We start from the raw sequence: 56,829 nt of genomic DNA on the forward strand, positions 1-56,829 counted from the left end.
CGTGACCGATGGTGCCGACGTTGACGTGCGGCTTGGTGCGCTCGAACTTACCCTTGGCCATGGCTGCTTATCTCGAATTCGTCTGAGAGGTGATGCTTAAGATGGTGCTCACGAAAGGAATCGAACCTTCGACCTCTTCCTTACCAAGGAAGTGCTCTACCGACTGAGCTACGTGAGCCGAGTTTTGCATTATGACATGAACTCGATAATATTCAAAGTTCATTCAATGGAGCGGGAGACGGGAATCGAACCCGCACCATCAGCTTGGAAGGCTGAGGTTCTACCATTGAACTACTCCCGCGCCGGGAATGTCACAACGTGAAACTGGTGGAGGGAGGTGGATTCGAACCACCGAAGGCGTAAGCCAGCAGATTTACAGTCTGCCCCCGTTGGCCGCTTGGGTATCCCTCCTTACCACCCCATTCCGTGCCGCCGAAGCGTTGCGGTGTGTGGTGGTGAGCCCGCAATTCTGGAGATGAGACGGGGGTCTGTCAACGCTTTTTTTCACTTTTTTTCACATGCGTCGCAAACCCATTGATACGCAAGGCTATTGACCGGGCGACGGCAGCGCCTCGCTGGCGAAAATCGCGACATGGGGGACACCGTCGGCGCCGATCCAGCCCCGATACATGCCCTGGGTATTGAACGGAGTGGCCATTTTTCCGTCTGCGGCGAGCACGATCGCCCCGCCATCGCCCCCCATCTGCGGGATGGTCTCGTTGATCACGCCCTTGCCGGCCTGTTCCGGACTCTGACCCTGGTAGCGCATGCGTGCGCAGATCTCGTGCGCGGCCGCGGTGCGGATGTAGTACTCGCCCCAGCCGGTGCCCGACACCGCACAGCGCGCATCGGCCCAGGTGCCCGCGCCGATGATCGGCGAGTCACCCACGCGCCCATAGCGCTTGTTGGTCATGCCGCCGGTGGACGTGCCTGCGGCCAGATGCCCCTGCGCGTCCAGCGCGACCGCACCGACCGTGCCGAAGTGGCGGGCGGTCTCCAGGTCGGCATGGGCCTGGCCACTGGCCTCTTCCTTCAGCGCGCGCTGCAGCTGCTGCCAGCGCTTGTCGGTGCGGAAGTACGACGGATCAACCAGCGGCATGCCCTGCTCCACCGCGAAGGCCTCGGCGCCCTGCCCGACCATCATCACGTGCCTGGACTTCTGCATCACCGTCTGCGCCAGCAGGATCGGGTTGCGCACCCGCTGCACGCCGGCCACCGCACCCGCGGCCTGGGTCGCGCCATCCATCACCGCCGCATCGAGCTCGTTGTGGCCGTCGTGGGTGAATACCGCCCCCTTGCCGGCGTTGAAGGTCGGATCATCCTCCAGCACGGTGATCGCCGCGGTGACCGCCGCCAGCGCCGGCCGCCCCGCGGCCAGTTCCGCATGTCCCTTCAGCAGCGCCGCGCGCAGCGCATCGCGTGCAGCCTTCTCTTCGGCCGGCGACAGGTCCTTGCGCTCGACGCCGGCACCACCGTGGATGACCAGCAACGGCGAGGTGGCGGGTGCCGCCTGGGCCAGCAGCGGCAGGGACAACAGCGCGGACAGCGCCAGGCGCAGTTTCATCGGTTACGTCTCCAGCAGAACGAGGGCGGATTGCACGGGTGGTGCCGGCCGCTGGCCGGCAAAAGAGCATTGCAAGGGTAGTGCCCGCCGCTGGCCGGCAAATCTGGCATCACCGCCGGCACGACCCGGAAGGTGGATCATTGGCGGACGACTTCGATCTCGCCATCGCTGATGTCGGCCACGGCCTGGTAGTCGGCATCGGCCTGGAAGTCGTCCAGCCGCATGCGGCTGCCACTGGCGACCACCGTGACCGGCACCGCGTGGAAGCGCAGGGGCTCGCCCTCGACCAGGCGGTCGGCATCGCGGCCGGGGCTGACCACCCAGACCTTGCCCTCGCCATCGGCGCTGTAGACCTGGGCCTGGCCATCGGGTTCCACGCACAAGGCGGTGTCCTCGTCGACACCGATGCCGACGATGTCGGGATCGCCACTGTCCTGCGCGGCGCGCGCTACGAAGACGATCAGGCGACCGAGCCGGTCGCGCTTGTCGAAATGGGTATCGGTGACCACCCGCTGCAGGTAGGGCATCTGCAGGAAGCCACTGTCCATGGTCACTGCGCTGCCCATCGGGTCGGCCAGTGCACCGGCGGAGGTGATGCTGCCGCCATCCATCGCGCCATAGGCATAGCCGCCGAGGATGGCCAGTCCGGCGCTGGTACCGGCAATCGGCTTGCCGGCACGCACATGCGCGTTGAGTGCCCGGTTGAGCGCGGTGCCCTTCCAGAAGCGGATGTAGCGCGACTGGTCGCCGCCCGCGATGAAGATCGCATCGGCCGCGGCCACCACCCGCAGCACGGCCGGGTCGTCGGCGCCGCGACGGCTGTCGAAGACCAGGGTCTGCACCGCAGTGGTGCCGCCGATGTCGCGATAGAGCCGGTCCTGCAGCTCATCGCTGCCAGAGGCGCGCAGGATCAGCACGCGTCCATTGCCGGCCTGCCGCAGCCACCACTGGAAGGCCTCGGGCACCCATTCGCCGCCGCCCATCAGCATCATCGCCGGCGCGCGCGGCCCCGGCCTGGGCGCTTCCAGGTCGCCGACTTCGTAATAGGCGAAACCAGGGCCCTGCTGGTCCTGGGCAGGTGCTGCGAGTGGCCAGGCCAGGGCCAGCAGGGCCAGCCGGAGGAAGGGTCCGCGCAAAGGGCTGAGGAGGCGCCGCATCTTGATCTCCCTGAACAAAATCGACTTGCAAGCGTTTTCACTCTTTGCCAGATAGACACCCAGTAGTCAAGGACATAAAAAAGGCGTTAAATGCGCGCGCCCATTCCAGAAATCTGAATGGGGGACAGGGCCCCTCCTCTGTGGGCCGGCTTCATTTCCGAGAATTCCTCATGCGTAGAAAGGCGATGGCGTGGTCGATCCAGCTGGCGTTGATGGGCGTGGCTGCTTCCGCGGCGGCCCAGGCACCGGCTTCCTCTTCGGTTCAACAACTGGATGCGGTGCAGGTCACCGGTTCGCGCATTCCGCGCGCCCAGGTGGAAGGTCCCGCCCCGATCACGGTGATCAGCGCCGAGCAGATCCGCTCCAGCGGCTTCACCACCGTGCCCGACGTGCTGCGGTCGATGACCCAGAACGGCGGTGAGACCCAGAGCCAGCAGTCGTCCAGCGGCGCCGACTTCTCGCCGGGCGCCCAGCAGGTGGACCTGCGCGGCCTCGGCCCGAACCACACGCTGGTGCTGGTCAACGGCCGCCGCATCGCCGACTTCCCGATGCCGTTCAAGGGCCGCAGCAACTTCACCGATGTCTCCAACATCCCGTTGGGCATGATCGACCGCATCGAAGTGCTGACCGGCAGCGCCTCGGCCATCTACGGCTCGGACGCGATCGCCGGCGTGGTCAACTTCATCCTGAAGAAGAAGGCCGATGGCACCACCATCGACATGCGCATGGGCACCACCAGCGAGGGCGGTGGCGAATCGTTCGACATGAGCATCGCCAGCGGCTTCAGCCGTGGCAACTTCAACGCCGTGTACAGCGTTGAACTGCAGTCGCAGACCCCGCTGTGGGCCTATGAGCGCGACATCCAGGATTCGACCCAGGACGGCCCGACCGAAGGCTCGCGCATCGCCCGCCGCGCCTACCTGCGTACCGACTACGACGACAACTACCTGGACCCGGGTGCCGCCACCTGCGACGCCCTGGCCGGGCAGAACCAGGGCAGCACCTACCGCGCCTACCGTCCGAAGTATGGCTACTACTGCGGCAGCGACAGCTCGATCGGCTACGGCACCATCCTCAGCAAGCGCCGCGGCGCCAACGGCTACGCGTCGCTGAGCTACGACTTCGACAACGGCCAGCAGTGGTTCGCCGACGTACAGCTGGGCTACCACACGATGTCGCTGATGCGCGACGTCACCAAGTGGGGCCGGATGGATGCCAACGGCGACGAGTCGGGCTACTTCAACAACCAGGCCACCGGCGAGATCGAGTTCTGGCAGCGCCAGTTCTCGCCCGAAGAAATGGGCGGCCTGAACAACGCGATGGTGCGCAGCACGCAGAAGACCTTCAGCGTGACCACCGGCTTCAAGGGCAAGCTGGCCGGCAACTGGGACTACGAAGCGGCACTGAGCCACTCGCAGTACCAGTCGCGGATCAGCTGGGCGCAGATCATCGCCTCCAAGGCCAATGACCTGTTCCTGGGCCCGCAGCTGGGCGTGGACGACGACGGCTTCCCGATCTACAACGCCGACCCGTCGCGCCTGTACCGGCCGCTGACCCGCGCCGAGTACGATTCGATCGCCGCCCGTACCACCTACACGCCGAAGTCGCGCACCGAGACGGCTGCGTTCACCGTGACCAACTCGGCCCTGTTCGGCCTGCCGGGCGGTGATGCCGGGTTCGCCGCGACCGTGGAAGTGGGCCAGCAGGCGTATGCGCTGAACCCCGATCCGCTGGCCACCCAGTACTACTACTACAGCTGGAAGGATTCGGACGGCCAGGGTTCGCGCAACCGCTGGGCCACCGCCGCCGAGCTGCGCATGCCGCTGCACGAGACGGTCAACCTGAGCGTGGCCGGCCGCTACGACCAGTACCGCTATTCCGGCCACACCATCGGCAAGGCGACCTGGAGTGGCGGCCTGGAATGGCGCCCGATCGACACCCTGCTGGTACGTGGCTCGTATGGCACCGCGTTCCGCGCACCGGACCTGCACTACGTGTTCGCCGGCCCGGGCAACGACGAGACCACCGCCGAAGACCTGTACAGCTGCCGTGCCGACGGTGCCAGCGACTGTTCCGACTACGAGCGCAACCTGATCCGCAGCCGCACCGGCAACCGCCAGCTCGACCCGGAAACCAGCACCTCGTGGAGTGCCGGCCTGGTCTGGTCGCCGGCGATCGGCCTGGACCTGTCGGTGGACTGGTTCGACATCGACATGCGCAAGCAGGTGCAGGACATGGACGTGCGCACGATCCTGGCCAACGAAGCGAACTGCCGCCTGGGCAGCGCCGACATCAGCTCGCCGACCTGCGTGGATGCGCTCGACCGCATCACCCGTACCAGCGACGGCCGCCTGTACGGCGTGCGCGTGGCACCGATCAACGTCGCCCGCGAGTCCACCTCCGGCATCGACGTCGGCCTGCGCTACCGCCTGCAGACCGGCATCGGCGACTTCATCCTCAACGGCACCCACACCTGGGTGAAGAAGCATGACTTCCAGCGCTACCCGGGTGATCCGACCCTGGACCAGTTCGCGGTCAACAGCGGCTTCGATATCCCGCGCACCAAGACCAGCCTGAGCGTGACCTGGGAGAAGGACGCATGGTCGGCCACGGTCTACGGATCGCGGCTGGGCAAGCTGCCGACCTCGGACAACTACGACCAGTCGTTCAAGTGGGACAGCGGCGACAGCCCGTACATCAAGGCGACCTACCGCTACAACGCGTCGCTGCAGTACCGCTTCGACGACCATTCGCGGCTGTCGCTGTCGGTGGTCAACGTGTTCAACAAGATGCCGCCGAAGGACGCCACGTACACCGCGTATCCGTACTACGACGTGTCCTGGTTCGACAGCGTTGGCCGCACGATCAACCTGCAGTACACCCACAAGTTCGGCGGCAGCGCGCTGTAACTGTAAGCCGTCACTGCCCGCTGCATGGCACAGGGAACCCCCGCTCCGGCGGGGGTTTTTTCTTGCCTTCCTGAACGGAAGGCACACATGGAGGTGTCCACAAGGCGGCACATGCGGCTTTTAGGAAACACCTGATTCCGCCGCTTCGGCAGCGCTCTCTAGCATCGGCCCATGTTGCGCATTCCCCGCCCCTCGCTGCCCCCTGCCGCGCCGCCCGCCACCTCCTCGGTGCTGCTGCGCTGCCTGACCGTGTGCGTGTTCATCTGCCTGGCAGCCGCCGCCGGCTTCTACCTGCTCAGCGCGTTCACCGAGGACATCTCGACGCACCGCCGCGAAATGAACGCGGCCGCCTACAAGGCGCAGATCTACTTCGACCAGCGCGAAGCCCTGCTCCGCTACCTGGGCGATTCGGTGGTGACAGGCGCGCCGGCGGCGCCTTCCGAGGGCGAAGGCATGCGCCAGGTTGCGCTGGATGGCCCGGGAGGCCAAGCCGGGCAGCACCTGCTGCTGTCGGCGCGCGCCGAGCACACCCTGCAGGCCCTGCAGACGCAGCTGTTGCTGATCGATGCCGAGGGTGCCCACTGGCTGGCCGGCGGCGGCGCCGAGGCCGACCTTGCCCGCCTGCCGTCACTGCGTGCCCTGCAGGCGCGAAGTGGCAGCCTCGACGGTGCCGACCCGGTGTACTGGATGCGACCCGGCGAGGCCGGCGTGGCACTCGCGCAGCCGGTACAGGCCGGCCCCCATCCGGCGCAGTGGCTGTTGCTGCTGCTCGATGCTGCTGCGGCGGCGAGCATGATCGATGGCCAGGGCATCGGCGGCTATGCGCTGCTCGATGCGGCAGGGCAACCCGCGTTGTCCAGCCAGGCGCCACGGCTGGACAGTGCCGGTTGGAAGACGCTGCGGCAACGCCAGGACGACAGCTTCGGCACGCTGTGGAGTGGCGGCCTGCCGCGTGGGGTGGCGCTGGTGAAAAGTGTCGGCAACGATGGCTGGCGGCTGGTCTACCACCTGCCGCCGCCGTTGCTGCTGGCCGACCTGGCGGCGCCGCTGCTGGTCTGCGCCCTGTTGCTGCTGCTGGCCGCCATCGCGCTGCGCCTGCTGCGCCACCGCGTCGACCGCCAGCTCATCCAGCCGGCGCTGCAGCAGCACCGGCGGTTGCTGGAGAACCTCGACTTCAGCTCAACCGTGATCGACATGGCACCGGTCGGGATCTGCGTCCTGCGCCGCGGCGACCGCCACCTGCTGCTCAGCAACCAGCTCCTGCGCGACTGGCTGGGCGAGGATGGCGAAGACAGCGACTGGCAGGCGCCCTGGCGCGGGCACGCCGGCGAGCGTGGCCGTGGCCTGGAGTTCACCACCCGCGACGGGCGGCAGCTGCAGGTGCTGCATGCCGCCTGCCGCTACCAGGGCGATGATGTGCTGCTGTGTGTCTTCCATGACATCTCGCGGCATCGCCAGGCACAGGCCGCACTGTCGTCGGCACGCCAGGCCGCCGATGCCGCCAACCAGGCCAAGAGCGCGTTCCTGGCCACCATGAGCCATGAAATCCGCACCCCGCTGTACGGCGTGCTGGGTACCCTCGAGCTGCTCGGCCACACCACGCTGGATGCGCGGCAGTCGCAGTACCTGCGCACCATCGAGAGTTCGTCGTCGGTGCTGTTGCAGCTGATCAGCGATGTCCTGGATGTCTCCAAGATCGAATCCGGCCAGCTCAGCCTGGAGCCCAGTTCGTTCTCGCCACGCGAACTGACCGAGAGCGTGCTGCGCAGCTTTGCTGCGGCGGCCACCTGCAAGGGCCTGCAGATCCTGGTGTGCACCGATCCACGCCTGCCGACGCGCGTCCTCGGCGACGCCGACCGCATCCGCCAGGTGCTGGGCAACCTGCTCAGCAACGCCATCAAGTTCACCGAGCATGGCCGCGTGGTGCTGCGCGTGCGCCAGGTACAGCGCGAAGGTGAATCGAGCGTACTGGCCTGGCAGGTGACCGACACCGGCGTGGGCATCGCTGCCGAGGAACAGGCACGCCTGTTCGAGCCGTTCCGCCAGGTCCGCGGCGCCGCCAGCGCGCAGGGCACCGGGCTCGGCCTGTCCATCAGCGACCGCCTGGTGCGCCTGATGAGCGGCGAACTGCAGGTGGTCAGCGAACCGGGACTGGGCAGCAGCTTCAGCGTGCGCCTGCCGCTGCCGGTGCTGGCCGCACCCGACGACGGCCCGGTGCTGCAGGCGGAGCCACAGATCCTGGTCCGCGGCCGTGACCGTGAGCTGGTGGACAGTGCGTGCGGCTGGTTGCAGCGCTGGGGGGCCAACGCGCAGCCGCTGCTGGGCGACCCGGCCCTGCTCGACCATGACGGCGCGATCCTGATGGATGGCGAAGCGTCCACGCCATTGGCGTGGACCGGCCCGCGGGTGGTGGCCTCGATCGACGGCGGTGAGCAGCCGACGCTGGCGGCCGATGGCAGCCTGCTGGTCACCCTGCATGGCATGACCGCGATCGGCAATGCCCTGGCCAGCCTGCAGCAGCAGCGCGCCCTGCTGCCGGAAACCCTCGGCGCCACCCCGCTGATGCCACTGGGCCTGCGCGTGCTGGCCGTCGAGGACAACCCGATCAACCGGGTGATCCTGGCCGAACAGCTGCGCACCCTGGGCTGCGCGGTGGAACTGGCCCAGGACGGCGCGGAAGCACTGCAGCTGTGCCGCGAACAGGTCTTCGACCTGGTGGTGACCGACATCAACATGCCGCGCATGGATGGCCATGCGCTGGCCCGGCAATTGCGCGAGGACGGCAACCCGTTGCCGGTGATCGGCGCCACCGCCAATGCCACCGCCGAGGAACGCGAACGCTGCCTGGCCAGTGGCATGCAGGGCTACCTGAGCAAGCCCATCGACATCGCGCGCCTGCGCAAGGCGATCACCGCCCTGCGCCAAGGACACTGCGCATGACCCAGCGCATCCTGATCCTGGAAGACCAGCCGTTCCAGCGTGGCTACCTGGCCAACCTGTTCGGCAGCCGCGACGGCGTGCAGGTCGACGCCTGCGAGGACGTGGACGCGGCGATCGCCCTGTGCGCCTGCCAGTCCTATGACCTGGTGGTAAGTGACCTGCTGATGCCGGGACAGGACGGCATCCAGTTCATCCAGGCACTGGCCGCGCAACCGCGTCCGCCGCGCCTTGCGGTGGCCAGCGCCGCCTCGCGGCGGATGATGACCTCGGCGCGCCTGATGGCCGAATCGCTGGGGCTGGATGTGATCGGCCTGCTGCCCAAGCCGGTGTCGGCGGCCGATGTCGAAGCCCTGTTTGAAGCGCTGGCAAAGGCACGTCCCTCCACGGACACCGCACCGGCCCACGCCCCGGCGCTGGCCGAGCCCGATGCGCGGCAGCTGCGGCAGGCGATGGCCGACGGCAGCCTCACGGCCTGGTTCCAGCCGAAGAAATCACTGCAGTCCGGACGGGTCGTGGCGGCTGAAGCACTGGTGCGCTGGCGCCATCCCCTGCTGGGAACGCTGGCGGCCGGCAGCTTCCTTCCCGCGATGTGCCGGCACGGGCTGGAAGGCGAGCTGCTGCGGATGATGCTCAAGGCCAGCATCGCGGCACAGGCGCGTTGGCGCACGCAGGGCTTCCGGGTACCGGTCTCGATCAATCTGCCGCCGCATCTGCTTGAGCAGTCCGACCTGCCCGACGAGCTGCTGGCCATGACCCTGGCCCTCGGCGGCAACCCCGGCGAACTTTGCTTTGAACTGATGGAGAACAGCACCACCCGCCATGTCAGCGATTTCTATGCGGGGGCCTGCCGCCTGCGCATGAAGGGCTTCGGGCTGGCCCAGGACGATTTCGGACAGGGCCTGAGTTCGGTCCACAACCTGGTCAACACGCCTTTCACCGAGGTCAAGATCGACCGTGCACTGGTCAGTGGCTGTGCCCGCGATCCCGCCCTGCACCTGACCCTGTCGACCATCATCGCCCTGGCCAACCAGCTGGGGCTGACCATCGTGGCCGAGGGCGTGGAAAGCGATGCCGACCTTGCAGCGCTGCGCCAGCTCGGCTGCAGCCAGGTGCAGGGCTTCTTGATCTCGCAGGCGTTGCCTTCGGACGAATTCACCCGCCTGCTGGACGGTGAAGCCCCCCGCCTTGACGAGGCCACTCCGGCGATCATGCGTTGAAGCCGGCTGCACGCCGGCTTCACGGATTCATCAAGCGGCATTGACGATCCTGTCTATGCAACGGCAGCCGGCCACCCCCGCGCTCCGCACGCCACCGCTGACCGCCCCTTGCTCCGAGACCTGCCATGCCGGCCGAGGCCGCTCCCGTTCGCCGACTCGCTCGCCGCTCCCTGCGTGTCCATGCCCTGCTGATCGGGGTGGTGGTACTGGCCACCCTGCAGGCTGGATTGCTGCTGTCCACCGGCACGCAGCTGCTGAACGAAGAACGCAGCAAGATCGAGTACCACTTCCGTCGCCTGGACGGCACCCTGCGCGAACAGGAACGGTTCCTGCGCCAGTGGCGGCTGCATGATGTCGGCACGCAGGGAGTGCCGATGCCGGATGCCAGCACGGAGCTGCAGCGCGGTCCGCTGTTCGCCAACTTCGCTCTGGTCGGCAGCGAAGAAGAACGCGTCGGTGCCCCCGCACCAACCGAACTGGGCGATCGCTTCCTGCGCTTCTACGGCACCTTCTGGTCGGCCTCGCACTACCCGCCACCGCACTGCCTGCTGGTCGATGGGCAGGGCACACGCGGGCTGCTGGCACCGGTCCAGATGTCCGGCGCGGAGGCCGGCCAGAACAGTCCGCACCATCTGCGCCCGGCGATCACCGCCATCCATCAGGCGATGAGCACCCAGCCCGCACTGCAGCGCGGCGGCATCGCCTGGGTTGCCGTGCCCTGGCGCGACGGCCAGACGCGCCTGCTGGCCATCGCCCATGCCCCGCAGGATGCACGGCTGTGGGGCGAGCGCCGCGAGGGCTCGCTGGCGGCGCTGGCCTGCCTGCTCGACCCGGCACGGGTGGATGACTACCGCCAGGTGCTGGGCGTGCCGGTGTTCCAGCAGTTGTCGCTGTTCGATGCCGCTGGCCGGCTCCTGCTCGGCGATGCCGCCGATGCCAGCGACGCCGCGACCTCCTGGCACGCGGGCATGGCGGGCCTGCAGTTCCGCATGCGCAGCGATCGAGGCTGGCTGGCGGTCTACCACGTCAGCTGGCAGCAGATCCTGCAGCACCCGCAGGGCCCGTTGCTGGGGGCAACGGCGCTGGCGTTGCTGCTGGCACTGGGCGGCACCCTGGTGCTGCGCGCGTATCGGCGCTCGGTCATCGAACCACTGCGCAGCAACCACGCACGCCTGCTGGAAAGCGAAGCCTTCAGCCGCACGGTGCTGGACAATGCACCGATCGGGCTGTGCCTGCTGCAACGCGCCGGTGGCGCGGTGCTGCTGGACAACGCCCTGGCGCGCAGCTGGCTGGGCGAAGACCATCACGGCGGCGGCTGGCACGGTCCATGGCGACGCAGCGTGCTGGCTGCCGCAGGCACCCCGTCCGGCGATGGCGTGGCCTACACCACCCCCGATGGCCGCCATCTGCTGGTGAAGGCGACCCCGGCGCGCTACCGTGGCGAGCCCGCGCTGCTGTGCCTGTTCATCGATCTCAGCAGCCAGCACGAAGCCGAGCAGGTGCTGCAACAGGCCCGGCGCGCCGCCGACCAGGCCAACCGGGCCAAGAGCCAGTTCCTGGCCACCATGAGCCACGAGATCCGCACGCCGCTGTACGGCGTCCTCGGCACGCTTGAGCTGCTGGGCCTGACGCCCCTGGATGCGCGCCAGCAGGACTATCTGTCCACGATCCAGCGCTCGTCCTCGACCTTGATGCAGTTGATCAGCGACATCCTCGACGTGAGCAAGGCCGAGGCCGGGCAACTGAGCCTGGAACCGAGCCCGTTCGATCCGGAACGATTGACCGAGGATGCACTGGACTCCTACGCCGCCGCAGCGGCCAACAAGGGACTGCAGTTCTATGCCTGCATCGACGCTGACGTGCCCACCTCGGTATGCGGTGATGCGGCGCGGATCCGCCAGATACTCAACAACCTGATCAGCAATGCGCTCAAGTTCACCGACGCCGGGCGCGTGGTCGTGCGCCTCTCGGTGCGCTGGCAGGAACAGCGCTGCTGGCTGCAATGGCAGGTGACCGACACCGGCATCGGTATCGCCAGCGAGCACCAGGCCCATCTGTTCGAACCGTTCTTCCAGGCCAACCCCGGCGCCGATGCGATGCGTGGAACCGGCCTCGGCCTGGCCATCTGCGCCCATCTCGCGGCGCTCATGGACGGCCAGCTGCGCGTGGTGAGCGAGAGCGGGCTGGGCAGCAGCTTCAGCGTCGAGCTGCCGCTGCCGCCGGCAGCGCCGGACCCGTTGCAGTCGCCCCCGCCGCGGCTGCCGCTGGACCTGCAGGTGCAGGTCCGCGGCAGCGTGCGCGAACTGGTGCAATCACTGTGCGAGCGCCTGCAGCAACGCGGGGCGGATGCCCGCGTCTGCCGTGCGGAAATGGCGGCGGGCATGCCTCCCACGGCGGTGCTGCTCGACCTGGTACTGGACGGCGCAGTACCCGCCTGGAGCGGCGGTGCACACGTCGTGGCCTGCCGCGAAGGTGGCGCCAGGGCGCAACGGGTCGGCGCCAGCTGGCAGGTGGGCCTGCATCGACTCGATGCCATCGTGGCGGCCCTGGCGACGGCCAGCGGCCAGCCGCTGGCATCCAGCGGCGAGGGTCGCCTGCCGGCGACACGCCGCTTCGGCCTGCAGGTGCTGGTGGCCGAAGACAACCCGATCAACCAGGCGATCCTGCGCGGCCAACTGGAGCAGCTGGGCTGCCGTGCCGTGGTCGCCAGCGATGGCAACGAAGCGCTGGGCTACTGGCAACAGGGGGTATTCGGCCTGGTGCTGACCGATCTGAACATGCCCGGGCTGGATGGCTACGGTCTGGCCCGCGCGCTGCGCGCGCGCGGCGCCGTGGTACCGATCCTTGGCGCCACGGCCAATGCCGATCCGGCCGAACGTCAGCGTTGCAGGGAGGCTGGAATGCAGGGCGTGCTGGTCAAGCCGATCACCCTCGAGGCGCTGCAGCGCCTGCTGGCCGGACTCAGCGGCGGCGACAGCGCCGAGCCGCTCCCGGTCGCTGAGCCTGCCGCCGCCGATGGCATCGGCGACGACCCTCCGCTGCAGGTATCGGCGAAGATGCAGACGCTGTTCGTACAGACCATGCAGGCCGACCTGGACAGCCTGCGCGAGGCCATCATCGCGGCCGACAGCGTTCGCGTGGCGCAGGTGCTGCACCGCATCCGCGGCGCGCTGGTCATCGTCGGCGCCCCTGCGCTGGTGGACAGTGGCCTGCTGATCGAACGGCACATCGCACGAGGCGATGCGCTGGCAGCATTGAGCGGCCCGTTGAGCGGTTTCCAGCGCCGGCTGCAGCGCTTGCTGGAACCGCTGGCCGGCCCCCCCTCCCCTTCCTCCCCTGATGGCTCTCCCCCACCATGACCACACGGATCCTCATCGCCGACGACCACCCGATCGTGCTGGCCGGCATCCGCGAAGTGCTGGCCGGCGAACTGGATCTGCAGGTCGTTGGCGAGGCGGCCGATCCGGCAACCCTGATCGAACTGATGGGCAGTACCCGGCCGCAGGCGGTGATCACCGACTACAGCATGCCCGGCGGTGACCGCTTCGGTGATGGCATCAAGCTGATCTCGTTCCTGCGCCGCAGTTTCCCGGACACCCGCCTGCTGGTGCTGACGATGATCTCCAACCCATCGCTGGTGGCCGCGATGTATGCCGCCGGTGCCGGCGGCGTGGTGCTCAAGAGCCACGGCCTGGGCAGCCTGGTGCAGGCCCTGCGCGTGGTCCTGGCCGACCGCGTCTATCGCCCACCTGGACTGCTGCCGGTGGCGGCCGCTGCAACCGGCGATGCCGATACCGTGCGTGCCCGGCTGTCGCCGCGCGAACTGGAGGTGATCCGCCTGTTCACCGGAGGCATGAGCGTGGGCGATATCGCCCGGCAGCTGCAGCGCAGCGCCAAGACCGTCAGCACGCAGAAGATCAGTGCCATGCGCAAGCTGGGGGTGGACAGCGACCAGGCCTTGATCGAGTACTGCCTGCAGGCCTCACTGTTCGCCTGAGCCCAAGCGTGGGCTGAACCTGGCGAGCCCCGGGCCCGGCCGGCGGGCGCTTTAGGAAACGCCTGATTCCATCGACCGCCGCCGCTTCCTAGGCTGGACCCATCCCGCCACGTGGCGCCTGCTGGCTGTTGCTGCGCTGTCATGGGGGACGGAAGCCGATGGCGCCTGCAGTCGCCATTGCAGATGGCTTCCGTAGCGAAGCGGCCCCGCCGCGCCAGTTCGCGCAGCCGCGCTGCGCCCTGCCACAGGAAGTCCTCCAGCATGAACGCCTCCCCCACACGGCCTCGCCGTGCGTCCGCGCGCGCGTGCGCCACGCGCGTGCCGCTCATTCCCGGCCTGCTCGCCAGTGCCCTGTGCGCCGCCCTGCCGGCACACGCCGCCGAACTGACCGGTCCGCTGCAGGTCAGCGGCGGCGACAGCCTGCAGCTTGGCGCAGATGATGTCCTCAGCCACAGCGCAAGCGGCTTTGCGCTGACGGTCAGCGGTGCGGGCAGCCATGCGCAGATCGCCGGCAGCCACATCAAGGTGACCGGCAATGGCAGCGCGGTATCCGCCACCCAGGGCGGCCAGGTGCAGCTGCAGGGCGCAACGCTTTCAATTGCGCCGGCAACCGGCGTCGGCTTCTATGCGCTGTATGCCAGCGGTGCCGGCAGCGTGATTGATGCGCACGACGTGGATATCGATGGGACGCATAACGGCAGCGGCTATGCCAGCGTGCAGGCCTACAACGGCGGCGTGCTCCGCTACCGGGGTGGGCGCATCACGGTGAGCGGCGGTGTTGGCACGCTGGCGGGGGCCTCCGGCAACGGCAGCGAAGTGCATCTGGACAACCTGCAGATGAGCGCCGGCAGCGGCGCGCGCCTGCGCGCCGAGAGTGCCGGCCTGCTGACGATCCGCAACAGCCGGATCACGCTGGCACCCGGCGGTGTACTGGCTGGCGTTGCGGTGGACGGCGCAGGCAGTCGTGCCGAGCTGTACGACACCCGCATCGACGGAGGCTGGTTCGATATCGGCGGCGGCGGCAGCGTGCTGCTGGAGAACGTGCAGGCCGACTCGGTGGGCGGTAGCCTGCGCCTGCTCGGCAGCAGCATCGCGCGCGTCCATTCCAGCGCCGTGATCAACGGCGGCCGTTTCGATACCGTCGGCGGCTATGGCGTGAACGTCAACAGCTGGGGCCAGCTGACAGCTGATGGCACCCATTTCACGGTCCGCGACGGCAACTCCGGGATCTGGTTGTCCGGAGCGGATTCACTGGCTGACCTGAGCAACACCGTGATCAGCACCTTCGGCGACACCGGATACGGCCACGGCGTGGACGTCTGGGGCGGCACCGCAACGATCACCGGTGGCAGCATCGATACGCATGGCGACGGTGTTTACGGCCTGCGCGCGTCCGGCAGCAGTCCGCCGACGCCCTACTCGCGGATCCGTGCCAGGAACGTGGATATCGCCACCTACGGCGCCGCGTCCGGCGGCGTGTTCCTGGGCGGCAGCACGGCGGACGTGCAGCTGGACGGCGGTTCGATCAGTACCCACGGGGCGTCCTCGTTCGGCATCGTGCAGATGAACACCGCCAGGCTCAGCGCCGACAACCTGCGCATCCATGCGCAGGGCGCGAACTCGGGCGCCTATCGTTCCTACGTCACCGTGTTCGGTCCGTACTGGGACCGCGTGGTGTTCAACAAAAGCCAGATCGAGACCAGCACGGGTGCCGCCTTCTGGCTGCAGGGCAGCAATCATGCGCTGAGCATCAACGGCAGCGACGTCATTGCCGGCAACGGCAGTGGCCGGCTGCTGCGGGTCAGCGACACGGTGTTCACCGACGGCAGCCGCGTGGCGACCAGCCGTATCGACTTCAGCGCCGATGCCAGCACACTGCGCGGCGACGTGGTGGTCGACAGCGCGACCGCTGACGTGCACATGGTCCTGCGCAACAACACGCGGTTCAGCGGTGCGCTACGTGATGAATCCGGTTTCCGGCTCGCACGGCTGGCACTGGATGGCAGCAGCCAATGGAACGTGCGCGCCAGTTCCAGCGTCGGCACGCTCGAGCATGCCGGCAGCATCGTCTTCGACGCCCCCGCATCGGGAGCATTCAAGACCATCACCGTCGACGGTGACTACGTCGGCCAGGGCGGCCACTGGGTGTTCAACCGCGCCCTGGGGGATGACGCCTCGCTGGGCGACCAGCTGGTGATCGGCGGCAACAGCAGCGGCACCGCCAGCGTGAGCGTGCGCAATGCCGGCGGTGCAGGCGCGCTGACCCGGGAAGGCATCCGCCTGATCAGCGTCGGCGGCCAGTCGGATGCGCAGTTCGGCCTGCAGGGGCGTGCGGTGGCCGGCGCCTACGACTACTTCCTGTTCAAGGGCGGCACCTCGACCCCGGATGATGGGCACTGGTACCTGCGCTCGGAGTACGTACCGCCGGTGGATCCGCCCGTGCCCCCGGTCGATCCGCCGGTCGATCCGCCGGCCCCCCCGATCGATCCGCCCGGCCCGCCGCAACCGCCGGTTGACCCACCGCTGCCGCCTGCGCCGCCGATCGATCCGCCGCGCCCGCAGGTGGAGCGCCCGGAGCCGGCCGCCTACCTGGCCAACCGCAGCGCCGCACTGGGCATGTTCCGGCACAGCCTGCACGACCGCGCCGGCGATCCGGCCACCGAGAACGGCAGCGATGCAGTGGCCTGGATGCATCTTCGCAGCGAGCAGCCCGGCGGCCACAACCGCAGCCGCCAGGTACGGGTGGAGGGTCATATCAACAGCCTGTTGATTGGCGCTGGACGTCGCTTCGATGTCGGTGGCAGCGGCGAACTGCAGGCCGGTGCAATGCTCGGCCATGGCCGCGCGCGCAACGACAGCCGCTCGCAGCTGACCGGCTACGCCGCGCGCGGCGTGATCACCGGCAGCAGCGTCGGCGCCTATGCCACCTGGTTGCAGGACGCACGCCTGGAGGGCGGTGCCTATCTGGATGGCTGGCTGCAGTACGGCCGCTTCCGCAACAGCGTGCAGGGCGATGGCCTGCACAAGGAGCGCTACGACGCCCGCAGCTGGAGCGCATCGGCCGAGGCCGGCTATGTACTGCCGCTGCAGCGCAACGCGCAGCGTGGCATCTACCTGGAACCACAGGTGCAGGTCGTGCACAGCCGCTACGACAGTGACCGCGTGGTCGAGGCCAACGGCACCCGGGTCGAGGACCGCGGTGGTGGCGAGACAAGCACCCGCCTCGGCCTGCGCCTGTACAGCAGGGCGCTGGGTGCGGCGCAGGGCCAGGTCCATCCGTATGTGGCGGTGAACTGGTGGTCCGGTGGCAATGGCGCAGGGCTGGCGATGGACGGCGAACGCCTGCAACGGCAGCTGCCGCGTGACGTCTACGAGGCCAAGGCCGGCGTGCAGCTGAACCTGTCCGGTGGTTGGCGGGGCTGGGGAGAAATCAGCCGGCAGCGTGGCGGCATGGGCTTCCGCAACGTCGGCGCGCAACTGGGTCTCTCCTACAACTGGTGATGCGGGAAGCGCCCGGCAAGGGATGGCCGGGCGCTTTTTTGCGCGTGCCACGCTGTAGAGCCGAGCCCATGCCCGGCTCTGCAGGGCGCTCAGAGGTTTTCCACACATCACGTGGAAAGCGATGGGAGTTTGCTGTGGACAAGCGCCTGCGAACCACGTGCCGCAGGCGTTTCCGCAGGTGGTGTTTTTTTGTCCAACCGTCATCTGACCCCGACGCCAACAGCCGAGCGTGGGCTCGGCTCTACAGGGCGGTCAGGGGTTTTCCACACATCACGTGGAAAGCGGTGGGAGTTTGCTGTGGACAAGCGCCTGCGAACCACGCCCCGCAGGCGTTTCCGCAGGTGGTGTTTTTTTGTCCAGCCGGTATCTCCTGCTGGGGTCAGATCCCTTTTGCCTGCAAAAGGGATCTGACCCCGACGCCAACAGCCGAGCGTGGGCTCGGCTCTACAAGGTAGTCAGGGGTTTTCCACACATGGCGTGGAAAGCGGTGGGAGTTTGCTGTGGACAAGCGCCTGCGAACCACGCCCCGCAGGCGTTTCCGCAGGTGGTGTTTTTTTGTCCAGCCGGTATCTCCTGCTGGGGTCAGATCCCTTTTGCCTGCAAAAGGGATCTGACCCCGACGCCAATAGCCGAGCGTGGGCTCGGCTCTACAGGGCGCTCAGAGGTTTTCCACACGTCACGTGGAAAGCGGTGGGAGTTTGCTGTGGACAAATGCCTGCGAACCACGTGCCGCAGGCGTTTCCGCAGGTGGTGTTTTTTTGTCCAGCCGGCCTCTCCTGCTGGGGTCAGATCCCTTTTGCCTGCAAAAGGGATCTGACCCCGACGGATCGCAACTCCGGAAACGCGAACGCCCCGCACAAGGCGGGGCGTCCGGCGCTGATCCGATGGCGCAGGATCAGACGTTGAAGCGGAAGTGCAGGATGTCGCCTTCCTGCACGCGGTACTCCTTGCCTTCCAGGCGCAGGCGACCGGCTTCCTTGGCGCCGGCTTCGCCCTTGTACTTGATGAAGTCGTCATACGCGATGGTTTCCGCGCGGATGAAGCCCTTCTCGAAGTCGGTGTGGATGACGGCGGCGGCCTGCGGCGCGGTGGCGCCCTTGCGCACGGTCCATGCACGGACTTCCTTCACGCCAGCGGTGAAGTAGGTCTGCAGGCCAAGCAGGCTGTAGGCCGCGTTGATCACGCGGTTCAGGCCCGGCTCGCTCAGGCCGAGGTCGGCCAGGAAGGTATCGCGGTCTTCGTCGTCGAGCTGGGACAGCTCTTCTTCGATCGCGGCCGACACCGGCACCACCTGCGCGCCTTCGGCGGCAGCATGCGCGCGTACGGCTTCCAGGTGCGGGTTGTTCTCGAAACCGTCCTCAAGCACGTTGGCGATGTACATCACCGGCTTCAGGGTCAGCAGGAACAGGTCACGCACCAGCGCCTTTTCTTCCTCGTCCAGGCCAACCGAACGGCCGGCCTTGCCGTCCGACAGCGCCGCCTGCAGCTTGGCCAGCACCGGCTTGCGCGCTGCCGCGTCCTTGTCGCCGCCCTTGGCGGCGCGCTCGGCGCGGTTCAACGCCTTCTCGACGCTGTCCAGGTCGGCCAGGGCCAGTTCGGTATCGATGGTTTCGATGTCCGAGATCGGGTCGACCTTGCCGGCCACGTGCACGATGTCGCCGTGCTCGAAGCAGCGCACCACGTGGGTGATCGCATCGACCTCGCGGATGTGGGCCAGGAACTTGTTGCCCAGGCCTTCACCGCTGGCAGCACCGGCCACCAGGCCGGCGATGTCGACGAACTCGACCGCGGTGGGGATGACCTTCTGCGGATTGATGATGGCCGCCAGCTCGTTCAGGCGCGGATCCGGCACCGGCACGATGCCGACGTTCGGTTCGATGGTGCAGAACGGGAAGTTCGCCGCGGCGATACCCGCCTTGGTCAGCGCGTTGAACAGGGTCGACTTGCCGACGTTGGGCAGGCCGACGATGCCGCATTTGATACCCATGGGTGACAGCTCTCTGGGGTGAAAGTGATTGGGAAAACAGCGACGTGGGCGCCGTTTTTCCAATCATTCTCCGTACCGACCCACGGTCGGTACCTACCGGACCTCTTGCGTACCGACCCACGGTCGGTACCTGCCGGGCCGATTATTTCGGGGTGTGCAGGCGCTTCATCGCTTCGCTGAAATCGCCCTGCACCGCCAGCGGCATCACGTCGATCGCATCGTCGATGGCACGCGCGATCAGCACGTCATCGTCCTTCGACGGGCGGCCCAGTACCCAGCCCACCACGCGGTCCTTGTGGCCGGGGTGGCCGATACCCACGCGCAGGCGATGGAACTTGCCGTGGCCGAGCAGGCGGATGGTGTCGCGCAGGCCGTTCTGGCCGCCATGGCCACCGTCGAACTTCAGCCGCGCCACGCCGGGCGCCAGGTCCAGTTCGTCGTGGGCCAGCAGGGTTTCTTCCGGCTCGATCTTCCAGAACCGCTGTGCGGCGGTGACCGACTTGCCGCTGAGATTCATGAAGGTGGCCGGCTTAAGCAGCCATACGGTCTGCCCGGCGATCTCGACCTTGGCGGTCTCACCGAACAGCTTGCTGTCCACGTTCCATCGCGCACCGGCTTTTTCAGCCAGGGCCTCAACGAAATGAAACCCGGCATTGTGCCGGGTCCGGGCGTGTTCCGATCCGGGGTTGCCCAGACCGACGATCAGTCGCAGTCCTGCCATGGTTCCTTCCAGCACGGCGCCTGCCCGAAGGCAGGCGCCGCTTGGTATTACTCGGCAGCCGCTTCTTCGTCGGCCGCGTCAGCCTTGCCGGCCTTGGCGGTGACGATGGCGTCGTCGTGGTCCTTGCCCAGCGCCAGCGCCGGGAGTTCCACGCCCTTCGGCAGCTTGATGTTGGACAGGTACACCACGTCACCGGCCTTCAGCTCGCCCAGGTCGACTTCGATCGACTCCGGCAGGTCCTTCGGCAGGCAGGTGATGGTCACTTCCTTCAGTTCGTGGGTGACCACGACGTCGGCAGCCTTGCCGGCCGGCGAGGTGTCTTCGTTGACGAAGTGCAGCGGGACCGAAGCGGTCAGGGCTTCGTTCTCGTTCACGCGCTGGAAGTCCAGGTGCATGATCAGCTGCTTGTACGGGTGGCGCTGCATGTCACGCAGCAGGACCTTCTGCACCTGGCCGTCCAGGTTCAGGTCCAGGATCGAGGCATAGAACCACTCGTTCTGCTGGGCCAGCCAGATTTCGTTGTGGTCCAGGCTGATGGCGACCGGCTCGGCGTTGCCGCCGTACACGATGGCCGGGATCACACCAGCGTGACGCAGGCGGCGGCTCGCACCCTTACGCTGCAGTTCACGCTTGGTGACCTTGATTTCATGGGTCTTCGACATTTTCGACTACTCAGGTTGTTGCCTCGCCTTGCGGCTTGGCGGTTGAAGATGCTTCCGCGACCAGAAGCACCCGGGGCATGTCCCCGCCGTTGCCGGCAGGGACGAAAAATCAGTCGACGTACAGCGAGCTGACCGACTCGCCGAAGGCGATGCGGCGCATCGTTTCAGCCAGCATCTCCGCCACGCTCAGCTGGCGGATCTTGCTGCACACCCGTGCTGCGTCCTTCAGCGGAATGGTGTCGGTCACCACCAGCTCGTCGAGCTGGGAATTGGTGATGTTGTCCACCGCCGGGCCCGACAGCACCGCGTGGGTGCAGTAGGCGGCGACCTTGAGCGCGCCGCGCGCCTTCAGGGCAGCGGCAGCGGCGCACAGGGTGCCAGCGGTATCGACGATGTCATCGACCATCACGCAGGTCTTGCCTTCGACGTCACCGATGATGTTCATCACGGTGGAGACGTTGGCGCGCGGGCGGCGCTTGTCGATGATCGCCAGATCGGCGTCGTCCAGGCGCTTGGCCACCGCACGGGCGCGGACCACGCCGCCCACGTCCGGCGAAACAACGATCAGGTTCTCGGTGCCGTAGGCGCGCCAGATGTCGGCCAGCAGCAGCGGAGAGGCGTACACGTTGTCGACCGGAATATCGAAGAAGCCCTGGATCTGGTCGGCGTGCAGGTCGACGGTCAGCACGCGATCAGCGCCAGCGGTGCTGAACATCTTGGCCGCCAGCTTGGCGGTGATCGGCACGCGCGAGGAGCGCATGCGGCGATCCTGCCGCGAGTAGCCGAAGTACGGCACCACGGCGGTCACGCTGGCCACCGATGCGCGCTTGAGCGCGTCGATCAGCACCAGCAGTTCCATCAGGTTTTCCGCGCTCGGCGCGCAGGTCGGCTGGATCACGAACACGTCCTGCTTGCGGACGTTCTCTTCGATTTCCACCTGCACTTCACCATCGGAGAAGTGCGAGACCAGCGCCTTGCCCGGGCGGACCCCCAGTTCCTTGCAGATGTTCTGCGCCAGACGTTTGTTGGCGTTGCCGGAAAAGACCAGCAGGTTCGGGGACTCTTGCATCATGATTGTCTCGGGCGGGGACGAGTGGCGGGGATCCGGAGTCGGCAAGGACCCCGATGGACCCTTGCTGCTGACAACACCGCGGTTGTTTCCACGTCCCGCGCGGGCGATGCGCTGGAAGGCGCGGACACAGCCGCTATTGGCAGGGGCGGTAGGATTCGAACCTACGAATGCCAGGATCAAAACCTGGTGCCTTGGGCCTCTTGGCGACGCCCCTGCATTGATAAATCAGTGTTGCTCGAGTGCATCCAGCAGTGGCGAACGCGCAACGCCCGCAGCCACCCTTGCCCGCAACTCCTTCGGCAATTCCGACCGTCCCTGCTCTGCGGCAGACTGCGATGCGAACTCGACGAAACAACCACTTCCCGAACCGGTCAGCCGCGCCGATCCTATGCCGCTCAACGCTGCAAGCGCTGCCTCGACGGCAGGCTCACGGCGGCGCAGCACCGGTTCGAACGCGTTCCCGACCAGGGTTCCGGAAGCGAAGTCCTCTATTTTCGCCACTGGGCTGTCGCGCGTCAAATCCGGGTCTGCGAACAGGGCCGGGGTGGGCACATGAACACCCGGCTCAACCACCACATACCAGGCCGGCGCCAGCTCGATCGGCTGCAGGCGTTCACCTACGCCTTCGGCCCAGGCGTTGCGGCCGCGCACGAACACCGGCACATCGGCGCCCAGCCGAAGGCCCAATGCGGCCAGCGCATCTTCGTCCAGGCCAACCCGCCAGAGCCGGTTCAGCACCACCAGCACGGTCGCCGCATCGGATGACCCTCCGCCGAAACCACCCCCTGCCGATACGTGCTTTTCAACGATGATGTCCGCACCTTGCGCGACATTTGCGACATCTTTCAGCAGAAGCGCGGCACGCACGGCCAGATCATCGGCCTCCGCCACTCCCGCCAGGCCCTCGCCCTGCCGGCGCACCTGGCCGTCTTCACGCAGGCGCAGGCCAATCCGGTCGCCCCAGTCCAGCAGGCGGAACACGGTCTGCAGGTCGTGGTAACCGTCGGCGCGGCGGCCAGTGATATGCAGGAACAGGTTCAGCTTGGCCGGGGCCGGCCACCAGGACCAGCCCGCGTCGTCACCCGCGGCACTCATGGCGAGCCCTGCCCCCACTGGTCCACCAGCAGGCGCACCTTGGCGTCGCCACTGCTGGCCTCGATCCGGCGCGGCAGCGCCGGGCGCCCGGCCTCGGCCGGGTACCAGTCCAGGTACTGCACCTGCCAGCCCATCTGCTGCATGCGCCGCGGACGACCCTCGCCATCGCGCTCGACCGTCTCCGGGCCGGCCGCGTCACCGGCGACCAGGCCACGGATCCAGTCCGGCAGCTGATTGACCGGAATGTCCCAGCCGGTCGCTTCCAGCAGCAGTTGCTGGGCGTCCTCGCCATCGCGCGGGCCGCCGGCCAGCCCCTCCAGGCGGCCCGCCTCGGAATGGGTATCGCCGGTCAGCTTCCAGCTCTGCCGGGTCACCGGCGCGCTCAGCTCGACCCCATAGCGCCGCCCCTCCTGCTTCCAGTCGATGCGGCCGCTGCCGCCATCCTTGCCCTTGCTGACCGCGACCCGGCCCTGGAAAGCCCAGTCCGGCTGGGCATGCAGCGCAGCCACGCGCGCGGCCTCGGCCTGCGCGGCCTCGGCCGATACCGTTTCGACCACGGCCGGCGCCGGCGTCTTCTGCGTGCCCACGCTGGTGCAGGCGGTGACCGCCAGGGTCGCGGCCGCCAACAGCAGCGGCCGGATCAGGGAAACACTCATGGATTGAATTTCTCGCGGGCGCGCAGCAGCGCGCGGTTTTCAGGATCGAGCTTGGCAGCCTCTTCGAAGAAGTGGCGGGCCTCGTCATGCTTGCCCAGCACCCACAGCACTTCGCCAACGTGGGACGCGATCTCCGGGTCCTTGGCCAGGGTCCAGGCGCGGCGCAGCTGCACCAGTGCCTCTTCCTTGCGCCCCAGGCGGTACAGCACCCAGCCATAGCTGTCGACGATGGCGGCATTGTCCGGCTCGGCCACGCGGGCACGATCGATCAGTTCCAGCGCCTCCTGCAGGCGCCCGGTACGGTCAGCCAGGGTATACCCCAGCGCGTTGAGCGCCGGCACGTTCTCCGGTTCGGTCACCAGGATCTTGCGCAGGTCGGCCTCGGCACGCGGGATGTCGTCGCGACGCTCCCAGGCAAGCGCACGGGCGTACAGCAGGCCGTTGTCATCCGGGTAGGCGGCCAGGCCGCGGGCCAGCGCATCCAGCTCACCGGCACTGTCATCGGCGCGCTGGCGCAGCTCGGCCTCCAGCAGGTAGGCGTCGCGGCGCACATCGTCGTCGACCACCGCATCGGACTGGATCGCATGTACTTCGTCCAGCGCCAGCGGCAGTCGCCCGGCCAGCGCCTGGGCATTGGCGGCACGCAGGCGCGCCTCGCTCAGCTCATCGCCGCCGGGCACGCTGTGGTACCACTGCACCGCCTCGGGGTAGCGTTTCAGGTACTCGGCGATCTTGCCCAGCAACAGGCGCTGCGCCGGATCCGGCTTGGCCGCCTGCCGCGACAGCTCGTTGTACAGGTTGGACAGCGCGGCCTTGTCGCCCTGCTTGGCCAGCAGCGAGGCCCGCATGCCCCAGGTCTGCACGTCCTGCGGGCCGAACGCCAGCACGCGCTCGGCCGCGGAGGGCTGGCCCAGGCTGTCATAGGCGATGGCCACCGCATTGCGCAGTTCCGGGTCCTGGCGGGTCTTCGGCTCGACGTCGTGCAGCAGCGACAGCGCCTTGTCGGTCTCGCCGGCCTGCTGCAGCTGGCTGGCACGCAGCAGCGCCACGCGCGGCTCCTCGGGGAAGCGCTTGACCACCTCATCGATCATGCGCCGGGCCAGCTCGGGCTTGTCCATGCGCAGCGCGAGGCGGCCGAACTCCTGCCAGGCTTCGATCTTCGGCGGAATGGCATTGGCCTCGACCAGCTCGCCCAGCACCTGCGCCGGCACCGCCGGATCGCGGCCACCACCGATCAACGCGGCCAGCGCGAACTTCCAGCCACGCTCGTCGGGATCGGCCAGCAGGGCCTGCAGTTCGGTACGGGCGGCCTTCACATCGCCCTGGCGCATGGCCAGCGCACCGGCGGCGCTGCGCATGGTCAGCGAGCGCGGCGCGCGCTGCTGCCACAGGGCCAGGCCCTTGGCCGCGCTGGCATCGTCGTTGGCGAGCATGGAAATGCGGGTCGCGCGCTCGGCCAGGCCAGCGTCTCCGTCGGTCTGCTGGGCCGCCTGCAGGTACCAGCGCGCGGCCTCGGCCAGCTTGCCCGCCTGCAGGGCGAACTCACCGGCCATCACCGGTTCCAGCGCCAGTTCCTCAGTGGCCGGGGCCCGCACGGGGGCCTTGGCCGGCACCGCCGCCAGGGCCTGGCCACAGGCCAGGGACAGCAGCAGAACACTGGGGATGCGAATCAATGCGGGCATCGTCGGCATCGGGGCCTTAAAATGTCGTCCAATGGCCAGCAGCTTATCGCAAGCAACTGAACAATGACCCTGTGGGTGCTCGGACTGAATCACCAGACCGCACCGGTGGAGCTGCGCGAACGCGCGGCCTTCGCCGGTGAGGCGTTGCCGCGCGCGCTCGGCTCGCTGCGCGATACCCCGCAGATCGCCGAAGCGGTGCTGCTGTCCACCTGCAACCGCACCGAGCTGTACGCCGTGGCCGACTCGGCGCAGGCGCTGGACCAGTGGCTGCATGCCCAGGCCGGCGACCTGCAGGGCTACCTGTACCAGCACGCCGATGCCGAGGCCGTGCGCCACCTGTTCCGGGTCGCCACCGGGCTGGACTCGATGGTGCTGGGCGAACCGCAGATCCTCGGCCAGGTGAAGGATGCGTGGTCGACCGCGCGTGACCATGGCCTGCTCGGCCAGCGCCTGGACCGGCTGTTCCAGCAGACCTTCTCGGTGGCCAAGCGTGCGCGCACCGATACCCAGGTCGGCGCCAACCCGGTGTCGGTGGCGTCAGCCGCGGTGCGCCTGGCGCAGAATGCGTTCGCGCGCCTGGACGACTCCACCGTGCTGCTGGTCGGCGCCGGCGAGACCATCGAGCTGGCCGCGCGGCACCTGAGTGAAGGCAAGGTGCGACGGCTGCTGATCGCCAACCGTACCCTCGCCCACGCCCAGGAGCTGGCCAGCCGCCACGGCGGCGTAGCGCTGCCGCTGACCGAACTGGACCGCCACCTGGCCGAGGCCGACGTGGTGTTCTCGGCCACCGCCGCGCGCGAACCGGTCATCCACCGCGAGATGGTGGCCAAGGCCCTGCGTGCACGCCGGCACAAGCCGATGCTGCTGTTCGACCTGGCCGTGCCGCGTGACATCGAAGCCGAGGTCGGCACGCTCAACGACGCCTTCCTGTACACCGTCGATGATCTCGAGCGTGCGGTGGAAGACAACCGCCGCGGCCGTCGCGAGGCCGCTGCCGAGGCCGAGGCGATCATCGACCTGCAGGTGTCGCGCTTCGTCGAGACCCAGCAGGCCAGCGCCCACCAGGCGCCGCTGCGGCAGCTGCGTGCGTTCGGCGAGGCCACCCGCACCGAACTGCTGGAACGCGCACGCCAGCAGCTGGCCAACGGCAAGCCGGCCGACGAAGTACTGGAACTGCTGGCCCACGGCCTGACCAACCGCCTGCTGCATCCGCCGACCGCTGCGCTGCGCGCCGCCGCGCTGAGCGGCGATGCCGACCTGACCCGCGCCGCCGAGCGCCTGTTCCCGGCCACGCCGGGCTACCGCCACCCACCCGTGAGACCCGATGACGCCGACCCTGCGCCGTAAGCTGGAAGCGCTGGCCGAGCGCCGCGAAGAACTGGAACGCCTGCTCGCCGAACCCGATGTGGTCGCCGACAACACCCGTTTCCGCGACCTTTCGCGCGAATTCGCCCAACTTGAACCGGTCGCCAACGCGCTGGCCGATGAAACCCGCGCCAAGGCCGACCTGGCCGCGGCCGAAGGCATGCGCGCCGATCCCGACCTGCGTGAACTGGCCGACGAGGAAATCGCCGCCGCGCAGGCGCGCCTGCAGGAACTGGAGCAGGAACTGGCGTTGCTGCTGGTGCCGCGCGACCCACGCGACGAAGGCAACCTGTTCCTGGAAGTACGCGCCGGCACCGGCGGCGACGAAGCGGCGATCTTCGCCGGCGACCTGTTCCGCATGTATGCCCGCTATGCAGAACGCCAGGGCTGGAAGGTCGAGATCGAATCGGACAATCCCGGCGAGCATGGCGGCTACAAGGAAGTGGTGGCGCGCGTGGTCGGCCGTGGCGCGTTCTCGCGCCTGAAGTTCGAATCCGGCACCCACCGCGTGCAGCGCGTGCCGGCCACCGAATCGCAGGGCCGCATCCATACCTCGGCGGCCACCGTGGCGATCATTCCGGAGGCCGATGAGGTTGACGACATCGTCATCAACCCGGCCGACCTCAAGGTCGATACCTTCCGTTCCTCGGGCGCCGGTGGCCAGCATGTCAACAAGACCGAATCGGCGATCCGCATCACCCATGTGCCGACCGGCGTGGTGGTCGAATGCCAGACCGAACGCAGCCAGCACGCCAACCGCGACAAGGCGATGAAGCGCCTGAAGGCGCAGCTGCTCGACGCCGAGCGCCAACGCCAGGACGCGGCGCAGGCCGAGTCGCGGCGCCTGCAGGTCGGCAGTGGCGACCGCAGCCAGCGCATCCGCACCTACAACTTCCCGCAGGGCCGGATCACCGACCACCGCGTCGAAGGCCTGACCCTGTACGACCTGCCCAACATCCTCGCCGGCGATCTCGATCCGCTGCTGCAGCGGCTCAGCCATGAACACCAGGTCGATGCCCTGGCCCAGCTGTCGGCGGGCTGAGCACGATGTCGGCCTGGCAGCAACGACAGCACCTGCAACAAGCGATCGCACGCCAGCCCGGCGATTTCGTCGCCTGGGTGATGCTGGCCGACCTGGAACTGGAAGCCGGTGACATCGCCGCCGGCGAGCAGGCCGCACGGCGTGCGCTGCAGCTGCGCCCGAACCACCCGGAAGCCCTGGCCCGGCTGGGCCGGGTGGCGTGGATGGCCGGCGCGCATGGCGATGCCGCGCGCCTGCTCGGCCAGGCCTCGGCGCTGGCCCCGCAGCACCCGGGGATCGCATTGTGGCTCGGCCACGCACTGGAAGATGCCGACGATGCCGAAGGCGCGTCGGCGGCCTATCGGCGCGCGCACCAGCTGATGCCGGCCGAGCCCTACATCGCCGCGCAGCGCCTAGCCTGGCAGCGCCGCCTGTGCGACTGGCAGGACGTGGACGCGCTCGCCGCGCAGGTACGCGCTGCGCTGGCCTCCGGGCAGGGCGTGGTCGAACCGTTCGCCTTCCTCAGCGAAGACGCCAGTGCCGCCGAACAACTGGCCTGCGCGCGTACCCGCGCCAAGGCCGTGGCCGCCTCGGTGCGGCCGCTGCCCCCGGCGAGCGTGCGCACCCGGGGCCGGTTGCGGGTCGGCTTCCTTTCCAATGGTTTCGGCGCCCATCCCACCGGGCTGCTGACCGTCGCCCTGTTCGAGCAGCTGCGCCACGACCCGGCGCTGCAACTGCATCTGTTCGCGCTGAACCGCGACGACGGCAGCCGCATCCGCCAGCGCCTGCAGGTGGCGGCATCGCTGCATGACGTAGCCGGGCTGCGTCACGCCGACACCGCCGCGCGGATCCGCGCGCAGGGCATCGACCTGTTGTTCGACCTGCGTGGCTGGGGCGGTGGCGGCGCGCCGGAAGCACTGGCGATGCGCCCTGCTCCACTGCAGCTGAACTGGCTGGCCTACCCCGGCACCTCGGGTGCGGCGTGGATGGATGCAGTGATCGGCGATGGCTTCGCCCTGCCGCCGTCGCTGGAGCCGCACTACAGCGAGCGCGTGCTGCGCCTGCCGCGCGCCTTCCAGCCCTCCGACAACACCCGCGTGCTGGAGCCTGCGCCGACCCGTGCGGACTGCGGACTGCCGGCACAGGGCGTGGTGTTCTGCTGCTTCAACAACAGCTACAAGCTCAACCCGCGCAGCATGGGCCGCGCCTTCGCCGTACTGCATGCGGTCCCCGGCAGCGTGCTGTGGCTGTTGTCCGGCCCCGGCCAGGCCGATCAACGCCTGCGCGCCGCCGCGCAGGCCGCCGGGCTGGAGCCGGCGCGCCTGGTGTTCATGGCCAAGCTGCCACACGCGCAGTACCTGGCCCGCTATGCACTGGCCGACCTGTTCCTCGATACCCATCCGTACAACGCCCATACCACAGCGTCCGACGCACTGTGGGCCGGCTGCCCGGTGCTGACCTGCCCGGGCGACACGTTCGCCGCACGCGTGGCCGGCAGCCTCAACCATCATCTGGGCCTGGCACGGATGAATGTCGGCGACGATGCGGCCTTCATCGCCACCGCCAGTGCGCTGGGCAACTCGCCAGCGGCGCTGGCGGCACTGCGCAGCGAACTGGCACAGGCACGCGCGCACAGCGGCCTGTTCGACATGGCCGCCTGTGCCCGTGACCTGTCGTCGCTGCTGCAGCAGCTCGCCGCTGAACACGGCTGGCAGGGCGTCGACATCGCCTGAGCGAAGCCTGCGCTACGCTCGGGCCCCCTCCCCGCGTGGTGTGATGATGGCCAAGCTCAAGCGCAAGGACTACGACGAACTGCTGCTGCCGCTGCAGCTGGAACTGACCGCGATGGCGCGCTGGGTACAGCACAGCGGGCAACGCCTGCTGGTGCTGTTCGAGGGCCGCGATACCGCCGGCAAGGGCGGCGCGATCCAGGCCATCAGCCAGCACCTCAATCCCCGCCAATGCCGGGTGGTGGCGCTGCCCAAGCCCACCGACCGCGAAGCCACGCAATGGTATTTCCAGCGCTATGCGTCGCATCTTCCCGCCGCCGGCGAGATCGTGCTGATGGACCGCAGCTGGTACAACCGTGCCGGCGTCGAGCGGGTGATGGGTTACTGCAGCGAGACCGAATACCAGCAGTTCCTGCGCCAGGCCCCGGTGTTCGAACAGCTGCTGGTGGACGACGGCATCCTGCTGTTCAAGTACTGGCTGTGCGTGGACCAGGAGCAGCAGGAGAAGCGCTTCTGCGAACGCCACATCGATCCACTGAAAGGCTGGAAGCTGTCGCCGGTGGACCTGAAATCACGCAGCAAGTACAGCGCGTATACCGAAGCACGGGAGGCGATGCTGCGCGCGACGCATCGTGAAGGCGCGCCGTGGACACTGGTGGATTTCAACGACCAGCGTCTGGGCCGGCTGACCCTGGTCCGCAACCTGCTGGACCGGTTGCCGGACACACGCGTGGATGCACCGCTGCCGGAGCTGCCGAAGCTGAAAGGCAAGCTGCACCGGGAGCACTACGATGTGCTGAAGCCGATCGAGGACTTCCCGGTCGAGGAGTAGGGCTGTTCGGCAGGGTTGCACCCTGCACCTGCTACAGGCAATGGCAACAGCCGAAGCAACGGCCGAAGCGGCATTCCGTGGGATGGCGGGGCGGTGTCGGAGTGCGGGGACGCCGTGAACCCCTCCATGGGGGCTTGGCAGCCGCATCCATGCGGCTGACACCCCGCAATCCGACACCGCCCCACCTTCGACAGATTCCCGGTAGCTGATGGATCCACGCCATGCGTGGATGAATCTCTGTCAGATATCGAAATCAATCTGGGGTCAGATCCGTTTTCCGCAGGAAAACGGATCTGATCCCAAGAGTCGAAGGCGGGCCGCTGCTGTTGATGTTGCCGGCCAGCGGCCGGCACTACCGCTTCGGCGGGTGCAGGGCCGCAGGCCCTGCCGCCCCCCACTACTTGGCAGCCGCGATCTGCTTTTCGATGTCGGCGGCAGTCACCGGGCCGAGGAAGGTGTGGGCGAGCTTGCCCTGCGGGTCCAGCAGATGCGTCAGCGGCAGCCCACGCGGCGTGGCGAAGTCGGCCGGCGGATCGAACGGGTCCACGATCACGATCGGATAGGTCACCGGGTGCTTGGTCAGGAAGGACTGCATTTCAGCGGCTTCGATGTCCTCATAGGCCAGGCCGACCACTTCGATGTTGCTGCGCATCGCATGCAGTGCCGACAGCTCCGGCATTTCCTTGCGGCACGGCGCGCACCAGGTCGCCCAGAAATTCACCACCACCCATTTGCCACGGTGCGCGGCCAGGTCGTATTCGCTGCCATCCACCGCCTTCATCTTCAGGGTCGGGAACTCGGCCGTGGTGCGCTCGGCCGGTGTCTCCTCGACCGGAGCCGGGGTACTGGGCGCCGGTGCCTGCGCCGGCGGCTGGCTGCTGGCCGGCGTCGGCTCCTGGGCCGGCTTGCAGGCCGACAGGGAAAGCAGCAGGGCCAGTGGAAGCACCAGCAGCAACGGGGTCTTGCGGGTCATGGCATGTCTCCAGAATCGGTATAGATATCACTGACCTTGCGCTTGAGGCGTTCGCGCAGGGGCAGTCGCAGATCGTCCAGCGCCGCCAGTGCGGCACGTCCCAGGCTGTCATCGCGGTACGGCAGGTGCTGCTCGGCCACCGGAATGCGCAGCTGGGTGCATTCGTACAGGTCAGCCAGGCTGACCTGGTCCAGGTCACGTGACAGCAGCCACTCGCCCCGCTCATCCCGGCGCAGCAGCCCGATCTCCTGCAGGTTGCACGCCAGATCCTGCAACAGTGAGTCGGTCAGCATCGGCTCCAGCCGCAGGATCTCATCGTCGGCAAGCCCCTTGCCCTTGGCACGCGCGTGGTGGAAGCGGCCCAGCAGGCGCAGCAGGCCGTAGAACTCGTAGCCCTGCGGCAGGCGCAGTTCCACCGGCTGGTAGCGGAAGGCGGCCATCGACGAAGCCAGCGATGCACCCAGCAGCACGGCCACCCAGCACAGGTAGATCCACAGCAGCAGGATCGGCACGAAGGCCACCGTGCCATAAAGCTTCTGGTAGGACTGGAAGCTGCCCAGGTAGGCGCCGATGCCCCACTTCACCAGTTCCAGGATCACCGCCGCCAGGATCGCACCGGGCACGGCATGCCGCCATTTCACCGTGTGGTGCGGCACCACCCGGAACATCAGCGTGATGCAGACGAACTCGATCAGGATTGGCGCCAGCCGCAGCGCCAGTTCGGCCAGCCAGCGCCCCTCCTGGGTACCGAACAGCGGCATCGCGAACACCCGTGCCGACACCGCCAGCGAGGCGGCGGCCAGCATCGCGCCCAGGGTCAGCACGGTCCAGTAGACCAGGAAGCGGGTCAGCTTGGGCCGGGTCGAACCGACCCGCCAGATCTGGTTGAAGGTCTCTTCGACGCTGTTGAGGGTGATCAGCAGCGACACCACCAGCGCGATGAAGCCGGCCGCGGTCAGCTGCCCGGCACTGGCCGAGAACTGGCGCAGGTAGCCTTCCGCCGCGCGCGCGGCGTTGGGCACGAAGTTGGAGAACACATAATCGCTGAGCTGGTCGCTCCAGCGATCGAAGACAGGGAAGGCCGAGAGCACGCCAAAAACGACGATCGCCAGCGGCACCAGGGCAAACACCGTGGTGTAGGCCAGCGCCGCCGCCGCCTGGAACAGGCGGTCGTCGAGAAAGCGATGCCACAGGAAGCGGCCGAAACTGATGGCCCGTGCGCGATCCCGCGCGCGCTCCATCCACAGGTTGAGCGTATCCAAAGGTTCCATCGGCGAAAGGGTACCCGATGCGGAATGCTCGCAGGATAGCCATACTGGTGGCCACACGACGAGGAGAAGCGGGCACGATGGGCGAGATTCTGGTGCTGTACTACAGCCGGGGCGGTTCAGTGGCACGGCTGGCGCGCCAGATCGCGCGGGGCATCGGCGAAGTGCCGGGCATGAGCGCGCGCCTGCGTACGGTGCCGCCGGTGGCGGCGGTGACCCAGACCGCACAGCCGCCGGTGCCCGATGACGGCGCGCCCTACGTGAGCGTGCAGGACCTGGTCGAATGCCAGGGCCTGCTGCTCGGCAGCCCGACCCGTTTCGGCAACATGGCCGCGCCGGTGAAGCACTTCCTGGACGGGCTCGGCGCCGAATGGGTCAACGGCACCCTGTCGGGCAAGCCGGCCGGCGTGTTCACCTCCACCGCCTCGATGCATGGCGGCCAGGAATCGACCCTGCTGTCGATGCAGGTCCCGCTGCTGCACCACGGCTGCGTGATTGTCGGCATCCCGTTCACCGAACCGGCGCTGAGCCATACCACCAGCGGCGGCACGCCCTATGGCGCCAGCCACGTGGCCGGCGCGGCCGATGACCCGCAACCGACCGACGACGAGGCCGTGCTGGCACGCGCGCTGGGCCGCCGGGTGGCCGACATCGCGCAGCGGCTGGCCCGATGAGCAGCGCGCCGCGCACCGTGCTGCTGCTGGCCCTGATGGGGCTGGCCGCGCTGTTCGCCGGCTGGTTCATCAATGACAAGCACTGGCTGGCCACCCAGCTGGTGTTCACCGCGCCACCGCTGGCGCTGGCGGTGGCGCTGCGGCTGGGCTGGCGCAAGGCCGGTTTCTGGGCCTCGGTGCTGGCGCTGGGCTGGTTCAGCCACGGCGTGATGAGCGCCTGGAGCCACCCGGAAACGCGCTGGCTGGCGCTGATCGAGATCGCCCTGGCCCTGCTGGTGATCTTCAGCGCCAGCCTGCCCGGGCTGCGCGCCCGCTTCGGCAAGCGACGCTGACGCTGCGGCCGCCGGGCCGTATCATCTGTGTTCCTGGCCCCGCGCCGCTGTACCTGTCCTGGTTTCGCGCATGCACATGATGGAAGAGCTCCTGGTCGTCACCACCGGTGGCACGATCGACAAGATCTACTTCGACGACAAGTCGGACTACCAGATCGGCGACCCCCAGATCGGCATGATCCTGCGCGAGCTGGGCGTGACGTTCCGCTTCAACGTGATCCCGATCCTGCGCAAGGATTCGCTGCACATCAATGATGAGGACCGCGAGCTGATCCGCGCCACCATCGCCGCGCAGCCGACCCGGCACGTGCTGGTGACCCACGGCACCGACTCGATGGTGCAGACCGGCAAGGTGCTGGCCACGATCCCGGACAAGACCATCGTGATGACCGGTGCGCTGAGCCCGGCGCGCTTCCGTGGCTCGGATGCGGAGTTCAATATCGGTTGTGCGATCGGCGCGGTGCAGTCGCTGCCGACCGGCGTGTACATCGCGATGAACGGCCGCATCTTCGACCCGCAGCACGTGCGCAAGAACGTGGCCGCGAACCGCTTCGAATCGGTCTGACCCCTGCGTAGTGCCGAGCCCATGCCCGGCAACCGTGCCAGCGCGGCACAACGGTCCGCCGCCGAAGCATTGCGGCGTACATTCCGCCATCGCGGTTGATGAACATCCGAAGCCGCAGCAGCCGAGCGTAGGCTCGGCTCTACAGAAACAGAAACGCCCCGGCCGGAGCCGGGGCGTGCCCATGGAGAGGGACTTGGGCTCAGTACTGGGCGCTGAGGGTCAGGCCCGAGAAGGTGCTGTACGCCTTCACCCGTACATACCAGGTGCCGGCGGCCGGACTGTTGATGGTGCAGGTTTCGCTGTTGCCGCTCAGGTACGGGCGGCAGGTGTAGGTGGTGTCGGTCGGGGCACTGCCCTGGCGCACGTACAGGTCGGCGTCACCGCTGCCGCCACTGATCGCCACGCGCAGCTGGGTGCTGCCGGCCGGTACCGCGACGGTGTAGTTCAGCTCGGCACCGCTCGCGGCGCCCAGGCCGGTCACCGGCACGTTGTTCTGCAGGACGTTGCCACCCGGGTTCGGCGTGCCTCCATTGATCGCGGCAGCCACCGCGGCGTTGGCGTCGATGATGCCGGCGCCGCACCCACCCGAGCAGGCCCCCGGCAGCGGCCGTGCGGTGCTCTTGATGATGCTCTCCACCTGCGCCGGGCTCAGCGGGCTCGGCGCGACCGACTGCATCAGCGCGACCACGCCGGCCACGTGCGGCGCCGCCATCGAGGTGCCGTTGTACGACGCGTAGGTGGCACTGCCCGGCGTGGTGGTGCCGGTGTTGAGGGTCGACAGGATGCTCTGGCCCGGGCCCGAGATGTCGATGCCGGCACCGTAGTTGGAGAAGCTGGCACGCGCACCGGCCGAGGTGGTCGCGGCCACCGCGATCACGTTCGGGCAGTTGGCCGGCACCGACGAGGACACATTGGTGTTGCTGTTGCCGGCGGCAACCACCACGGTGGTGCCCCGGCCGACCGCGCCGTTGATCGCGTTCTGGTAGGTGGTCGAGCAGCTGCCGCCACCGCCCAGCGAGAGGTTGATGACCTCGGCCGGATTGGCATTGGCCGGCACGCCGCTGACAGTGCCACCGGATGCCCACACGATCGCGTCGGCGATGTCGGAGGTGTAACCGCCGCACTTGCCGAGCACGCGTACCGGCACGACCTTGGCATTGAACGCGGTACCGGCCACGCCGTTGGCGTTGTTGGTTACCGCGGCGACGGTGCCGGCGACGTGGGTGCCGTGCCAGCTGGAGTTGGAGGCCGGGATGCCCGAGCCGCACTCGTTGGCGCCGTACCAGTCGCCTTCATCGTTCGGATTGTTGTCGCGGCCACCGCCATCGCGCGCCATCGCGGCATCGCTGATGAAGTCGTAGCCCGGCAGGATGTTGGCATTGAGGTCGGGATGGTTGGTGATGCCGGTGTCGATCACCGCCACCACCACGCCGGTGCCGGTGGACTTGTCCCAGGCCGGCTGGATGTTGATGCCCGCATTGCTGGTGCCGAAGCCCCACTGCTCGCTGAAGCGGGTGTCGTTCGGGGTCAGCGTCGCGCGCATGATCTGGTCGACTTCGACGTATTCCACGTTCGGGTCGGCGGCGAGCTTGCGCATCAGCAGCTCGGATTCGGCCTGGTCGAGCGGACGATCGGTCCGGACCACGGTCGGGCCGACGGCCAGCTTGCGGACCTCCTGCAGGCCCAGCGCGCGGCCCTGGCTGCTGGCCAGGCCGGCGGCGGCACTCTTCAACGAGGAAGCCAGCGCGGTGGTGTTGGCCACCGGGGCGCTGCCGTCGCGGTACTTCACGATGAAACGCTGGTGCGTCGGCGCGGACTGCAGGCCGCTGAGCTGGACATCACCTGCCAGCGCAGGCGTGGCCAGCAGCAGCGATGACAGAACGGACGCACCAACGACCACCCACACTCGACGCACACGCGGTTGCGTTACCTGGGACATCGTATTTCCCTTTCTAGTGGTGTGAATGCCGGAATCGGCAGAAGCACCGGCCCGAACCCGGGGCTGGCTTGCGATGGCGAGGTTCGAAGTCCGGCGAGTCAGCGGATCCCCCTGTCGATCCGCCGTGCAGATGACGCTAATGACCAAAACCGGACACCACAAGATTTTCAGCGTCTTTTCAGCAAGATGAAATGTTCGTTCTGAGACTTCCCGGGTCGAGGGTTTGTGAAGGTGAAGGAACTTTCTCGCGCCCTGCACGCACCTGACTGGGTGGTGTCCTGTCTGCCGATGACTTTGCCGACATCGGCGCCCGCCGCTGGCGGGGTCAGCCCGCTTCTGCGCAGGAAAGGGATCTGATCGCGACGCCCTCAACGCAGAAAGCCCGTCACAGGGACGGGCTTTCCGGGAACAACACAGCCTGGGGCGGGCGATCAGCCCAGCTTGACCAGCCAGTTGTGGCGGTCCGGCAGGCGGCCGTACTGGATGTCGGTCAGTTCCTTGCGCAGCGACATGGTCACTTCGCCGGCCGGCGCGTTGATGTCACCCACCGAGAAGCCTTCGCCCTTCAGCTGGCCGATCGGGGTGACCACCGCGGCGGTGCCGCAGGCGAACACTTCGCTGATCGCGCCGGAGGCAACGCCGTCCTTCCACTCGTCGATGCTGACCTTGCGCTCTTCGACCTTCATGCCGCGGTCGCGGGCCAGCTGCAGGATGCTCTCGCGGGTGATGCCCTCGAGGATGCTGCCGGACAGTTCCGGGGTCACCAGGGTGCCGTCCTTGTAGACCAGGAACACGTTCATGCCGCCCAGCTCTTCCAGGTACTTGCCTTCGACCGGGTCGAGGAACAGCACCTGCGAGCAGCCCTGCGCCTGGGCCTTCTGCTGCGGCAGCAGCGAAGCGGCGTAGTTGCCACCACACTTGGCGGCACCGGTGCCGCCCTTGGCCGCACGTGCGTATTCGGTGGACAGCCAGATCGACACCGGCGCGACGCCCTTGGCGAAGTACGGGCCGGCCGGGCTGGCGATGACGTAGTAGCCGGCCTTGTGCGCGCCGCGCACGCCGAGGAAGGCTTCATCGCCAATCATGAACGGGCGGAAATACAGGCTCGACTCATCGGCCGACGGGACCCAGTTGCTGTCCACGGCAATAAGCTGCTTCAGCGATTCGACGAAGATCTCCACCGGCAGTTCCGGCAGCGCCAGGCGCTGCGCCGAGCGCTGCAGGCGGCGACCATTGGCATCCGGGCGGAAGGTCCAGATCGAACCGTCGGCATGGCGGTAGGCCTTGATGCCTTCGAAGATTTCCTGGCCGTAGTGCAGCACGGCCGCGGCCGGGTCCAGCTGCAGCGGGCCGTAGGCGCGCACGTTGGCGTTGTGCCAGCCGGCATCCTTGTCCCAGCGCACTTCCACCATGTGGTCGGTGAAGTGCAGGCCGAAACCCGGCTTCTCCAGGATCTGGGCGCGCTCTTCAGCGCTGCGCGGGTGGTCCGAACGGGTGACGGCGAAGCTGGGAATGGACTGGGACACCGGAGGATTCCTGTTCTGGTTGCGGGTAGTGCCGGGCCCGCGTCACTGCGGGCCCTGGATCAAAGCATGCCGGTCTCGAGCCGGGCCGCCTCGGACATCATGTGCTGGTTCCACGGCGGATCGAACACCAGCTCGACGTCGGCCTCGGCCACCGTCGGGATCATTTCAAGCTTGCTGCGCACATCGTCGACCAGGATGTCGCCCATGCCGCAGGCGGGCGCGGTCAGGGTCATCTTCACGTCGATCTCGCGCTGGCCCGCATCGAGGTGCTTGATCTCGACCTCGTAGACCAGGCCAAGTTCGACGATGTTCACCGGGATTTCCGGGTCGAAGCAGGTACGCAGCTGCTGCCACACCAGCTGTTCCACCTGTTCATCGGTGGCATCGGCCGGCAGCTCCAGCGGGGCCGGTGCCTCCTTGCCGATGGCGTCGCCGTCCTTGCCGGCGATACGGAACAGGTTGCCCTCGACGAACACCGAGTAACTGCCACCCAGCGCCTGGGTGATGTACCCATAGCTGCCTGCCGGCAGGGTCACGGTGTCGCCCTGCGGGACCATCACGGCCTCGCAATCGCGTTCGAAGTGGACAGGTTCGCTGCTACGGGAATACATGGGGACCGATATGGGGCCGTGGCCAAGGCCACGCAAGACGGCATTCTAGCCCAGCCGCCCCGCCACCGCCGGTGCACTGCGGCAAACCACAGTATCCTGTGCGTGATCTTCAGGGAGCTTCGATGTCCTCCAATGCCGCGCGTGCCAGGACCGTGACCTGGCTCTGGCCCATCATGCTGTTGCTGGGCCTGCTTGTTGCTCCCCTCGCCTGGATGGTGCTGGCGCTGATGACCGGCCGCCAGGTCGGCTGGATGGCGGTACTGACTGCCCTGGAACTGGTGTTCATGCTGCGCATGGGCACGCTGGGCCCGGGCCGGCTGCGTATCGCCCTGGTGGTGCTGGGCACCCTGCTGGTAGCCGCGGTGGCCAACTGGACCATCGCCAGCGCCTGGATGGGCGGTTCGATCGGGCTGGACCTCTGGGACGCGACGATGCGGATGGGCCCGCACCTGGCCTGGACCCTGATCAGCCTGGCCAACGGCACGCTGGAGTGGCTGTGGCTGGCGGTGGCAGTGGCGGTGGGCGCCTGGCTGGCGCGCTGACGCATTACTGGACAGGGGTCAGATTCCTTTCCACAGGAAAGGGATCTGACCCCGGCTCTCAATGGCCGCCGTCGAGCGCTTTCAGTTCGCTCACCAGCGATGCCGCCGCCTCGGCACCATCGCCGTACAGCATGCGGGTGTTGTCGGCGTAGAACAGCGCATTCTCGATGCCGGCAAAACCGGTGCCCTTGCCGCGCTTGATCACCACCACGTTGCGCGCATTGACCACATCCAGCACCGGCATGCCATAGATCGGGCTGGCCGGGTCGGTACGCGCCACCGGATTGACCACGTCATTGGCACCGATCACCAGCACTACGTCGGTGTTGGCGAACTCCGGGTTGATGTCGTCCATGTCGGCGATCAGGTCATACGGCACGCCCGCTTCGGCCAGCAGCACGTTCATGTGCCCGGGCATACGCCCGGCAACCGGATGGATCGCGAACTTCACCTTCACCCCGCGCTGGCCCAGCCGCTGCGCCAGTTCCCAGATCTTATGCTGGGCCTGCGCCACCGCCATGCCGTAGCCGGGCACGATCACCACGCGTTCGGCGAAGGCCATCATCGCCGCCACGTCGGCCGCCTCGATCGGCTTCTGCGAACCGGAGATCGCCTGCGCTTCAGCACCGGCGGTGCCACCGAAGTTGGAGAACAGCACGTTGCGGATCGGCCGGTTCATCGCCTTGGCCATCAGCCGGGTCAGCAGGATGCCGGCTGCGCCGACCATCATGCCGGCGATGATCAACGCCTCGTTGCCCAGCACGTAGCCTTCGAATGACACCGCCAGGCCGGTGAACGCGTTGTACAGCGAGATCACCACCGGCATGTCGGCGCCACCGATCGGCAGCGTCATCAGCACGCCCAGTGCCAGTGCCAGCACGAAGAAGGCGACGATGGCCCAGGTGCTGAGCGTGCTGGCGGCAATGATCGCCAGCACCACCACCGCCAGCGCCACCGCCAGGTTCATCACCTGCTGGCCGGGCCAGGTCACCCGCTTGTCCAGGCGGCCATCGAGCTTGGCCCAGGCGATGACCGAACCGGACAGCGACACCGCGCCGATCGCCGCGCCGACCACCGCCAGCAGCAGCACCGTACCCGAGGGCTGGCGCGCGGCCAGCTCGGCCAGCGCCTGCGTGCTCCAGTGCGTGGTGTCGCGATGGGCGAGGAAGGCATAGCGCAGCAGCTCCACCGCGCCGATCGCCGCCGCCGAGCCACCGCCCATGCCGTTGTACAGCGCCACCATCTGCGGCATGTCGGTGATGGCGACCTTGCCGGCCGACCACCAGGCCAGGCCCGCACCCAGCAGCAGCGCCACCAGGATCAGCGGCACGTTGTGCAGCTCGGGCAGGAAGAAGGTCGCCGCCGTGGCCAGCAGCATGCCCAGCCCGGCCCAGCGGATGCCACTGCGGGCGGTCAGCGGCGAGGCCATGCGCTGCAGGCCCAGCAGGAACAGGGTGGCGGCAACGAGATAGCTGGCCTTGACCAGCCAGTCGAGCAGTTCGACGGTGCTGATGTTCAAGCCTGCGGCTCCTTCGGTTCGTCCTTGCCGCCCTTGGGCGCGCTCGGCTTGAACATTTCCAGCATGCGCGCGGTGACCACATAGCCACCGGCGGCGTTGCCGGCGCCGAGGACCACGGCGAGGAAGCCCAGCACCTTTTCCAGCGGTGTCTGCGCGTGCCCCAGCACCACCATCGCGCCGATCAGCACGATGCCATGGATGAAATTGGAGCCCGACATCAGCGGGGTGTGCAGGATCACCGGCACCCGCGAAATGATCACGTGGCCGGCGATGGCCGCCAGCATGAAGATATACAGCGCTACGAACCCGTCACTCACTGGCAACGCTCCCGCTCTGTCTTCGTCGCCCCATCATAACCATGCGCTGAACCCGGCGCCCAGTCGCTGTCAACCGCGACCGCACTCACGCGTTGTCGATGGTGACCCCGAGCGAGGAACCGTACCCTGTGCTGGTGAGCAGCCCTGTCCCCCCGAGCGCCGAGACCGATGCCCTGCCGGCGTCGCTGGAGGCGTTCCTGGCCAGCATCGGCCCGCGTGCGTTCCGTTTCGCCGAGGCCGGCCTGCGCCAGCGCGAAGATGCGATGGATGCCGTGCAGGACGCGCTGCTGCGCATGCTGGACTATGCCGACAAGCCGGCCGCCGAATGGGCGCCGCTGTTCTGGAGCATCCTGCGCCGGCGCGTGATCGACCTGCAGCGCCGGCGGCGTTTCCGCCTGCCGTTCTGGCGCGACAACCAGGATGCGGATGGCGGCGAGATCGACTGGGCCGACCCCGGTCCGGATCCGGCGCAGGCGCTCGAACAGCGCCAGCAGTACCAGCAGCTGGTACACGCGCTGCGCAGCCTGCCTGCGCGCCAGCGCGAGGCCTTCACCCTGCGCGTGCTGCAGGACCTGGACGGCGCCACCACCGCCCGCGCCATGGGCTGCAGCGAAGGCGCGGTAAAAACCCATCTGGCACGCGCCCGGCAGGCGCTGCAGGACTACCTGGAGACCCACCCGTGAACCGCTCCCTGCCCACCGATGACACCCTGCGCAGCCTGCACGCGCAGTCGCTGCAGGCCCTGTCGCCGGCGACGCTGGCACGGCTGCGCCAGGCCCGCCACGGCGCCACGGCGGCCCATCGCGGGCGCTGGCGCTGGTGGCTGGCCAGCACCTGTTCGCTGGTGGTGGCACTGGGTATCGGCCTGCAGTTCAGCGGCCACGGCCCCCTGCCCGGCCCGGCGCCGGCGCCGGTTCTTGCCTCGGTGGAAGACAACAGCGCGCTGTACGACGAGAATCCCGATCTGTACCTGTGGCTGGGCGATACCGACCTGGCGATGGAGTGAACCATGTCCCGACTGCACATCCTGCCGCTGCTGCTGACCCTGTCGCTGCTGCCGGCCGCCCCGGCGCTGGCGCAGAGCGCCACGCCCACCCTCGCCACCCGGCCCGCGCCAGGCGCGCCGTTGCCTGCCTGGGAACAGCTGAGCGAAGCCCAGCGCGAATCGCTGCTCGCCCCCCTGCGCGACCGCTGGAACAGCGCCGATGGCGGCCAGCGCCAGCGCATGCTCGCGCACGGCCAGCGCTGGCAGTCGATGAGCCCGGAGGAACGTGACAAGGCCCGCCGTGGCCTGCGCCGCTTCGAGCATATGAGCCCTGAGCAGCGCGAACAGGCGCGCGCCCTGTTCGGGCAGATGCGGGAACTGCCTCCCGCGCAACGCGACGCCCTGCGTGAGCGTTGGTCGCAGATGACCCCGGAGCAGCGCAAGGAGTGGGTGCGCGACAACCCGCCGGCCTCGAAGCCGCGGTAATTGTTTTCTGGATGGGGTCAGATCCCTTTGCCTACGGCAAAGGGATCTGACCCCAGGCCGTTCAGGCCTGCCAGCGCGTCTTTGCCAGCAGTTCGTCGTCCCAGTCGAAACCGAGCTGGCCGTCGCGCACGAACAGCGCAACGAAGTTGAGCAGGTTGCGCGCGTACATCTCGCTGGCCTGGGTCGCGCCGCGGCTGGCCAGGCCCAACGGACCATCGACGATCACGCCGTGATGCTCGATGCACTGCCCCGGCCGGGTCAGCGCGCAGTTGCCGCCGCTCTCCGCGGCCAGGTCCACGATCACGCTGCCGGTGGCCATGCCTTCCACCATCGCGGCGGTCACGATGGTCGGTGCCGGGCGTCCCGGTACCGCTGCGGTGCAGATCACCACATCGACGCTGCGCAGGTGGTCGGCCAGCCGGCGCTGCTGCTCGGCGCGTTCCTCGTCGGTCAGCGCGCGCGCATAACCGCCCTCGCCGGCCGCGCTCACCCCGAGGTCGAGGAAGCGCGCACCCAGCGACTGGATCTGCTCACGGGTTTCCGGGCGCACATCGAATCCCTCCACCTGCGCGCCGAGCCGGCGCGCGGTGGCAATCGCCTGCAGGCCGGCCACGCCGGCACCGATCACCAGCACCTTGGCCGGTCGCACGGTGCCGGCCGCGGTGGTCAGCATCGGGAAGAAGCGCGGTGCGCGTTCGGCCGCAATCAACGCGGCCTTGTAACCGGCCATGCCGGCCTGCGAACTGAGCACGTCCATCGCCTGCGCGCGGGTGGTGCGCGGCAGCTGCTGCAGCGGGAAAAGGTGCAGGCGGTCATCCGCCGCCAACGCGGCAAGGGCCGGATCGCTGGACGGCGTCAGCAGGCCCACCACGCTGGCACCGGGCTTGAGCCGCTGCAGCACCGCAGCCGGCGGTGCCTGCACGCACAGCAGGATATCGATCTCGGCCCAGCGCCCCGCATCGAACGCACGCGCGCCTGCATCGTCGTAGGCGGCATCGGTGAAACCCGCCGCCAGGCCGGCACCGGCTTCATACCAGACGGTGATGCCGAGGGCACCGAGCTTGCGCGCGGTCTCCGGCGTCAGTGCCACACGCCGTTCGCCCGGCGCGGTCTCCTTGATCCCCAGCAACGCCACGGCCATGCAGGTCCCCGCTGATCGGTGAGTTTTCCCGATCCTAGCAGGCGCCACCCGCTCAGTGCAGGGTGGCGCTGCCCGGGTCGAGACGATCGATCACGCCCTGCATGGCACTGTCGAAGGCGCCGTCGTCGACATGGGCGCGCAACCGGCCCAGCCGCACCATGACCGCCAGTTCTTCCGGCGACGCCACGCAGAAGCGCACGCCACGGCGGTTCACGAACAGCAGGCGCGAGGAGATCGGGCTGACCCAGGACAGCTTGCCGGCCTGGACCTTGCCGTCCTTGTCGACGAAATCCAGCCAGTTGCCGATCTCCATGCGACGGAAGCGATCGGCGTCGGCGTTGTCGAAGTCGTCAGCGTCGATCTGGCCGCCCAGTTCCACCGCAGGCGACTCGGCCACCGGCGGCGCCGGCAACGCGACCTGTGGCAGCTCGGGCAGCGCGCGCTGCAGTTCCGGCCGCGATTCGGCAATTCCCTGCAGGGTGTCATGCAATGCGTCGATGGCGGCGCTGGCCGCGTCGCCGTGCACGCCGACACTGGCGAACACCTTGGACAGCACCGGCTGCCAGGCCTGCAGCCATGGCTTGCCGACGATCTGGCGGCGGGCCTCGGCCACTTCCTCCAGCAGGCCATCGCCCAGGCTCAGCGCCTCGGCCACCGATGCGCCCTCCTCGCCTTCGCGCAGCAGCGCCAGGGTCAGGTGGTGCTGCCATGGCTGGCGCAGGAATTCGGCGATGGCCGACGGCAGGGTGGCATCGCCGATACGGCGGTCCAGCTCGGCGCCGGCCCGGTTGCGGGCCATTTCCAGCTTTTCCTGGCCCCGCTGGGTCTCGGCGGCACGGCGCTCGGCGATTTCCACGCGGCGGCGATGCTGCACGAGGAACTCGCGGAATTCTTCTTCCAGGGTCAGGAAGATCGCCAGGTTCTCGTTGAACTCGGCCACCAGGCGCTCGATGATCTCCTCGACCTTGGCCATCAGCATGCGCTCGGCCTGGCTCTCTCCGGTGTTGCCTTCGCAGGCCTCGGCCAGCGAGTTGAGCAGCTTGCGGGCCGGGTGCGTCTTCTGCACGAACATGCGGCGGTCGAGCATGGCTACCTTGACGAAAGGCACCACCAGCCGGCCGATCAACTCGCGCGAGCGGCCTTCCAGCTCACGCTCGTCCAGCATCACGTCGAACAGCATGCCGACCAGGTCGATCGCATCCTCGTCCTGCGGGTCCAGCCGGGTCTGGCCCGGATCAACGCCGAGACGGGTGGCGCTGGACAGCACTTCGCTCTTCAGCCGCTGCGCCAGCGATTCGCCGTCTTCGCCGATCGCCGCACGCAGGGTCGCACTGGGCGTGGCCTGCAGCAGCGACAACACCGACATCATCTCGCGCTGGCTGAGCGGGCGCTGCTGGCCGATCGCCACCTGCGCGGCCGACGTTGCGTCCTCGCGCACATGGCGGGTCTGCTGCAGCAGTTCGTGCAGTGCTTCCAGCAGCATGCCCTGCTGCCCGGCGTAGGCCTCGCCGGCACCCGTGTCGTCACCCGGAAGCTGCTGCTGCATATGCCCGCGCCGCTCGGACCAGCGCGCGGCGAAGCGCTGCGCCCAGGCCGGAGCGGCCTGCTCTTCATCGCCGAATTCAGCGTCGAAACCGCCGCCCTGGCGCTGTTCCACCAGGTCGTCCAGGGCCGAGGCCATGCGCGGGTCGGGCGCGGCCGACAGCGGGCGCTGCGGTGCGCCCATCTGCGACATCACTCCGGCCGCGGCCAGGTGTTCATCCAGTTTCTCGTAGATGCGCCCGACCGGCGCGCGCAGGTCACGCTCGCACAGCTTGATCAGCACCAGGTGCACTTCCGGGGCCAGCTCGCAGCCGGCAAAGGCCTGGTGGATGGCCACGCCCAGGTGTTCGGGGCTGATCGGGTTGTGGTCGGCATCCAGCTCGGCGCCGCCGATCAGACGGCCGAGGCGGCGATCCAGCCGCGCCAGCACCGGCTTGAAGTCGCGCAGCAGCACCGTGGCGAAGTTGCGCACGGCCAGGCGCGATTCCAGCACGTGCTCCGCCAGCAGGCTCAGGCCATCCTCGGCCGGGCCGGACAGGGTCGTTTCGGCGGACAGCGGCTCGGCGCTGGCCAGCGCCTCCCAGGCCCGCTGCAGGTGACCGGCAAAGGCAGCGGCGATCTCCTCGCGGCGACGGCGCAGTTCACGCATCGCATCCAGGAACAGCAGCTGCGACGAGCCGGCATTGCCGGCCCGGTCGAACAGGGCATCGTCGAAGCGCGCCAGTGCGGCCCCGAAGGCCTGGCACAGCGCCGGCAGGACCATGTCACGGGCACGCTGGAGCTGGACCGGGTCACGCCCGGGCGATCCCATCGGTGTGGGCACGCTCATCATTCGGGAAGGCTCCCCACCTTCTCTGGTACGACAGACAGCATGGACATCGCGACGGCCGGTACACCCCATGTACCGGTACGTCGATGGTAGGCCGGCCAGCCCGTCACGGACAGTGAAACAGTCCTCACTTCAAACCTCATGACCGGCGGCCCGGCAAGATAGATATCGTAAGCCGTGCAAGGCCTGCGAGGCGAGGGGAAGCGGCCGTCCGTTCCCCGTCAGTGGCATGACGTTCATCACAGTTTGATATTCAGAGGCCGGACGCGGCACAAACGGCGTCTTTGACCCGCCCGACTATAATCAAACACCCGTGATGACCGGTTCAGACTCCATGCCCGACCCCGCCGCCCTGCTCGCCCTGGATGCCCGCCGCTCAGTGCCTTCGCGACAACTCGGCGAACCGGGACCGGACCCGGCCACCCTGCAGCGGATGCTGGCCTCGGCCGTACGCGTGCCGGACCACGGCAAGCGCGTGCCGTTCCGCTTCCTGAAGATCGCCGGCGATGCACGTCACACTCTGGGCGACTTCCTGGCCGAACGCAGCCGCCAGCGGGACCCGCACGCCGGCGAAGCGGTGTTCGAGAAAGACCGCCAGCGCTTCAGCCATGCACCGCTGGTGATCGTGGTGGTGGCCAGCCCACGCCCCGACCCGAAAGTGCCCGAGCAGGAACAGCTGATGACCGCCGGCTGCGTCTGCTTCGCCCTGCTGCAGGCCGCGCAGGCGCTGGGGTTCGGTGCGCAGTGGCTGACCGCCTGGATGGCGTTCGACCCGGTCGTGCAGGCCCACCTGGGCCTGGCCGAGGGCGAAGGCATCGCGGGCTTCATCCACATCGGCACGCCCAAGGCTGCCGTTCCCGAACGCGAGCGGCCGGATCCGGCCGCGCTGCTGCGCGACTGGATCCCACCGGCATGAGCCTGCCGGCAGCACCGCCCTCGCTGTACCTGGTCGACGCCAGCATCTACGTGTTCCGCGCCTGGCATTCGCTGCCGGACCAGTTCCAGGACGCGCAGGGCTGGCCGACCAACGCCGTGCACGGGTTCGCCCGCTTCCTGCTCGACCTGCTCGAGCGCGAGCGCCCGCAGCACATCGCCATCGCCTTCGACGAGGCGCTGGACAGTGGCTTCCGCCACCGCTTGTACCCGGACTACAAGGCCAACCGCGACCCGGCGCCGGAAGCCCTCAAGCGCCAGTTCGTGCATTGCAAGGCGCTGTGCGCCGCACTCGGCCTGGCCGTGCTGGCCCACCACGAGTACGAGGCCGACGACCTGATCGGCAGCGCCCTGCACGTGCATCGCGGCAGCCATCGCGGCGTGATCATTTCCGCCGACAAGGACCTGTCGCAGCTGCTGGTCGATCATGACGAGCAGTGGGACTACGCACGCAACCAGCGCTGGGACGTGGCCGGCGTGAAGGCGCGCCACGGCGTGCACGCGCACCAGATCGCCGATTACCTGGCACTGTGCGGCGATGCGGTGGACAACATTCCCGGTGTCAGTGGTGTCGGCAGCAAATCCGCCGCCGTGCTGCTGGCCCATTTCGGCAGCATGGATGCGCTGTACGAACGCCTGGACGAAGTACCGTTCCTGCGCCTGCGCGGCGCTGCGCAGATGGCGGTGCGCCTGCGCGAGCAGCGCGCGCACGCCCAGCTCTGGCGCCAGCTGACCACCATCGCGCTGGACGCGCCGCTGGAAGGCAGCCAACCCGGCCTGCTGCGCCAGGCGGCCGACCCGGAGCTGCTCGGTGGCCTGTGCCAGACCCTGCGCTTCGGCCCGATGACCCGCCGCCGCCTGTTCGATGCAGCCGGCGTGGCCGACCCTCTCCCCTCCCACAGCGAGCCCGCATGAGCCAGCGCAACACAGAAGCCCCGCGTGTCGTCTATGAAGGCAAGTACCAGCGCATGCTGGTGCGCGGCACCTGGGAATACAGCGAACGCACCCACGCCGGCGGCCTGGCGGCGATCATCATTGCCGTCACCCCCGAGGACAACGTGCTGTTCGTCGAGCAGTTCCGCGTGCCGCTGCAGGCACCCACCATCGAGATGCCGGCCGGCCTGGTCGGCGACATCGATGCCGGCGAGTCGATTGAAGTCTCGGCAGTGCGCGAGCTGGAGGAAGAAACCGGCTGGACCGCCGATCATGCCGAAGTGCTGATGATCGGCCCGACCTCGTCCGGCGCCAGCAACGAGAAGATCGCCTTCGTGCGCGCTACCGGCCTGCGCCGGATCGGTGCGGGCGGTGGCGACGACAGTGAAGACATCACCGTGCACGAGATCCCGCGTGCACAGGCAGCGGCATGGCTGGTGCAGAAGATGGGCGAAGGCTACGAGCTGGATGCGAAGCTGTGGGCCGGCCTGTGGATGATCGAGCACCATCTGGACGGGCGCCCGCGTGGCTGACGCCGACCTGCACGCACTGCCGCCGCTGCTCGGCGCCGGCGACCCGGCGGTGCACACGATCCACCGGCCGCTCGGCGCCTCGCCGTTCTTGCTGCTGGCCGACCATGCCGGCCAGCGGGTACCGCAGGCACTGGCCGCGCTTGGCCTGGCGCAGGCCGAGCTGGACCGCCATATCGGCTGGGACATCGGCATCGCCGGCACCACCCGCGCATTGGCCGAACGCCTGGATGCGTGGGCGATCGAACAGACCTATTCGCGCCTGCTGATCGACTGCAACCGCCCGCTGGCCTCGCCCACGCTGATTCCGGAAGTGAGCGACCACACCGTGGTACCGGGCAATGCCGGGCTGTCGGCGGTGCAGCGGCAGCAGCGCATCGAGGCGATCCACGCGCCCTACCACGCACGCATCGAGGCCGAGCTGGATGCCCGTCGCGATGCCGGCCGCCCCACCCTGCTGGTGATGATGCACAGTTTCACTCCGGCGATGAACGGCATGCAGCGGCCTTGGCATGCCGGCGTGCTGTACCACCAGGACACGCGGTTCGCGCAGGCACTGCTGCAGGCGCTGCGCGACGAAGGCGACCTGGTGGTGGGTGACAACGAACCGTATTCGGTCAGCAGCAGCAGCGACTACGCCGTTCCGGTGCATGGCGAAGGCCGTGGCCTGGTGCATGTGGAACTGGAAATCCGCCAGGACCTGATCGCCGATGCCGCCGGGCAGCAGGCCTGGGCGGAACGGCTGGCGCGGATCTTCAGCACGCTGCAGCCGCAGTTGCTGGCCCTGGCATGATCCCATCCACGCATGGCGTGGATCCAACCTGGATCGGTAGTGCCGGCCGCTGGCCGGCAACCCCAGGGCCGTTGGATCATTGCGGTTGCCGGCCGCTGGCCGGCATTACCGCAGGCGTGGCGCATCCATCCACGGGAACGGCTTGAAACCGCGCACCTGCAGCGTTGCGTCAATGGCGGCGAAGTCATCCTTGATCGCCTGCGCACGCTTGCGGTCCAGTGCTTCGCCCAGCATCAGCGGCAACCCACGACAGCGTGGCAGCGCTTCGCCCAGCGGAATCTCCAGCAGATGCGCCACGCGCTGGGCCACTGCCTTGACCTGCGCCTCCGGACACGCGATCAGCACCAGATCGAAGGACGCGAAGATACCCGCGCCCACATCGGCGTCGCGCGCGGCCGCCCACGCGTCCTCGCCCGCTTCGCCCAACGCCTCGTCGATGCCATCGACCTGCTGGAAGGCATCGTACTCGGCGTAGTACGCCAGCGCCCGGGCGTAGTCGGCCAGTGTCGACAGCGGCTGTTGCCGCTTCTGCACGTCGAGCACGTCGGCAAAGGTCGCCGGTTCAAGACAACTGGACAGGCCGAGTGCGCGTGCCTCGGCAGGGACATCACCGTCGTCGTCGAACGCGGCATCTTCGTCGGCCGGCAACCAGAACCGCGCCTGCAGCAGATCGCCCTCGGTGGCGTGCACCCAAGCAAAGCAGGCATGCACGGCATCGTCGTCGTTGCAGGCCGCAAAGGCGTGCAGGGTCTGTTGCAGGTCCAGCAGCGCGATCATGCGTCGTTGCCCAGGCAGGGGGGTGCCGCCGAGTCTACCGGTGCCGGGCGCAGGCCCAGCGCGATCACCACGCCGAACAGCGCGAACAGCGCGGCGCCGTACTCGGCGCGCACCAGCCCGGCAAGCGCGCTCGGCGATCCGGCGCCCCCCGCATCGGCATTGGCCACCATCACCAGTACCGCCAGGCCCAATGCTCCGCCGATCTGCTGCGCGGTCGCGGCCATGCCCGAGGCCACGCCCTGCTGTGCGGAGGGCACGCCCTGCCCGGCCACGATCCACATCGAGGTCCAGGTCATCCCCTGCCCCACGCTCAGCACCACCACGCCGGGCAGCAGTGGCCAGAAACTGGCGCCGTGCGGCAGCGTCGCCGCCACCCAGCCGATGCCGAGCGCGCCGGCCAGCTGTCCGGCCACCAGCACCCTGCGCGCGCTCGAGCGCTGCAGCATCCACTCGGCCAGCTGGATGCCGACCGTGCACACCGCGGTGGCCGGCAGGAACGCCACGCCGGCCTGCAGCGGGCTCCAGCCGTAGCCCTCCTGGAAGTACAGCGCCATGAAGTAGTACTGCACGCCGTAGCTGCTCATGAAGGCGAAGGTCAGGCCGAGCGCGGCGCGCAGGCCTGGCAGCCGCAGCAGCGCGAACTGCATCAGCGGGTCGCGGCTGCGCCGTTCGATCTGCACGAACGCCACCAGCAGCAGCACCGACAGCAGCAGGCAGCCCAGTGTGGCCGGTGCGCTCCAGCCCCACTCCGGGCCCTGCACCAGGGTGGTCACCAGCAGGCTGCCGCCGAGGGTAACGGTGATGCAGCCAGCCAGATCGAACGGGCGGCCCTGCGCACGCGGTCCATCGGCCGGCAGCCACGCCCCGGCCGCGACCGCACACGCGGCCGCCAGGGGCACGATCACCGCCAGCACCGCCGGCCAGCCGAAGGCCTGGGTCAGCACACCGCCGAGCAGTGTGCCCAGCGCCAGGCCGACCGCGCTGGCCATGCTCCAGATCGCCAGCGCGCGGTTGCGCGCCGGGCCTTCCGCGTACAGCGTGTTGATCAGCGCCAGCGTGGCCGGAAACAGCAATGCCGCACCGACGCCCTGGGCCGCGCGCGCAAGGATCAGAAGGGTAGCGTTCGGCGCCAGCGCGCCGAGCAGCGAGGCCAGGGCGAACAGCAGCATGCCCAGCCGGTAGAAGCGGCGGCGGCCGATCAGGTCGGCCGCGCGTCCACCCAGCAGCAGACTGCCGCCAAAGGCCACGGTGTAGGCACTGACCACCCACTGCAGCTGCTGCGCGTTGATCTGCAGCGCGCGGCCCATGTCGTGCAGGGCGACGAAGATGATGGTGGCGTCCAGGGCGATGATCAGCTGGGCAGTGGCCAGCAGGGTCAGCGCCCAGCGCGGGTACTTGAGGGGAGGCATCGGCGGTCTGGAGCGATGGGGGAGCGCAGTCTCATTGATGCCGGCCAATCAATAAACCCCTTGTGGGCCATATCTGTCATGATTTTCGGCATGAATCCAGCCTCGATGGACCTCAATGCGGTGCGCATGCTGGTGCAGGTCGCCGAAGCACGCAGCTTCACCGTCGCCGCCGGCCAGCTCGGCCTGAGCCAGTCCGGCCTGTCGCGCGCGATCGGCCGGCTGGAGGCCACGCTGGGGGTGAAGCTGCTGCAGCGGAACACCCGCAACGTGGCACTGACGCCGGATGGCCGCCAGTTCGTCGAACAGGTATCCCCCCTGCTGGCCGGCCTGGACGATGCCGAGCGGCAACTGGCGGATCGTCCCTGCACGCCCTCGGGCACGTTGAAGATCAGCGCACCGTCGATGTTCGGGCGCAAGGTGCTGGTGCCACTGCTGGGGCCGTTGCTGCAGCAGCATCCGCAGCTGCAGGTGGAAGCCGTGCTGAGTGATCGCCTGGTCGATCTGGTCGAGGAAGGTTTCGATGCCGCGCTGCGTACCGGCGTCATCGCCGACCAGCGCATCGTCGCGCGACCGCTGCGGCCGCTGCGCTGGGTGACCGTGGCCAGTCCCGGCTACCTGGCCCGCTGCGGTGCGCCCGACGATGTGGCGGGCTTGCAGGGCCACGCCTGCCTGGCCGTGCGCAACCTGCGCAGTGGGCGGCTGGTGGACTGGCAGTTCCTGCAGGACGGCCACCTGCGTGAGATCACGCCGCCGGCGCGGATGGTGTTCGACAGCGGCGATCCGCTGGTGGAAGCGGCGATTGCCGGCATCGGCATCGTGCAGGTGATGGATTTCGCGGTGGCCGATGCGCTGGCCGATGGGCGCCTGCTGCGCGTGCTGCAGCCGTATGAAGGCCGCAGCCGCGAACTGTCGTTGATCTACCCGCCTTCACGGCAATGCTCGCCGAAACTGCAGGTGCTGGCCGACGCGTTGATGGCCGGGGCCTGGTAGCGCCAGCGCGTCCCTACCGTGGATCCACGCCACGCGTGGATGCGGGATTTCGGCACTACAGGCCCGAGGTCGGAGCCCTTCCCGACGGGAAGGGATCCGACCCTTCAGCATCAGGCAAACCCATCGGTGGCGCGCACCAGCGCGTCCACGTTCTCCGCTTCGAAGGCCGAGTGGCCCGAGGCCGGGGTGATTTCCAGTTTCGCCTTCGGCCACACCTTGGTCAGGTCCCAGGCATTGGCCAGCGGGCAGACCACGTCGTAGCGGCCGTGCACGATCACGCCCGGGATATCGGCGATGCGGTGCGCGTCGCGCAGCAGCTGGTCTTCCACCTCGAAGAAGCCACCGTTGACGAAGTAGTGGTTCTCGATGCGGGCAAAGGCCAGCGCGAAGTGCGGGTCTTCATGGCTGTTGATGAAGTCGTCGTCCACGTGCAGGAAGCTGGTCGCGCCTTCCCACACCGCCCACGCCTTGGCGGCTTCCAGGCGGGTGGTTTCGTCGTCGCTGGTCAGGCGGCGGTGGAAGGCCGAGATCAGGTCATGGCGTTCCACTGCCGGGATCGGCTTCAGGTAGTGCTCCCACGCATCCGGGAACAGGCGGTTGGCACCCTCCTGGTAGAACCATTCCAGCTCCCAGCGGCGCAGCATGAAGATGCCGCGCAGGACCAGCTCGGTGACGCGCTGCGGGTGGGTTTCGGCATAGGCCAGCGCCAGGGTCGAGCCCCAGCTGCCGCCGAACACCTGCCAGCGGTCAACCTGCAGGTGCTCGCGCAGCGCCTCGATGTCGGCGACGAGGTCCCAGGTGGTGTTGTCGACCAGGTCCGCATGCGGGGTGGAACGACCCGCACCACGCTGGTCGAACAGGATGATGCGGTACTTGGACGGGTCGTGGAACTGGCGCATCTTGTCGCTGCAGCCGCCACCCGGGCCACCGTGCAGCATCACCACCGGCTTGCCGTCCGGATTGCCGCACTGTTCGAAGTACAGCGTGTGGCGGTCGTCGACCTTCAGGGTGCCGACGTCGTAAGGGGTGATGGCGGGGTACAGCGTACGCATGCTTGCAGCTCCAGGGTGATGCCCTGCCGGGGCAGGAGAACCTCCATTCTAGGCCGGACGCCGGCCCAGGGTGATCCGGTCACGCTGCTCCAGATCCTGCGCGGTCTGCACCTCGGCGAACGCCGCCGCCTCGAACAGCGCGCGGATCGCCGCGCCCTGGTCCCAACCGTGCTCGATCAGCAACCAGCCACCGGGCAGCAGATGGGCCTGGCCACCGGCCACGATGCGCCGGATGTCGTCCAGGCCATCCGCCCCGGAGGCCAGCGCGGTGGCCGGCTCGAAGCGCAGGTCGCCCTGTTCCAGGTGCGGGTCGTCGCTGGCGATGTAGGGCGGGTTGCTGGCGATCAGGTGGAAGCGCGCGCCCTGCAGCGGCGCATACCAGTCGTGCCCGCCCTCGACGAAGCGCACGTTGCGCAGTTCATGCCTGGCGGCATTGCGCGCGGCCACGGCCAGCGCAGCCGGGCTGGCATCGGTGGCCAGCACCTGTGCCTGCGGCCGTTCGCTGGCCAGTGCCAACGCGATCGCACCGCTGCCGGTACCGAGGTCGGCCAGTTGCAGCGGGCGGTCGTGGGGCAGGCGCTCCAGTGCCAGTTCGACCAGCAGCTCGGTTTCCGGGCGCGGAATCAGGGTAGCCGGGTCAACCTCCAGATCCAGCGTCCAGAAACCGCGGCGACCGGTCAGGTAGGCCACCGGCTCACCGGCCAGGCGACGCGCCAGCAACGCCTCGAAGGCCGCCTGGTCGGCGCTGGCCAGCGGATCGGTGGCATGCGCGAACAACCAGCTGCGCGGGCACTCCAGCACATGCAGCAACAACAGTTCCGCCTCGTGGCGCGCCTCGATGCCGCCCAGGCGGGTACTGGCCTCGGCCACGACCTGGCGCAGGGTGAGTTCTGATTTGAAGGACATGCCGCAATTGTAGAGCCGAGCCCAGGTTCGGCTGCTTTTTGAACAGCCGGGCATGGGCTCGGCGCTGCAGATCCTGCGCAGCGCGTCGCTCGACGCCAGGAAGCGCTGGAATCCGTTCAGGTTCTACCGGAGGAGATAAGGATCAGCTATCGGCGCCATTCAGCCGCATCGCCGGATTTTCCTTGTCACACAAGCAGTTGCAGGATGAGGGAGGCGAGATTCAGTGCCTGCTCATCGTCAATTGATAGACTGCGCCTATCAAATAGATGCAATCAATGGATTGTTCTTATCGCGATCAAATCGGTAATCTAATTCCCGTCGATTCACCCACTCCCCTTCACCAGAGGAAAAATGATGTCCCTCATCAACACCCAGATCCAGCCGTTCGAAGCCAACGCTTACCACAATGGCGAGTTCATCAAGGTTTCCGACAACAGCCTGAAGGGCCAGTGGTCCGTCCTGATCTTCATGCCGGCGGCCTTCACCTTCAACTGCCCGACCGAGATCGAAGACGCGGCTGATCACTACGCCGAGTTCAAGAAGGCCGGCGCCGAGGTCTACATCGTCACCACCGACACCCACTTCTCGCACAAGGTGTGGCACGAAACCTCGCCGGCCGTCGGCAAGGCCCAGTTCCCGCTGGTCGGCGACCCGACCCACCAGCTGACCAACGCCTTCGGCGTGCACATTCCGGAAGAAGGCCTGGCCCTGCGCGGCACCTTCATCATCAACCCGGAAGGCGTGATCAAGACCCTGGAGATCCACTCCAACGAGATCGCCCGTGACGTCTCCGAGACCCTGCGCAAGCTGAAGGCTGCCCAGTTCACCGCCGCCAACCCGAACCAGGTGTGCCCGGCCAAGTGGAAGGAAGGCGAGAAGACCCTGACCCCGTCGCTGGACCTGGTCGGCAAGATCTGACGCTGCACCGGCCTGCCGTGGCCCCACGCCACGGCGCGCCCATCCCCATGCCGGCCCCACGCCGGCGTGGGGGTGAACCCAAGCCAGTCGCGCCAGCACGCCATCGCTCGCCAGCCGCCTGCCCCCCCGGACACGCGCAACGCTGTCTTGGGTTCACCCCTACCCCCCGCTGGTCCGCTACCTTCTATAGCGGTGCCACGCCCCCTGTTTGCCTGAAGCCAGGAGATGACCCGATGTTGGACGCCAACCTGCAGTCGCAGCTGAAGACCTATCTGGAGCGCGTGACCCGCCCGATCCAGATCACCGCGCACGCCGACGACGGCGCCAAGTCGCAGGAAATGCTGGAACTGCTGCAGACCCTGGAAAGCCTGTCGGACAAGATCTCGCTGCAGGTCCTGCGCGATGGCCAGGGCCGCGTGCCGTCCTTCGACCTGGGCAGCCCGGGCCAGGACATCCACCTGACCTTCGCCGGGCTGCCGATGGGCCACGAGTTCACCTCGCTGGTGCTGGCGCTGCTGCAGGTCGGCGGCCACCCGTCCAAGGCCACTGCCGAACTGATCGAGCAGGTGCAGAACCTGGAGGGCGAATACAGGTTCGAGACCTACTTCTCGCTGTCCTGCCAGAACTGCCCGGACGTGGTGCAGGCGCTGAACCTCGCTGCGGTGCTCAACCCGCGCATCCAGCACGTGGCCATCGACGGCGCGCTGTTCCAGGACGAAGTGGAGAAGCGCGAGATCATGTCGGTGCCGACCGTGTACCTCAACGGTGAAGTGTTCGACCAGGGCCGCATGACCCTCGAGCAGATCGTCGCCAAGCTGGATACCAATGCCGGCAAGCGCGATGCCGAGAAGATCGCCGCCAAGGAGGCCTTCGACGTGCTGGTGGTCGGCGGTGGTCCGGCCGGCGCCGCCGCGGCGATCTATGCCGCGCGCAAGGGCATCCGCACCGGCATTGCCGCCGAGCGCTTCGGTGGCCAGGTGCTGGACACCATGGCGATCGAGAACTTCATCTCGGTGAAGGAAACCGAAGGCCCGAAGCTGGCCACCGCGCTGGAGCAGCACGTGCGCGAGTACGAGGTGGACATCATGAACCTGCAGCGTGCCAGCGCACTGCTGCCGGCCGGTGAAGACGGCCTGGTGCAGGTGCAGTTGGAGAACGGCGCGGTGCTGAAGTCGCGTTCGGTGATCCTGTCCACCGGTGCGCGCTGGCGCCAGATGAACGTGCCCGGCGAGGACCAGTACCGCAACAAGGGCGTGGCCTACTGCCCGCACTGCGATGGCCCGCTGTTCAAGGGCAAGCGCGTGGCGGTGATCGGTGGCGGCAACTCCGGCGTGGAAGCGGCCATCGATCTGGCCGGCATCGTGTCGCATGTGACCCTGCTGGAGTTCGATTCCAGCCTGCGCGCCGACGAAGTGCTGCAGAAAAAACTGCGCAGTCTGGCCAACGTGACCGTGCTGACCAGCGCGCAGACCACCGAAGTGCTGGGCGACGGCAGCCGGGTCACCGGCCTGGTCTACAAGGACCGCGTCGGCGGAGATGCCCACCGTGTCGAGCTTGAAGGCATCTTCGTGCAGATCGGCCTGCTGCCCAACACCGAGTGGCTGAAGGATGTGGTGTCGCTTTCGCCACGTGGCGAGGTCGTGATCGACGATCGTGGCCAGACCAACCTGCCGGGCGTGTTCGCGGCTGGCGATTGCACGACGGTGCCCTACAAGCAGATCATCATTGCCATGGGCGCTGGCTCGACCGCCGCACTGAGCGCGTTCGACCACCTGATCCGCTCGTCGGTCAGCAACAGCAGCGGTGCCGTTGCTGAAGCCGCCTGATCCACCGTTCCCAGGTCACCGGGAACATTGTCTGCCTGTCGGGTAACCAAGCCGTCAGCCGGTCCGTTACCCCTGGGGTGTAAGGATGAACCTACGTGATCTGAAGTACCTGGTAGCCCTGGCCGAACATAAGCATTTCGGCCGGGCTGCCGCTGCCTGCTTCGTCAGCCAGCCCACGCTGTCGACGCAGATCCGCAAGCTTGAAGAAGAACTGGGCCTGCCACTGGTGGAACGCGCGCCGCGCAAGGTGATGCTGACCCCGGCCGGCCAGGAAGCGGCCACGCGGGCACGGGTGATCGTGTCCGAAGTGGAACAACTGAAGGAAGCGGCGCGACGCAGCCGCGACCCGGAAGCCGGCACGGTGCGCCTGGGCATCTTCCCGACCCTGGGGCCCTACCTGCTGCC

General features: G+C 68.1%; 47 protein-coding genes and 4 tRNA genes (1 of these 51 only partly in view). 25 read left to right on the top strand and 26 right to left on the bottom strand.

Annotated elements, in window-relative coordinates; all coding sequences use genetic code 11:
* Nucleotides 1–102: 102 nt before the first annotated feature.
* From Q0P60_RS03885 to Q0P60_RS03905, 5 genes are all read right to left on the bottom strand, one after another.
* Nucleotides 103–178: transfer RNA gene (locus Q0P60_RS03885), tRNA-Thr, on the bottom strand.
* Between the two features lie 49 nt (nt 179–227).
* A tRNA-Gly gene (locus tag Q0P60_RS03890) sits at nt 228–301 on the bottom strand.
* Between the two features lie 24 nt (nt 302–325).
* Nucleotides 326–411: transfer RNA gene (locus Q0P60_RS03895), tRNA-Tyr, on the bottom strand.
* Nucleotides 412–547: 136 nt separating this feature from the next.
* Entirely contained in the window at nt 548–1,564 is a 1,017-nt protein-coding gene (locus tag Q0P60_RS03900; protein WP_294988511.1) for an isoaspartyl peptidase/L-asparaginase, read from the bottom strand.
* Between the two features lie 137 nt (nt 1,565–1,701).
* Nucleotides 1,702–2,721, bottom strand: a complete 1,020-nt coding sequence (locus Q0P60_RS03905; RefSeq protein WP_294988514.1) for a cyanophycinase — start codon at nt 2,719–2,721, stop codon at nt 1,702–1,704.
* A 170-nt stretch (nt 2,722–2,891) separates the two neighbouring features.
* Here Q0P60_RS03905 and Q0P60_RS03910 point away from each other — a divergent pair, with 170 nt between their 5' ends.
* From Q0P60_RS03910 to Q0P60_RS03935, 6 genes are all read left to right on the top strand, one after another.
* Complete coding sequence (locus Q0P60_RS03910) at nt 2,892–5,630, top strand: TonB-dependent receptor (protein WP_294988517.1); 2,739 nt, start codon at nt 2,892–2,894, stop codon at nt 5,628–5,630.
* A 171-nt stretch (nt 5,631–5,801) separates the two neighbouring features.
* Entirely contained in the window at nt 5,802–8,570 is a 2,769-nt protein-coding gene (locus tag Q0P60_RS03915; RefSeq protein WP_294988519.1) for a response regulator, read from the top strand.
* Nucleotides 8,567–9,787, top strand: a complete 1,221-nt coding sequence (locus Q0P60_RS03920; RefSeq protein ID WP_294988522.1) for an EAL domain-containing response regulator — start codon at nt 8,567–8,569, stop codon at nt 9,785–9,787. The genes Q0P60_RS03915 and Q0P60_RS03920 overlap by 4 nt, the downstream gene beginning before the upstream one ends.
* A 125-nt stretch (nt 9,788–9,912) precedes the next feature.
* Entirely contained in the window at nt 9,913–13,146 is a 3,234-nt protein-coding gene (locus Q0P60_RS03925; RefSeq protein ID WP_294988525.1) for a hybrid sensor histidine kinase/response regulator, read from the top strand.
* Nucleotides 13,143–13,784 carry a response regulator gene (locus Q0P60_RS03930; protein ID WP_294988528.1) on the top strand — a complete coding sequence of 214 codons (642 nt, stop codon included), beginning with the start codon at nt 13,143–13,145 and terminating at the stop codon, nt 13,782–13,784. Before Q0P60_RS03925 ends, Q0P60_RS03930 begins: the two co-directional genes overlap by 4 nt.
* A gap of 261 nt (nt 13,785–14,045) precedes the next feature.
* Complete coding sequence (locus Q0P60_RS03935; RefSeq protein ID WP_294988531.1) at nt 14,046–17,285, top strand: autotransporter outer membrane beta-barrel domain-containing protein; 3,240 nt, start codon at nt 14,046–14,048, stop codon at nt 17,283–17,285.
* Between the two features lie 895 nt (nt 17,286–18,180).
* Here the strand turns inward: Q0P60_RS03935 and ychF are convergent.
* From ychF to Q0P60_RS03975, 8 genes are all read right to left on the bottom strand, one after another.
* Nucleotides 18,181–19,272, bottom strand: coding sequence for a redox-regulated ATPase YchF (ychF, locus tag Q0P60_RS03940; RefSeq protein WP_100471380.1), 1,092 nt, complete (start codon nt 19,270–19,272; stop codon nt 18,181–18,183).
* Between the two features lie 142 nt (nt 19,273–19,414).
* Nucleotides 19,415–19,993, bottom strand: a complete 579-nt coding sequence (gene pth, locus Q0P60_RS03945; protein ID WP_008268208.1) for an aminoacyl-tRNA hydrolase — start codon at nt 19,991–19,993, stop codon at nt 19,415–19,417.
* 47 nt (nt 19,994–20,040) lie between these two features.
* A complete protein-coding gene (locus tag Q0P60_RS03950; RefSeq protein ID WP_294988539.1) occupies nt 20,041–20,655 on the bottom strand; it encodes a 50S ribosomal protein L25/general stress protein Ctc in 615 nt (204 codons plus the stop codon).
* 109 nt (nt 20,656–20,764) lie between these two features.
* On the bottom strand, nt 20,765–21,724 hold the full coding sequence (locus tag Q0P60_RS03955) for a ribose-phosphate diphosphokinase (RefSeq protein WP_005415400.1): 960 nt from the start codon (nt 21,722–21,724) through the stop codon (nt 20,765–20,767).
* Between the two features lie 140 nt (nt 21,725–21,864).
* Nucleotides 21,865–21,941, bottom strand: a tRNA-Gln gene (locus tag Q0P60_RS03960).
* Between the two features lie 11 nt (nt 21,942–21,952).
* A complete protein-coding gene (gene ispE, locus Q0P60_RS03965) occupies nt 21,953–22,822 on the bottom strand; it encodes a 4-(cytidine 5'-diphospho)-2-C-methyl-D-erythritol kinase (protein WP_294988542.1) in 870 nt (289 codons plus the stop codon).
* On the bottom strand, nt 22,819–23,478 hold the full coding sequence (lolB, locus tag Q0P60_RS03970; RefSeq protein WP_294988545.1) for a lipoprotein insertase outer membrane protein LolB: 660 nt from the start codon (nt 23,476–23,478) through the stop codon (nt 22,819–22,821). Before lolB ends, ispE begins: the two co-directional genes overlap by 4 nt.
* Nucleotides 23,475–25,160, bottom strand: a complete 1,686-nt coding sequence (locus Q0P60_RS03975; protein ID WP_294988548.1) for a tetratricopeptide repeat protein — start codon at nt 25,158–25,160, stop codon at nt 23,475–23,477. The genes lolB and Q0P60_RS03975 overlap by 4 nt, the downstream gene beginning before the upstream one ends.
* 63 nt (nt 25,161–25,223) lie before the next feature.
* On the opposite strand from Q0P60_RS03975, the gene hemA reads away from it, so the two are divergent.
* From hemA to ppk2, 4 genes are read left to right on the top strand one after another with little or no spacing between them, the layout of a single operon-like run.
* Nucleotides 25,224–26,507 carry a glutamyl-tRNA reductase gene (gene hemA, locus Q0P60_RS03980; protein WP_294988551.1) on the top strand — a complete coding sequence of 428 codons (1,284 nt, stop codon included), beginning with the start codon at nt 25,224–25,226 and terminating at the stop codon, nt 26,505–26,507.
* Complete coding sequence (gene prfA, locus Q0P60_RS03985) at nt 26,485–27,567, top strand: peptide chain release factor 1 (protein WP_294988554.1); 1,083 nt, start codon at nt 26,485–26,487, stop codon at nt 27,565–27,567. The genes hemA and prfA overlap by 23 nt, the downstream gene beginning before the upstream one ends.
* 5 nt (nt 27,568–27,572) lie before the next feature.
* A complete protein-coding gene (locus Q0P60_RS03990; protein ID WP_294988557.1) occupies nt 27,573–29,279 on the top strand; it encodes a tetratricopeptide repeat protein in 1,707 nt (568 codons plus the stop codon).
* A gap of 46 nt (nt 29,280–29,325) precedes the next feature.
* Nucleotides 29,326–30,108: a polyphosphate kinase 2 gene (ppk2, locus tag Q0P60_RS03995; protein ID WP_294988560.1), complete on the top strand. Its 783-nt coding sequence runs from the start codon at nt 29,326–29,328 to the stop codon at nt 30,106–30,108.
* A gap of 397 nt (nt 30,109–30,505) precedes the next feature.
* On the opposite strand, the gene Q0P60_RS04000 is transcribed toward ppk2, so the two are convergent.
* Both Q0P60_RS04000 and Q0P60_RS04005 read right to left on the bottom strand, forming a co-directional pair.
* On the bottom strand, nt 30,506–31,081 hold the full coding sequence (locus Q0P60_RS04000) for a redoxin domain-containing protein (RefSeq protein ID WP_294988563.1): 576 nt from the start codon (nt 31,079–31,081) through the stop codon (nt 30,506–30,508).
* Nucleotides 31,078–32,352, bottom strand: a complete 1,275-nt coding sequence (locus Q0P60_RS04005) for a YihY family inner membrane protein (RefSeq protein ID WP_294988566.1) — start codon at nt 32,350–32,352, stop codon at nt 31,078–31,080. The genes Q0P60_RS04000 and Q0P60_RS04005 overlap by 4 nt, the downstream gene beginning before the upstream one ends.
* Nucleotides 32,353–32,429: 77 nt before the next feature.
* Between Q0P60_RS04005 and wrbA the strand changes: the two genes are divergently transcribed.
* From wrbA to Q0P60_RS04020, 3 genes are all read left to right on the top strand, one after another.
* The gene (gene wrbA / locus Q0P60_RS04010) at nt 32,430–33,023 is read left to right on the top strand and encodes an NAD(P)H:quinone oxidoreductase (RefSeq protein WP_005408181.1); all 594 of its coding nucleotides are present in this window, start codon (nt 32,430–32,432) and stop codon (nt 33,021–33,023) included.
* Nucleotides 33,020–33,355: a DUF2069 domain-containing protein gene (locus Q0P60_RS04015; RefSeq protein WP_294988570.1), complete on the top strand. Its 336-nt coding sequence runs from the start codon at nt 33,020–33,022 to the stop codon at nt 33,353–33,355. Before wrbA ends, Q0P60_RS04015 begins: the two co-directional genes overlap by 4 nt.
* Before the next feature lie 79 nt (nt 33,356–33,434).
* Nucleotides 33,435–33,920: an asparaginase domain-containing protein gene (locus Q0P60_RS04020; protein ID WP_040009892.1), complete on the top strand. Its 486-nt coding sequence runs from the start codon at nt 33,435–33,437 to the stop codon at nt 33,918–33,920.
* Nucleotides 33,921–34,119: 199 nt separating this feature from the next.
* Here the strand turns inward: Q0P60_RS04020 and Q0P60_RS04025 are convergent, their stop codons facing one another.
* From Q0P60_RS04025 to sufT, 3 genes are all read right to left on the bottom strand, one after another.
* Entirely contained in the window at nt 34,120–35,859 is a 1,740-nt protein-coding gene (locus tag Q0P60_RS04025) for a S8 family peptidase (protein WP_294988573.1), read from the bottom strand.
* Nucleotides 35,860–36,290: 431 nt separating this feature from the next.
* Nucleotides 36,291–37,385: a branched-chain amino acid aminotransferase gene (locus tag Q0P60_RS04030; RefSeq protein WP_294988576.1), complete on the bottom strand. Its 1,095-nt coding sequence runs from the start codon at nt 37,383–37,385 to the stop codon at nt 36,291–36,293.
* Between the two features lie 59 nt (nt 37,386–37,444).
* Nucleotides 37,445–37,996, bottom strand: coding sequence for a putative Fe-S cluster assembly protein SufT (gene sufT / locus Q0P60_RS04035; protein WP_065199474.1), 552 nt, complete (start codon nt 37,994–37,996; stop codon nt 37,445–37,447).
* A 122-nt stretch (nt 37,997–38,118) separates the two neighbouring features.
* Here sufT and Q0P60_RS04040 point away from each other — a divergent pair, with 122 nt between their 5' ends.
* On the top strand, nt 38,119–38,538 hold the full coding sequence (locus Q0P60_RS04040; protein ID WP_294988582.1) for a hypothetical protein: 420 nt from the start codon (nt 38,119–38,121) through the stop codon (nt 38,536–38,538).
* A gap of 58 nt (nt 38,539–38,596) precedes the next feature.
* On the opposite strand, the gene Q0P60_RS04045 is transcribed toward Q0P60_RS04040, so the two are convergent.
* Complete coding sequence (locus tag Q0P60_RS04045; protein ID WP_294988585.1) at nt 38,597–40,057, bottom strand: NAD(P)(+) transhydrogenase (Re/Si-specific) subunit beta; 1,461 nt, start codon at nt 40,055–40,057, stop codon at nt 38,597–38,599.
* Nucleotides 40,054–40,374: an NAD(P) transhydrogenase subunit alpha gene (locus tag Q0P60_RS04050; protein ID WP_060380535.1), complete on the bottom strand. Its 321-nt coding sequence runs from the start codon at nt 40,372–40,374 to the stop codon at nt 40,054–40,056. The genes Q0P60_RS04045 and Q0P60_RS04050 overlap by 4 nt, the downstream gene beginning before the upstream one ends.
* 98 nt (nt 40,375–40,472) lie before the next feature.
* On the opposite strand from Q0P60_RS04050, the gene Q0P60_RS04055 reads away from it, so the two are divergent.
* From Q0P60_RS04055 to Q0P60_RS04065, 3 genes are read left to right on the top strand one after another with little or no spacing between them, the layout of a single operon-like run.
* The gene (locus Q0P60_RS04055) at nt 40,473–41,057 is read left to right on the top strand and encodes an RNA polymerase sigma factor (RefSeq protein ID WP_294988591.1); all 585 of its coding nucleotides are present in this window, start codon (nt 40,473–40,475) and stop codon (nt 41,055–41,057) included.
* Nucleotides 41,054–41,380 (top strand): hypothetical protein, encoded by a 327-nt coding sequence (locus tag Q0P60_RS04060; protein ID WP_294988594.1) that lies wholly within the window; start codon nt 41,054–41,056, stop codon nt 41,378–41,380. Before Q0P60_RS04055 ends, Q0P60_RS04060 begins: the two co-directional genes overlap by 4 nt.
* Nucleotides 41,381–41,383: 3 nt before the next feature.
* On the top strand, nt 41,384–41,845 hold the full coding sequence (locus Q0P60_RS04065) for a DUF3106 domain-containing protein (protein ID WP_294988597.1): 462 nt from the start codon (nt 41,384–41,386) through the stop codon (nt 41,843–41,845).
* Between the two features lie 61 nt (nt 41,846–41,906).
* Here Q0P60_RS04065 and Q0P60_RS04070 read toward each other — a convergent pair whose 3' ends face one another.
* Nucleotides 41,907–42,986, bottom strand: a complete 1,080-nt coding sequence (locus tag Q0P60_RS04070) for an NAD(P) transhydrogenase subunit alpha (RefSeq protein WP_294988600.1) — start codon at nt 42,984–42,986, stop codon at nt 41,907–41,909.
* 52 nt (nt 42,987–43,038) lie between these two features.
* Nucleotides 43,039–45,360: a DUF1631 domain-containing protein gene (locus Q0P60_RS04075; protein WP_294988603.1), complete on the bottom strand. Its 2,322-nt coding sequence runs from the start codon at nt 45,358–45,360 to the stop codon at nt 43,039–43,041.
* Nucleotides 45,361–45,691: 331 nt separating this feature from the next.
* Between Q0P60_RS04075 and Q0P60_RS04080 the strand changes: the two genes are divergently transcribed.
* Genes Q0P60_RS04080 through Q0P60_RS04095 form a run of 4 tightly spaced genes read left to right on the top strand, consistent with a single transcriptional unit; the run spans nt 45,692 to nt 48,546 of the window.
* Nucleotides 45,692–46,273, top strand: a complete 582-nt coding sequence (locus tag Q0P60_RS04080) for a nitroreductase (protein ID WP_294988606.1) — start codon at nt 45,692–45,694, stop codon at nt 46,271–46,273.
* Nucleotides 46,270–47,205 (top strand): 5'-3' exonuclease H3TH domain-containing protein, encoded by a 936-nt coding sequence (locus tag Q0P60_RS04085; protein WP_294988608.1) that lies wholly within the window; start codon nt 46,270–46,272, stop codon nt 47,203–47,205. Before Q0P60_RS04080 ends, Q0P60_RS04085 begins: the two co-directional genes overlap by 4 nt.
* Nucleotides 47,202–47,756 carry an NUDIX hydrolase gene (locus Q0P60_RS04090; protein WP_294988611.1) on the top strand — a complete coding sequence of 185 codons (555 nt, stop codon included), beginning with the start codon at nt 47,202–47,204 and terminating at the stop codon, nt 47,754–47,756. The genes Q0P60_RS04085 and Q0P60_RS04090 overlap by 4 nt, the downstream gene beginning before the upstream one ends.
* Complete coding sequence (locus Q0P60_RS04095; protein WP_294988614.1) at nt 47,749–48,546, top strand: N-formylglutamate amidohydrolase; 798 nt, start codon at nt 47,749–47,751, stop codon at nt 48,544–48,546. The genes Q0P60_RS04090 and Q0P60_RS04095 overlap by 8 nt, the downstream gene beginning before the upstream one ends.
* Nucleotides 48,547–48,651: 105 nt before the next feature.
* Here Q0P60_RS04095 and Q0P60_RS04100 read toward each other — a convergent pair whose 3' ends face one another.
* A complete protein-coding gene (locus tag Q0P60_RS04100; protein WP_294988617.1) occupies nt 48,652–49,323 on the bottom strand; it encodes a hypothetical protein in 672 nt (223 codons plus the stop codon).
* Nucleotides 49,320–50,732: an MFS transporter gene (locus tag Q0P60_RS04105; protein WP_294988620.1), complete on the bottom strand. Its 1,413-nt coding sequence runs from the start codon at nt 50,730–50,732 to the stop codon at nt 49,320–49,322. The genes Q0P60_RS04100 and Q0P60_RS04105 overlap by 4 nt, the downstream gene beginning before the upstream one ends.
* Before the next feature lie 105 nt (nt 50,733–50,837).
* Here Q0P60_RS04105 and Q0P60_RS04110 point away from each other — a divergent pair, with 105 nt between their 5' ends.
* Entirely contained in the window at nt 50,838–51,722 is an 885-nt protein-coding gene (locus tag Q0P60_RS04110) for a LysR family transcriptional regulator (protein WP_294989241.1), read from the top strand.
* Between the two features lie 110 nt (nt 51,723–51,832).
* Here Q0P60_RS04110 and pip read toward each other — a convergent pair whose 3' ends face one another.
* Together pip and prmC are read right to left on the bottom strand one after the other, a co-directional pair.
* The gene (pip, locus tag Q0P60_RS04115) at nt 51,833–52,774 is read right to left on the bottom strand and encodes a prolyl aminopeptidase (protein ID WP_294988624.1); all 942 of its coding nucleotides are present in this window, start codon (nt 52,772–52,774) and stop codon (nt 51,833–51,835) included.
* A 48-nt stretch (nt 52,775–52,822) separates the two neighbouring features.
* Nucleotides 52,823–53,680, bottom strand: coding sequence for a peptide chain release factor N(5)-glutamine methyltransferase (gene prmC / locus Q0P60_RS04120; RefSeq protein ID WP_294988626.1), 858 nt, complete (start codon nt 53,678–53,680; stop codon nt 52,823–52,825).
* A 354-nt stretch (nt 53,681–54,034) separates the two neighbouring features.
* Between prmC and ahpC the strand changes: the two genes are divergently transcribed.
* The 3 genes from ahpC to Q0P60_RS04135 form a co-directional block, all read left to right on the top strand.
* Nucleotides 54,035–54,598, top strand: coding sequence for an alkyl hydroperoxide reductase subunit C (ahpC, locus tag Q0P60_RS04125; RefSeq protein ID WP_049436466.1), 564 nt, complete (start codon nt 54,035–54,037; stop codon nt 54,596–54,598).
* 233 nt (nt 54,599–54,831) lie between these two features.
* The gene (gene ahpF / locus Q0P60_RS04130) at nt 54,832–56,424 is read left to right on the top strand and encodes an alkyl hydroperoxide reductase subunit F (protein ID WP_294988633.1); all 1,593 of its coding nucleotides are present in this window, start codon (nt 54,832–54,834) and stop codon (nt 56,422–56,424) included.
* A gap of 85 nt (nt 56,425–56,509) precedes the next feature.
* Nucleotides 56,510–56,829: the beginning of a LysR substrate-binding domain-containing protein gene (locus Q0P60_RS04135; protein ID WP_294988635.1), read on the top strand. It continues 643 nt past the right edge of the window; 320 of the gene's 963 nt are visible here — the first part of the coding sequence; it begins with the start codon at nt 56,510–56,512; the stop codon falls past the right edge of the window.

The sequence above is a fragment of the uncultured Stenotrophomonas sp. genome (assembly GCF_945952405.1).
In the GTDB taxonomy this organism is placed as follows: Bacteria; Pseudomonadota; Gammaproteobacteria; order Xanthomonadales; family Xanthomonadaceae; genus Stenotrophomonas.

Coding starts and splice junctions, on each gene's coding strand:
- Q0P60_RS03900 (WP_294988511.1), bottom strand. CDS start 1,564: ATGAAACTGCGCCTGGCGCTGTCCGCGCTGTTGTCCCTGCCGCTGCTG.
- Q0P60_RS03905 (WP_294988514.1), bottom strand. CDS start 2,721: ATGCGGCGCCTCCTCAGCCCTTTGCGCGGACCCTTCCTCCGGCTGGCC.
- Q0P60_RS03910 (WP_294988517.1), top strand. CDS start 2,892: ATGCGTAGAAAGGCGATGGCGTGGTCGATCCAGCTGGCGTTGATGGGC.
- Q0P60_RS03915 (WP_294988519.1), top strand. CDS start 5,802: ATGTTGCGCATTCCCCGCCCCTCGCTGCCCCCTGCCGCGCCGCCCGCC.
- Q0P60_RS03920 (WP_294988522.1), top strand. CDS start 8,567: ATGACCCAGCGCATCCTGATCCTGGAAGACCAGCCGTTCCAGCGTGGC.
- Q0P60_RS03925 (WP_294988525.1), top strand. CDS start 9,913: ATGCCGGCCGAGGCCGCTCCCGTTCGCCGACTCGCTCGCCGCTCCCTG.
- Q0P60_RS03930 (WP_294988528.1), top strand. CDS start 13,143: ATGACCACACGGATCCTCATCGCCGACGACCACCCGATCGTGCTGGCC.
- Q0P60_RS03935 (WP_294988531.1), top strand. CDS start 14,046: ATGAACGCCTCCCCCACACGGCCTCGCCGTGCGTCCGCGCGCGCGTGC.
- ychF (WP_100471380.1), bottom strand. CDS start 19,272: ATGGGTATCAAATGCGGCATCGTCGGCCTGCCCAACGTCGGCAAGTCG.
- pth (WP_008268208.1), bottom strand. CDS start 19,993: ATGGCAGGACTGCGACTGATCGTCGGTCTGGGCAACCCCGGATCGGAA.
- Q0P60_RS03950 (WP_294988539.1), bottom strand. CDS start 20,655: ATGTCGAAGACCCATGAAATCAAGGTCACCAAGCGTGAACTGCAGCGT.
- Q0P60_RS03955 (WP_005415400.1), bottom strand. CDS start 21,724: ATGCAAGAGTCCCCGAACCTGCTGGTCTTTTCCGGCAACGCCAACAAA.
- ispE (WP_294988542.1), bottom strand. CDS start 22,822: ATGAGTGCCGCGGGTGACGACGCGGGCTGGTCCTGGTGGCCGGCCCCG.
- lolB (WP_294988545.1), bottom strand. CDS start 23,478: ATGAGTGTTTCCCTGATCCGGCCGCTGCTGTTGGCGGCCGCGACCCTG.
- Q0P60_RS03975 (WP_294988548.1), bottom strand. CDS start 25,160: ATGCCCGCATTGATTCGCATCCCCAGTGTTCTGCTGCTGTCCCTGGCC.
- hemA (WP_294988551.1), top strand. CDS start 25,224: ATGACCCTGTGGGTGCTCGGACTGAATCACCAGACCGCACCGGTGGAG.
- prfA (WP_294988554.1), top strand. CDS start 26,485: ATGACGCCGACCCTGCGCCGTAAGCTGGAAGCGCTGGCCGAGCGCCGC.
- Q0P60_RS03990 (WP_294988557.1), top strand. CDS start 27,573: ATGTCGGCCTGGCAGCAACGACAGCACCTGCAACAAGCGATCGCACGC.
- ppk2 (WP_294988560.1), top strand. CDS start 29,326: ATGGCCAAGCTCAAGCGCAAGGACTACGACGAACTGCTGCTGCCGCTG.
- Q0P60_RS04000 (WP_294988563.1), bottom strand. CDS start 31,081: ATGACCCGCAAGACCCCGTTGCTGCTGGTGCTTCCACTGGCCCTGCTG.
- Q0P60_RS04005 (WP_294988566.1), bottom strand. CDS start 32,352: ATGGAACCTTTGGATACGCTCAACCTGTGGATGGAGCGCGCGCGGGAT.
- wrbA (WP_005408181.1), top strand. CDS start 32,430: ATGGGCGAGATTCTGGTGCTGTACTACAGCCGGGGCGGTTCAGTGGCA.
- Q0P60_RS04015 (WP_294988570.1), top strand. CDS start 33,020: ATGAGCAGCGCGCCGCGCACCGTGCTGCTGCTGGCCCTGATGGGGCTG.
- Q0P60_RS04020 (WP_040009892.1), top strand. CDS start 33,435: ATGGAAGAGCTCCTGGTCGTCACCACCGGTGGCACGATCGACAAGATC.
- Q0P60_RS04025 (WP_294988573.1), bottom strand. CDS start 35,859: ATGTCCCAGGTAACGCAACCGCGTGTGCGTCGAGTGTGGGTGGTCGTT.
- sufT (WP_065199474.1), bottom strand. CDS start 37,996: ATGTATTCCCGTAGCAGCGAACCTGTCCACTTCGAACGCGATTGCGAG.
- Q0P60_RS04040 (WP_294988582.1), top strand. CDS start 38,119: ATGTCCTCCAATGCCGCGCGTGCCAGGACCGTGACCTGGCTCTGGCCC.
- Q0P60_RS04055 (WP_294988591.1), top strand. CDS start 40,473: ATGGTGACCCCGAGCGAGGAACCGTACCCTGTGCTGGTGAGCAGCCCT.
- Q0P60_RS04065 (WP_294988597.1), top strand. CDS start 41,384: ATGTCCCGACTGCACATCCTGCCGCTGCTGCTGACCCTGTCGCTGCTG.
- Q0P60_RS04070 (WP_294988600.1), bottom strand. CDS start 42,986: ATGGCCGTGGCGTTGCTGGGGATCAAGGAGACCGCGCCGGGCGAACGG.
- Q0P60_RS04075 (WP_294988603.1), bottom strand. CDS start 45,360: ATGATGAGCGTGCCCACACCGATGGGATCGCCCGGGCGTGACCCGGTC.
- Q0P60_RS04080 (WP_294988606.1), top strand. CDS start 45,692: ATGCCCGACCCCGCCGCCCTGCTCGCCCTGGATGCCCGCCGCTCAGTG.
- Q0P60_RS04085 (WP_294988608.1), top strand. CDS start 46,270: ATGAGCCTGCCGGCAGCACCGCCCTCGCTGTACCTGGTCGACGCCAGC.
- Q0P60_RS04090 (WP_294988611.1), top strand. CDS start 47,202: ATGAGCCAGCGCAACACAGAAGCCCCGCGTGTCGTCTATGAAGGCAAG.
- Q0P60_RS04100 (WP_294988617.1), bottom strand. CDS start 49,323: ATGATCGCGCTGCTGGACCTGCAACAGACCCTGCACGCCTTTGCGGCC.
- Q0P60_RS04105 (WP_294988620.1), bottom strand. CDS start 50,732: ATGCCTCCCCTCAAGTACCCGCGCTGGGCGCTGACCCTGCTGGCCACT.
- Q0P60_RS04110 (WP_294989241.1), top strand. CDS start 50,838: ATGGACCTCAATGCGGTGCGCATGCTGGTGCAGGTCGCCGAAGCACGC.
- pip (WP_294988624.1), bottom strand. CDS start 52,774: ATGCGTACGCTGTACCCCGCCATCACCCCTTACGACGTCGGCACCCTG.
- prmC (WP_294988626.1), bottom strand. CDS start 53,680: ATGTCCTTCAAATCAGAACTCACCCTGCGCCAGGTCGTGGCCGAGGCC.
- ahpC (WP_049436466.1), top strand. CDS start 54,035: ATGTCCCTCATCAACACCCAGATCCAGCCGTTCGAAGCCAACGCTTAC.
- ahpF (WP_294988633.1), top strand. CDS start 54,832: ATGTTGGACGCCAACCTGCAGTCGCAGCTGAAGACCTATCTGGAGCGC.